Raw genomic sequence first — 46,919 nt, forward strand, 5'->3', positions numbered from 1 at the left:
GCTGCCGCTCGACTTGCATGTGTTAGGCCTGCCGCCAGCGTTCAATCTGAGCCATGATCAAACTCTTCAATTAAAGTTTTTGGCTCGATGAAATACTGTATAAATTGACTGTGCCGATAACTCCGAAGAGTTTTCGTTTGGTCACTCAGTAAACATCGATAAATCTTTTGTCTATCAATCACGAGTGCCCACACAGATTGCATAGGTCAAATTGTTAAAGAACGTTGACTTGAAGAAGCGTTGCTTCTCACCGTCAGGGCTGCGAATTTTACGCTGCCGGGCGATGAAGTCAAGAAGAAATTTTGAGATTTTTCAGCGTTGCTTTCGCAACCCTCAAAACACCTTGTTGACTTGCCTCTTCACCGCATTTATCAATGCCTTGATGAGGAAGTTTTCGCGTTTCGACTTGGTGGACATTTCCTTATTGGGAGCCGCTTGCCGTGTCGATGGGGCGCATTATAGGGAGGTCTCGAATTCTGGCAAGGGCTTTTTGCGAAAAGAGTCACAAAAACCGATTAACCGTTCACTAATCCAGCAGGTTGGTGAATTTAGACACAGAAACCGGGAGAGAAAGGCTTTGAGCTGTGCCATTTCTGTCATTCCAGCTGACTTTAACATCCATTATCTTGGCGTAGGTTACGGCCATACCACTGGCTGGCGTGTATTGAAGCGTTTTGGTAGGCGTCACTGAAAGGCTATATAACGAGCCTTCATTCAGTGTTAACTGACAGCTTTGAATATTTTCTACTGTTTTGCCTTCGCAATCTGAACCTGTGGTATTCAATGTCTGCAGTAAAGCAATCTGAGACTCCGCAATTTGCTTTGCTTCAACAAACATAAGTGCGTTCGCCTTCTCAACTTCGAGGTGGCTATATAGCTTTAACGTTCCAACACCAGACAAAACAACGACCAATATAGCGATAAGCGTCTCTACAAGTGAAAAGCCTTTGTTAGAAGTCATGAATACTTCCTTTTACCAGCTTTGGCTCGGAGGGAAAAAGTTCATCATCATCGATGCTTTCATCATACCCTGGTTTGAACGCGCCAAAGACCTTTGACGTTCCTTTTTCTACGTCCACAATGTAACTGCCTTTTGTTTCAAAAGAGCCATGGAATAGAAAAGGAAGATATTTCCAGTTGTCCACTTCCATTCCTAATGCATCAGGCTCATTAAACAAATCACAAAAAGTTGCCATTGGACCCGATGTACAAGAAACGTTAGTTACCTTATTTCCTTCATCATCAGTCGACTCGCTGACATCCAGCCATGAATTTTGGAAATCATTTCTTTCATGATTAAATTGAAAAATAGAACCATTGAAATTGGCCAATGCACCGCTGTAAGCAATCACTCCATCTTTCACCACGATAAATACAGGATTGGCACTATCGCTAGCCACTCCAGCCATATTGCAATCCCCATCGACCCAAACTGTTACCAATTTGCCCGTCGCGTGCCCAGCTCCCGCAACTATGCTATTTCTCTTATCCGTAATCGTCTTCCCACATAGCTCGACATTACTTTTTACTGTCTCTGTACCGTTACCATTGTCTATAGTCGTAGTACCCGAAGTACTGAACACTGCGTCAAAGTCATCCCTCACTTTTTCCCAGTTACTTTTAGGTTCTTGAAACTTTTCTTTGAAAAGGTTCATATTAGGTTGCTGATACAAAATGTCCGACTCGAAGTCATTCATCTTTCGAGTTTTAGATGCGACAGTTGTACTGAACCCTTCCTTGCACTGCTCTAAATTGGTAGCCAATAGTTCTGATTGGAAAGTAGCGTTCGAGTCGCCCGTATCAATCGTAACGTCCCCCCCTGCAACTATAGCTAAACACTCATAAATATTGGTTTGCCCTTCCTTACCTACATGAGCCCCTTTGGCTGGTACCCACGAGTTACCTCCCTCTATAACCAAGCTACCAGAAGTTTTGAAAGCAGATGCAGTCCCCCCGCCTCCACTGACCATAGCGCTATACGTTGCATAGCCTGAAGAAGACGTTAGCAACCATGGACTTTCTTTACCAGAAAGCACAATTTGGCTGCCAGTCTTTTCTCTACAGTTGTCAGAAATAGTGGTTCCAAAACTTCCGTCACTTAGTGAAATGGCTGTCGGTCCATTCTGCTCAAACACCGCAATCGCACAGTCCAATCCGGCCTTTGCACTCGCTCTCTGCTTTGCATCCAAAATCTGGTTTTGCGTCTTCTTAACGTCGGCCAGCCCAGAATTAGCAACCGAAACCGCGAACAAAGCAACAATAAGCAAAATGCCGCTGACGACAGCGAGGGTTGCCATTCCTTTTTGACTCTTCATGCTTGTTAGCCATCCACATTCGCAAGTGATACGGTGAAATTCACGGTATCTTTGATTGAACTATCATTTTCAATGATGCAGTGATGGTCACATCAACCATTTGGGCCTTGTTGGTCGATGCGACTCCTTGTAGGAAAGTGCGTTTAAAAATAAGGCTCTCAATGACCAACCGGTCAAATGTCATATCTCGCCAGTAGCCACTGTCACATTTCCAATTCGCTAACGCGCCCCAGTTTTCGTAAACCTCGATTACCGAATTGTTTTTGCTGTCCTTACCTAATCGATATCCTTTGGCGTCATCTTTATTGATTGCTGAAGCCCCGGAACGCTTATCGTGGTTATAGGCAAACCGGATACATTCCCCGCCCTCAACCTTCGAAGCGCTGTCATCAATCAATACTGATGATGAAGCACCTGCCTCATCATCCTTAATAAAAGGGTTCACCGACGTACAGTCGTAGCAAAACCCTGCACGTGCTATCTCATTTTTCATCGTGTCTGCGATGATGTTTAATTGGGATCTCAGAAAGTCGTTTTGAAGTTGCTTGGTCCCAAATTCGGTATTGATGGTAAAAAGCGCCAGAGAGGAAGCCATGACAATCAAACTGACGGTCACACCAACCATCATTTCTACCAGAGTATAACCGCGGGCACGTCTCATGATGGACACGATTCCCAACCGGTCACAGCAGTATTGCTACACCCTTTCAATCCGACATACCTACGGATCATAATCCCTGATTCTTTGCCGGTTTCTTCTCCATGCGCTAATTTCACCGTTTTGTCATTTGAAGGCATGCCAGATATAGGAGAGAAATAGAAAAGTTTTGCTGGTTCTGTAAGTGCAGGCTCTTGGACATTAACCATTGCCCCTTTCTCCAAAATGACCTTCTGCAGACCTTCACTGTCAGAGCAACTGAAGTTTGCGACTTCGGATTTTTCACTGAGCCCAATACAGCCGTTATCCGTTTCACTTGAGGGCACATAATGCACATAAATATTGCGATGGCGTCGCAGGGATTCTGATTGTCCAACTTCCAGGACCGAAAGTAATTGGGAGGCCTTATTTTCTACAACAGCCGCTTTGTGGGAAGACACATAGGTTGGCACAGCCACCGCTGTGACGACTGCCAATACAGACACCGTCGTTATCATTTCAATTAAGCTAAATCCGCGCTGTAGATTCCAATATCTCACAACAAATTCCTTTAGCGTCTGCTGTACCTTGTTTCCATACTATCAACGGCGATACCGTAGATCTCTGGAATTAAAACGAATTTTACGCATGGCAAACCAAAAAATGACGCTGAGAACTAAGACATTACATTTAGGTATGACGTTGCTCGAAATCTTGATAGCAATTGCGATTATTGGCGCCATTGCAACGATTGCTGTACCAGCGGTAGGGGAATACCTAGTCAAATCAGAACGTAGCCGAGTCCAAGTGGATTTGTATCAGCTACAGACTCATGTTGAGCAGACTTACACCTCGAAAGGTGGTTACCCTCAAGACCCTGCTACTGAAGCCAGCAAAAATATTCCTTTAATTTGTAATAAGTGCCAGGTTTCTGATGAGTATGATTTTTCAATTACTTTTGGAAGCAACAACGATGCCTATCGCCTTCAGGCAAAACCTAAATCCACATCACGACAAGACAAAGATACTGACTGCCACACCATGGTTATCAATGCCGCTTCAGAGCAGTACAACTTCAAAAAAGATGGAAGCGCCATAGCTGACAACGGTGATTGTTGGACATAAAAAACCGGCGAAATTCGCCGGTTTTTAATTTTTATCTCTCTCTGACTGTTAGCTGGTCAGATCGTCAAAGAATTTCTTCACGCCATCGAAGAAGCCTTCTGATTTAGGCTTGTGCTTTTTCGCGGCACTGCCACCCAGTGATTCTTCGAACTCACGCAACAATTCTTTTTGTTTGCTGCTGAGGTTTACCGGGGTTTCTACCACCAGTTTACAGATCAGGTCGCCAAGGCCACCACCACGCACTGACTGCACACCCTTGCCACGCATGCGGAACATACGGCCAGTTTGTGTTTCTGTCGGAACCTTCAGATTCACGCGTCCGTCGAGCGTTGGTACTTCTACTTCGCCGCCCAGTGCTGCCATGGTAAAGCTTACTGGTACTTCGCAGTACAAGTTGTTGCCATCACGGGTGAAGATGTGGTGATCACGCACGTGTACCTGTACATACAAATCGCCAGCTGGTGCGCCAAATTCTCCGGCCTCACCTTCACCTGTTAGACGAATACGGTCACCCGTGTCTACGCCTGCAGGGATTTTCACACTAAGGGTCTTGGTCTTCTGAACACGGCCTTGGCCATGACAGCTATCGCAAGGGTCTTTGATGATTTTGCCGCGACCGTGACAGGTTGGACAGGTCTGCTGTACAGCAAAGAAGCCCTGACGCATCTGCACTTGGCCTTGGCCGTGACAGGTTCCACACGTTTGTGGCGATGAACCTGGTTTTGCACCACTGCCACCACATGGGTCACAGCTTACGTAAGTCGGGACATCAATCTCTTTGGTCACACCACGGACTGCTTCTTCTAAAGAAAGCTCCATGTTGTAGCGAAGGTCTGCACCACGCTGGGCACGGGCCTGACCGCCACGGCGACCACCGCCAAAGATGTCGCCAAACACGTCACCAAAGATATCGCTGAAGTCTGCGCCGCCACCGAAGCCGCCGCCACCGCCCATTCCACCTTGTTCAAAGGCTGCATGGCCGTATTGGTCGTAAGCTGCGCGTTTTTGATCGTCTGTGAGGATTTCGTACGCCAGCTTCACTTCTTTAAATTTCTCGGCTGCCGTTTCATCACCTGGGTTTTTATCCGGGTGGTACTTCATCGCAAGACGCTTGTACGCCTTTTTGATGTCACGCTCACTGGCGTCGCGGCTTACGCCAAGCACTTCATAAAAATCACGATTTGACATGTTTTGCTTGTCACCTGCTTCTATACCGGGCAAAAAAAGTTAGCCCCGTATCATACAACTACGGGCGAAGGAGAAAATCCTCCTGCGCCCGTGCGAAATAAAAACGGTTAAATCTTTCGATTCAGGTCTTGCTGCTTTTCCGTCGCAAGACCTGTTTCTGGGACGTTATCCAGTCTTATTTTTTGTCGTCTTTTACTTCTTCAAACTCAGCATCAACAACGTCGTCGTCTTGCTTAGTTTGCTCTGCACCGGCGTCTTGAGCTTGCGCAGCTTGTGCTTGCTGCTGAGCCACTTCCATCAGCTTCTGAGATGCTGCGATCAGTGCCTGCACTTTTGCGTCGATAGCTTCTTTATCTTCGCCTTTACGTGCTTCTTCCAGCTCGCTGATTGCTGCTTCGATCTTCTCTTTCTCGTCAGCTGGCAGTGCGTCGCCTGCTTCTTCGATTTGCTTGCGAGTACCGTGAACCATTTGGTCAGCTTGGTTGCGCGCAGACGCCAGTTCTTCGAACTTCTTGTCGGCTTCTTTGTTCGCTTCCGCTTCCTGAACCATTTTCTCGATTTCGTCGTCGCTCAGACCGCCAGATGCCTGGATAGTGATCTTCTGCTCTTTACCTGTGCTCTTGTCTTTCGCAGATACGTGCAGGATACCGTCAGCATCCAGGTCGAAGATAACTTCGATTTGTGGCATGCCACGTGGTGCTGGGTTGATGCCTTCCAGGTTGAATTGACCCAGAGACTTGTTGTACGTCGCCTGCTTACGCTCACCTTGCAGTACGTGAATCGTTACTGCACTTTGGTTGTCTTCAGCAGTAGAGAACACTTGGTTCGCCTTAGTAGGGATAGTGGTGTTCTTCTCGATGAGCTTGGTCATCACGCCGCCCATGGTTTCGATACCCAGAGACAGTGGCGTTACGTCCAGCAGCAGAACGTCTTTCACGTCACCTGCCAGTACACCGCCCTGAACCGCTGCACCTACTGCAACTGCTTCATCCGGGTTCACGTCTTTACGTGCTTCTTTACCAAAGAATTCAGCAACTTTCGCTTGAACCATTGGCATACGAGTCTGACCACCAACCAAGATTACGTCGTTGATGTCGTTAACAGACAGGTCTGCGTCAGCCAGTGCTACTTTCAGTGGCTCCAGTGAACGTTGAACCAGATCTTCAACCAGTGACTCCAGCTTCGCACGGGTCACTTTAACATTCATGTGCTTAGGACCAGTCGCATCTGCAGTGATGTATGGCAGGTTCACGTCAGTTTGCTGCGCAGAAGACAGTTCGATTTTCGCTTTCTCAGCTGCTTCTTTCAGACGCTGCATTGCCAGTGGATCTTTACGCAGGTCGATGCCTTGGTCTTTTTTGAACTCTTCAACCAGGTAGTTGATCATACGGTTGTCGAAGTCTTCACCACCCAAGTGAGTGTCACCGTTGGTTGCCAGTACTTCGAACGTCTTCTCGCCGTCTACTTCGTCAATCTCGATGATAGAGATATCGAAAGTACCACCACCCAGGTCGTAAACTGCGATAGTACGGTCACCACCTTGCTTGTCCAGGCCGTAAGCCAGCGCAGCAGCAGTTGGTTCGTTGATGATACGTTTAACTTCCAGACCCGCGATGCGGCCAGCGTCTTTAGTCGCTTGGCGCTGTGCGTCGTTGAAGTACGCAGGTACTGTGATAACTGCGCCAGTGACTTCCTCACCCAGGAAATCTTCTGCAGTTTTCTTCATTTTCTTCAGAACTTCAGCTGAAACCTGAGGAGCTGCCATTTTCTGGCCTTTAGCTTCTACCCATGCATCGCCGTTGTCAGCCTTAACGATTTTGTAAGGCATGATTTCGATATCACGCTGAACTTCTTCGTCTTCGAAGCGACGACCGATCAGTCGTTTGATTGCAAACAGCGTGTTTTCTGGGTTGGTCACTGCCTGACGTTTTGCTGGCTGACCTACCAGAGTTTCACCGTCTTGGGTGTACGCGATGATTGATGGCGTTGTGCGATCGCCCTCTGCGTTTTCGATTACGCGTGGCTTGTCACCGTCCAGTACTGCTACACATGAGTTGGTAGTACCCAAGTCGATACCAATGATCTTACCCATTTGGTTTTCTCCGAAAATTCGTCTTACGTCTATGTTGCGTTAACCCATATATGGGGGTCGCGGTTTAGGGTTCAACCCTGCACAAGAAAAATTTTTAAATTTTCTTTTTGATGCACCTTAAATAAGGGCGACTTATTGGCTTTCAAGGCCTGAAATGAAAAAAACCCGCAAAAAGCGGGTTTTTCCTTAAATTCGGCTTATGCCTGCTCGTTCACGTTACCAGCAGCGGCTTTTGAAACCATTACCATGGCAGGACGAACAACACGACCATTCAGTTCATAGCCTTTCTGCATCACGAACATCACAGTATTTGGCTCGTGATCTGCGCTTTCCTGAATAGACATTGCCTGATGGAATTCTGGATTGAACGGTTCGCCGTGTGGGTTCAGCTCTTTCAGGCCGAATTTTTCCACTGCGTCTTTCATGGTCTTCAGCGTTAGCTCAACGCCTTCGATCATCGGCTTGAGGGCGTCATTTTCTTTGTCCGCCATCTCTACTGCGCGTTCCATGTTGTCGATAACAGGAAGCAGTTCGTTCGCGAAACGCTCCAGAGCAAACTTACGTGCTTTGTCGATTTCCTGCTCGGTACGACGACGCATATTTTCAATATCTGCACGTGCGCGCAGTACGCTGTCTTGTTGCTCTTTCACTGTCGCTTCACTTGCTTCAAGTGCAGCTTCAAGCTCAGTGATCCGGCTAATCATTGCATCAGTTTCAGCATCAAGGGCATTTTCTTCAGCCTGTGCTTCCACTGCTTCGTTTTGCAATTCTTCTTCCTGGATCTTGTTTTCTTCTTTGCTCATGCTCTCTCCGACACAATACACTGTGTTGAACCCCAAAAATCTCAAGGATTGGGGCATCAATCTCGACGGTTTTGCTTATTATGGGGATGAATGGTCACGTTTCAAGGTGTCTCTTGCCGCAATGCACGACAAGTGTAGGGCAATCACTTATACTCAAGCCACTAAACTGTGCAGGATCAATAAGATGTCAAAGCGTTTTAACACTATAGCTTTGGTAGGAAAACCGCGAAACCCAGAAGCGGTAGCAACCCATGAAAGCCTGTATCACTGGCTGACCCAACAGGGTTACCGCACATTGGTCGACAATCGTCTCGACAATTACCTCGATATTCCTGCTGATGACTTCCACGATTTACTTTCGCTGGGTGCTAAAGCCGATTTAGCTATTGTCATTGGTGGTGATGGAAATATGCTTGGCGCAGCCCGTGTCCTTTCCCGTTTTGATATTTCTGTTATCGGTGTCAACCGGGGCAACCTCGGCTTTTTGACCGATCTCGATCCGGATGAATACGAGGACGCACTGACGTCAGTATTGTCCGGTGAGTACATCGAAGATCACCGATTCTTGCTCGAAGCAGAAGTGCACCGTCACGGTCAGGTAAAAAGCCATAACGCGGCGCTTAACGAAGCAGTGCTTCACCCTGGGCAAGTCGCGCACATGATCGAATTTGAAGTCTATATCGACGATAACTTCGCCTTCTCCCAGCGTTCCGACGGCATTATCATTTCGACGCCAACAGGCTCAACGGCTTACAGCCTTTCTGGTGGTGGTCCTATCCTGTCACCGAGCATTGATGCGATTTCACTCGTTCCCATGTTCCCGCATACGCTGTCGAGCCGTCCTTTGGTCGTCGATGCTAAACGACATATTAAGCTTGTGGTTTCACCGGATAACGGCAGCACCTTGGAAGTGAGTTGTGATAGTCAGGTGTCTTTGCCTGTTAATCCGGGGGATGAAGTACATATCTACAGAAGCCCTTCACTGTTGAAGCTTATCCATCCTAAAAATTACAGCTACTACAAAACGTTGCGAACCAAATTGGGCTGGTCGAGCAAACTCTTCTGATAAAGCAGGAACGAACATTGTTTATGAAAAGAGTGGCTTAGGCTGCTCTTTTTTATTTTCACCACTCTCACTGCTCGTTTTTTAACCCACATCACAATTTCATCTCTAATTCATACCTGATCATCTTTACTGTATACAAACACAGTATATACTGTACAAACAACAGGTGATGATAAATACAGGTATAGGCTCATGCTGGCACACATCACAATTCAAAACTTTGCCATTGTTAAAGCACTCGAACTCGACTTCCAACAAGGAATGACCACCATTACCGGCGAAACCGGTGCAGGTAAATCCATCGCTATTGATGCTCTGGGTTTGTGTCTGGGCGATCGCGCGGATGCTTCAATGGTTCGTCCCGGTGAGGAAAAAGCCGAAATCGTGGTGCTCTTCCAACTCCAGAACAATCCTGCCGCGAGACGTTGGCTGGAAGACAATGAGCTGGTCGATGGTGATGAGTGCATTCTGCGACGTGTGATCACCAAAGAGGGCCGTTCACGCGCCTTCATTAATGGCAGCCCTGTACCTGCCTCCCAGCAAAAAGCACTGGGGCAACACCTTATCAATATTCATGGTCAGCACGCCCATCAGCTTTTGATGAAAAATGATTATCAACTGACATTGCTCGACCAATATGCCGGCCATCAAAACCTGCTCGCTACAATGCGCCAACGTTATCAAGACTGGCGTGCCGCACGAAACGAGCTCAAGCAGTTGGAAAAGAACAAAGAAGCATTCGAAGCCCAACGCCAGCTTTTGGAATACCAGGTAAACGAGCTCAATGAATTGGCGTTAGGTGAAACCGAATATCCAGAGTTGGAAGCGGAGCACAAGCGTCTTTCCAACTGTGGCGACATTGCGATTTGCAGCCAAAGCGTCCTCCAGGCATTAAGTGAAGATGATGAAAACAACGCGATGCAGTTGCTGCAGTTTGCCCAGCAGAAACTTGCCGAGCTCGCCGCGATGGACAGCCGTTTCGATGACCTGACACAGATGCTGGACGAAGCTTGCATACAGGTGCAGGAAACCAGCCACGAGATCTCAAGCTATATGGATAGCCTGGATATGGATCCTGCGCGTCTGAGCTATTTGGATGAACGTATGGCGACCATAATGCGTCTGTCACGCAAACATCAGGTTTCTCCTGAAGAGCTGTTCTCCACCCATCAGTCTCTGGTCAATGAGCTTGAAAACCTCAATGACAGCGATAACCAGATTGAACAGCTTGCCGCTCAAGTCGAACTCAAGCACCAAGCGTGTCTAGCAGCCGCTGAGAAACTCAGTAAGAGCCGTAAGCGTTACGCCAAAGAGTTGGATAAACTGATTTCTGCCAGCATGCATGAACTTAGCATGCAAAACGGCAAATTCCATATTGCACTGGATAGCCAACCGGAAAGTCATTTGTCACCGCTGGGCTTCGACAGTATCGAGCTTTTGGTTTCCACCAACCCGGGCCAGCCAATGCAAGCGTTAGGGCGCGTGGCTTCCGGTGGTGAGCTTTCCCGTATATCTTTGGCGATTCAGGTGATTACTGCACAGAAAGTGGATACACCAAGCCTTATCTTCGATGAAGTGGATGTAGGTATCAGTGGCCCAACAGCTGCCATTGTCGGCAAACTGCTTCGTAAGTTAGGTGAATCAACACAGGTGATGTGTGTGACGCACTTACCTCAGGTTGCGGGCTGTGGCCATCAGCAAATGTTCGTGGCGAAAGCCAGCGAGAAAGGAAAAACCACTACCAGCATGATCCCGCTGGATACTCAGTCCCGCGTTCAAGAACTGGCACGACTGCTCGGTGGCAGCGAAATTACTGAACACACACTCGCCAATGCTAAAGAGCTGCTTATTGCGGCATAGAGGCTCTTAGCATAAAGAGAAAGAAACTTTTCCCCAATAGCACGGTCGAACAAGCAAGTTGAGACAAGAGTTTTTTACTTCTCTCACTTGCTTGTTTATCATCGTCCCCTATTTTGGAAATGAAGTAAGAAGTCATGCGTTGGAAACACATCGTTGCGGCATCCCTTGTTCTGGCTAGCCTCTCAGGCTGTTCTTGGGTTAACAAGCTGGTTTATCGCATAGATATTAATCAGGGAAATTACATCGACCAAACCGCGGTCGAAGAGCTCAAATTTGGCATGACCAAAGAGCAGGTTAAGTTCTTACTTGGTCCACCTATGCTGGTTGAGTCTGGCTATCCGAATACTTGGTATTTTGTTCAATATCTAAAGCCTGGACATGAAGAGCCAGAACAGAAAGAACTGGTTCTTTCTTTCGACGACAACGGCCAGTTGGTCGGCATGAAAGGTGACTATCAGCCAGGTACGGGATTTTTCGAAGCCGTTCGCTAATTCGATACCTAAATGCCAGAATCAAAAAACCCGCTCACCGCGGGTTTTTTATTGACCTGTACAATGTCGATACCAAAGCGCTATTTCAGCATTTTTTCCAACTGCTCTTTGTTGGTATGACGGATGTCTTTACCTTTCACAAAGTAAATAATGTATTCACAGATGTTCTGGCATCTGTCCCCCACCCGCTCAATCGCGCGAGCAGACCACATCACTTTGAGAACATTAGGAATAGAACGCGGATCTTCCATCATGTAAGTCATCAACTGACGTATAATAGCTTCGTATTCCTTATCCAGATGGTCATCGCTGTGGTAAACCTTCATTGCCGCATCCACATCCATGCGCGCAAACGCATCCAACACATCATGCAGCATACGTGCAGCTTTGTGGCCCAGGTTTTCCAGTGACACCAAAAACGGTTGTTGATGATTGGAAAAGTTATCTAGCGCCATCTTCGCGATACTGTCCGCGACATCGCCGATACGCTCAAGGTCGGTAATGGTTTTGATAATCGCAATCACCAAACGCAAATCACCTGCTGTAGGTTGGCGTTTTGCAATGATTCTGGTACAGGCTTCATCGATAGCGACCTCCATCGAGTTGACCTTATGGTCTTCACGGATCACCTGTTTTGCCAGTTCCACATCCTGATAATGCATCGCACGCAAAGCGTCAGTCAGCTGTCGCTCTACCAATCCGCCCATCGCGAGCACATGGGTGCGGATAGCTTCCAGTTCAGCATTAAACTGTCCTGAAATATGGCGGCTGATATTTTGGTTGTCCATCATTTGCGTGCAATTCCTTAACCGTATCGGCCAGTGATGTAATCTTCGGTTTGCTTGTTTTTCGGTGTGGTAAACAGCGTGTCTGTATCGGCGTATTCTACCAGTTTACCTAGGTTGATAAAGGCAGTTTGATCAGACACACGCGCAGCTTGTTGCATGTTGTGGGTAACGATCACCACAGTATATTTACGTTTAAGATCGTTGATGAGTTCTTCAATCGTCAGCGTGGAGATCGGATCCAGTGCCGATGTAGGCTCATCAAGCAAAAGGACTTCTGGCTCAATCGCGATAGCGCGCGCAATCACCAATCGTTGTTGCTGGCCGCCAGACAAACCAAACGCGTTGTCATGAAGGCGATCTTTCACCTCATCCCATAACGCTGCCGCACGGAGCGAACGTTCTACCGCGTCGTCCAGCGTACGTACGTTTTTCACGCCTTGCAGACGCAATCCGTAGATAACATTTTCGTAGATAGACTTTGGAAAAGGATTCGGTCGTTGGAACACCATGCCCACCTGACGGCGAAGTGCTGGCACATCCACCGCTTCATCATAGACGTTGGTGCCATGAAGCAGAATTTCCCCCTCTACCTTACAGCCATCCACCAAGTCATTCATACGATTGATGCAACGAAGCAGAGTAGATTTTCCGCAACCGGAAGGGCCGATAAACGCCGTGACCTTACCTTTAGGAATACGCATATTAATATCGAACAATGCCTGAGAATTGCCGTAATGGAGATTCAAATTCTGGATAACCAGTGCCGTCTGCTCATCAGGAAGTGATGACAGATCGATAGGTCCCGGTAATCCAATGTTGGCATTGATAGATATCATTTCGTCGCGATGTCCTCTAACGCTTAAATTTCTTGTTCCAGCGCGCGGTACTTTTCGCGCAAGTGGTTACGGATAGTGATAGCCGCCAGATTCAGGCTGACAATCACAGTCACCAACAGCAAGGATGTGGCATAAACCAACGGCCTCGCCGCTTCAATATTTGGGCTCTGGAAACCCACATCATAAACGTGGTAACCAAGGTGCATGAACTTTCTGTCCAAATGCAGAAACGGGAAGTTTCCATCCAGTGGCAGACTCGGTGCCACCTTTACAACACCTACCAGCATCAGGGGTGCCACTTCACCCGCCGCACGGGCGATAGCCAGAATCAGTCCCGTCATAATAGCAGGACTCGCCATAGGTAAAACGATACGCCAAAGCGTTTCAGCCTGTGTCGCGCCAAGCGCCATAGACCCGTGACGCACAGAGTTGGGGATTCGAGCCAAGCCTTCTTCAGTTGACACAATCACCACAGGCAACGTCAGGATTGCCAGCGTCAATGACGACCACAATATCCCAGGCGTGCCAAACGTTGGGTTAGGCAGTGTCTCCGAATAAAACAGTGAGTCGATACTGCCGCCGACGAAGTAAACAAAGAAGCCCAGGCCAAAGACGCCATACACGATGGAAGGCACACCCGCCAGGTTCACTACCGCAATGCGAATCACTCGGGTGAAAGCATTCTTTCTGGCATACTCATGAAGGTAAACAGCCGCCAACACGCCGAGTGGGGTCACCATGATGGACATCAATAGCACCATCAGCACTGTGCCGAAAATAGCAGGAAAAACACCGCCCTCTGAATTGGCTTCCCGCGGGTTATCCGTGACGAAGTTTGCAATCTGACTTGCCCAGTGCGCAACCTTTTCAGGCCAACTCATGTCATTGGGATACCATAGCCCCAACACATCATTCAACGCGATACGGACGTTGTCGCCATAGCGGTCTGTAACAATAAGGCTATCCAAAGAGAAATCCGCACGACGCTGCAAAAGCACTTCTTCAAGTGATTGGTAACGCAACTCCAAGGTGCCGATGGCATCCTGAATTTTTGCAGGAACCGCTTTTCCGTCACTCAGATAGGACGCTCTCTCTGTTTTCAGAGCATTGAGCTGATAGTTAACTTTTTCAATTTCTCGCTGCTCGATAGATGCAATCTCAGCACGTCGCATCTCAGCTTGGGTAATCTTCTGTTGGAAAAACTCGTGAGTAAGTGCGGAAGTGGTGACCTTTCCATTATCCAAATAGCCTTTCGGAATACCGAAGAATGCACCATTTTCAGTGCGTTCAATGACTGCGAGGTCAGGATTAGCAACCTGAGATAGGATGTTTTGTTCCAGCACCGAAATGAAATCATGCGCTTCACGCTCACGATTCGCCACCTTAATAAGCAGCCTTTGATGCTCTTCAAGCTGCTTGTCTTTGAGATCAACACCGGCTTCTTTCAATTGACGGGAAGGAATAGACTCCACGCCATAGATTTGTCCAAAGGCAGTTTCCTCACCATGCGGCGTTTCAATTTTGAACTCATAAACAGGCGCTGGCCAGAAATACGCCAAGCCTTTCCAGCCGATCAGAAGCATGACACCAAGCACTGCCACCAGACAAAGACTCACCATGCCGCCTGTCATCCACACCCATGGAGAGCTGCTGTTTAATCGCTTAAACATGAGCAAGATCCAAGCAGGATTGTTGAGTGGCGAATGCATTACAACGCACGGTATTTATCTCGTAGCTGTTGGCGAACAAATTCCGCCACGGTGTTAAACAGGAACGTAAATGAAAACAGAATAAAGGCAGTCAGGAACAACACACGATAATGGGAACTGCCTACTTCAGACTCTGGCATTTCCACCGCAATGTTAGCCGACAAGGTTCGAAGCCCTTCAAATGGGTTCCATTCCATTAATGGCGTGTTACCTGTTGCCATCAATACAATCATGGTCTCACCCACAGCGCGACCAAGTCCCATCATCACCGCAGAGAAAATACCTGGGCTTGCCGTGAGTAACACGACGCGCGTCAACGTTTGCCAGTGCGTGGCTCCAAGTGCCAGAGAGCCATTGGTCAGGTGACTGGGCACTGAAAAAATCGCATCTTCCGCAATGGTAAAAATAGTCGGGATCACCGCGAAGCCCATCGCCAATCCCACCACAATGGCATTGCGCTGATCGAAATTCACGCCCAATACGTCAGTCACAAACACCCGGCTGTCCCCTCCCATGAAGGTATCTTCTACCCAGGGGCCAAGAGCAAATGCGAGATATCCCAGCATCAGAATCAGTGGCACCAGCACGAACAAATGACCGCCTGGTGGCAATTTCTTGCGCACTGAGCGTGGCAGTGCCGTCCAGACGAATGCCGTCAACAGGAAGGAAACCGGCATAGCGACGAAAATCAGAAAGACTGCGGGTAAATGGGTTTCAACGATAGGTGCCAGCCACAATCCGGCTAGAAAACCCAAGATAACCGTTGGCAAGGCCTCCATGATTTCGATCGTGGGTTTCACCACCTTACGAAGACCAGACGGCATGAAATACGCAGTATAAATCGCGCCACCGACCGCGAGTGGAATCGCAAAGAGCAGCGCGTAAGCTGCCACTTTAATCGTACCGAATACCACAGGAATGACGCTCAGCTTGCCTTCAAAAGACTCGCTTCCAGACGTGGATTGCCAAACAAACTCCGGCTCCCCATAGCCTTCATACCATATGCGATTCCACAATGAACGGACGTTGACTTCAGGGTGAGGATTATCAACATTCAACAATGTCAGGGTATCGCCCTTCTCCACCAACAGACGATCTGCCCTAGGTGAGAAACCCAAGGTGTCAATTTGGCCAGCTATTTCGGGCAACTCAAAGTTGTCACGTATTTCACTTGGCGCATGCCAAAGCGTCAGATCACCGCTCGGCGTCAGGTTGGCGAAAACATTGCGATGAGGCTCCACAGCAAGGAAGCCACCTTGAGTGTCAAACTCACGCACCATGGTCAGCGAACGCTCACCAGACTTCACCACATCAAACCACTGCGTCAGTCTGCCATCATCCAGACGCACCATCAGCGAATGTCCACCAGCCAGCAATGTCATAGACTCTGGCATCGCGCCGGTCACGAGTTCAATGTCCACTGACTCGCGCAAATCGATTCTACGATCTGACACCGAATACACATTGAGCTCATTACCGACCATCTCAAACAGCTTCTGACCCCGGGGCGCTATTAGCACGCTGGCATCAGCGCTTGTCGGGACAGCTGCGTGCAGTATCTCATTGCCATCGCGCTCGATAACAATGTTCAACCAGTCTCCTGCCACGCCTGCAACAACGCGGTCATTATGTCGTTTAGCAAAGGAAAGACTGGATATCGGCAAGCCATTGCTGAGCTTTACCGAATCCATACGCTGGATATCCGGCGTGAAGGTTCTTTTTCCGTCTGCATAGTGAGACAAAAAACGCAGGCGCTGAAAACTCACAGAGCCATCTTCAAGCCCATAGGCGCTGACACCTGCATAAGGTTGAGGTGCGTAAAAGCTGCTGGGAAATTCAGCGAGCTTCTCACGGGAAACCAACTGCCCTTTTCCATTCAAAGAGAATATGGATAGAAACCCATCATCGGAATAGCGGAAGCCGAGTTGATTATTGTCATCCATACCAAGCTGGACGGCTGGGCTTTCAAAACCGAGGTCAAAGGTGCCTTCAAGCGTAATCGACGGGCTTTTGAACAGGGGGAGAACCACATACGCGAGGTAGAAGAATATCAACAGCAATGCCAACAAAACAGCAATGCCACCTCCCTTCACGGAAAGGCGCGCAAGTCTGTCTTTGAAACGCCGCCGGGAGTCTCCCTGAGTCAGCGCATGTGTGGCGTTTGCCATTGGTACCTCATATTTTGGTTAAGCGGCTCATAATATTTCTTTTTGATGACATAAATGTGACAGTTGAAAAATCAAGACAAGTTAAGCCCATGAAATAAAAGTGTAATAAAACATGTTTAGCCTCAAGTAACGTTGATGTGAGGCACAGTTCGGAAGTGCCTGCTTCTGAGAGGGGTAGACACGGTTTTAAAACCGCCTTAATAATGACCATTCCCCTCCGCTGTTGACGCAAAGGATCGACCATGAAGCAGTTAGTAATCACCCTCATCGGTACGGATCGCCCAGGTCTGGTAGAAACACTTTCCGACACCTTATTCCAGCATCACGGAAGCTGGCAGGCCAGTAGCCTGAGCAAACTTGCGGGCAAGTTCGCTGGTATTGTTCAAATTGATATTAAAGAAGAAAATGTGAACGCGCTGACTGATGCGCTAAATAGCATTCCCGATCTCAACGTTCTTATCGCTGAAGCTGCACACCAAGCAGAGACTTATACAACAACGCATACCCTGTCCATTACAGGCAACGATCGTCCTGGCATCGTTCAGGAGGTGACAAGGGAAATCGCCAAGTTTGGTATCAACATCAACAATCTGGAAACCGATGCAGAAAGCGCGGCCAATTTTGGTGGCGTGATATTTAAAGCTGAGTTTGATCTCGACATCGCCAACAACATCTCGCTGGATGACCTTGGTGCAGCTCTTGAAGGGCTGTCAGATGACCTGATCGTGGAGTTTGACGAAAGCGACATTTAATTAAGGAAAGGGGAAAAATGAGCGCGGATACGCTTTACGTAGACAAAGAGTTAAGTTGGCTGTCTTTTAACGAAAGGGTACTTCAGGAAGCTGCAGACAAAAACGTTCCTATCATCGAACGTGTGCGATTTCTCGGTATCTTTTCCAGCAATCTGGATGAGTTCTATCAAGTCCGTTTTGCTGACGTAAAGCGCCGTATCCTGATCAACGAGGAGCAAGGTGGCGACAGTAAAGCCAAGGAGCTCCTCAATAAAATTCAGGACAAGGTTCTCAAGCTCAACCAGGATTTCGACCACCTTTATAATGACATTTTACTCGAAATGGCACGTCGCCATATTTTTCTGGTTAACGAGCGACAACTGACGGAATACCAGCAAAATTGGCTGAAAAGACATTTCGTCAGTAACCTGCTTCCCCACATCACGCCGATTATTCTGACCGACGACATGGATGTACTCTCTTTCCTGAAAGATGCGTACTCCTACCTTGCCGTTGAAATGAAAAAAGAAGGCCAGCCCAACCGCTACGCACTGATTGAGATCCCAACTGACGAAATAGAGCGCTTTATCAAGGTGCCGGAGCCAAAAGGTAAGCGCCGCCGCAAGACCATCATCCTGCTCGATAACATCATTCGTTTATGTCTCGATGAGATTTTCAGTGGCTTCTTTGATTACGACAGTGTCGAAGCTTATGCCATGAAAATGACCCGTGATGCGGAATATGACCTCACCAATGAGGTTGACCACAGCCTGCTAGAAAACATGTCAGACAGCCTGGATCAGCGCTTAACTGCCCTTCCGGTCCGATTTGTTTATCAAAGGGACATGCCACAGGATATGGTAGAACATATTCTCAGCATGCTGAGGATCTCCGATTACGACAGTGTGCTTCCCGGGGCCCGTTACCACAATTTCAAAGACTTTATCGGCTTCCCGAATGTCGGGATGAAGTATCTGGAAAACCCTTCGCTACCGCCGATTGAGTCTGCCGACTTCACCACCAACGCCAATGCATTTGATGCAATTCGTCAGCGTGATGTGCTGCTCTACTATCCCTACCACACTTTCCGACATATGACGGAACTGGTGCGTCAGGCTTCCTTTGACCCAAAAGTTCGCAGTATCCGGATCAATATTTACCGCGTGGCGAAAAATAGCCGCATCATCAACTCCATGATTGATGCCGCCAACAACGGCAAACGCGTCACGGTCGTGGTTGAGCTTCAGGCTCGCTTTGATGAAGAGGCTAATATTGAGTGGGCACGTGTGCTGACCGACGCTGGCGTAAAAGTGGTCTTCGGTACACCGGGCCTGAAAATTCACTCCAAGCTTTGCCTCATCACACGTCGTGAAGATGATGGTTTGCGCGAATATGCCCACATAGGTACCGGTAACTTCCACGAAAAAACCGCACGCATCTATACCGACTTCTCGCTGTTTACCGCGGATAAATCGATCACCACGGAAGTGCGTAAGGTATTCAACTTTATCGAGAACCCTTACAAGCCAGTGAAGTTTTCTCACCTGATTGTATCGCCACGTAACTCGCGCGCGCGTATTTATCGTTTGATCGAGCGTGAAATCGAACACGCCAAGAACCGTAGGAAAGCGGGCATCACCTTGAAGGTGAATAATCTGGTGGACAAAGGCTTGGTGGACCTGCTCTACAAGGCGAGCAATGAAGGCGTAAAAATTCGCATGATTGTGCGCGGCATGTGTTCATTGATCCCTGGAGTGAAAGGCCTCAGCCACAACATCAAAGCCATCAGTATTGTCGACCGTTTTCTCGAGCATCCACGTGTATTTGCGTTTGAAAATGGCGGCGATCGCGACGTTTACATTTCATCGGCTGACTGGATGACCCGTAATATCGATAACCGCATCGAAGTGGGTGCGCCTATCAAAGATGAGCGCCTTAAACAGCGCATCATGGACATTCTCGAGCTTCAATTTGCAGACCGCGCCAAAGCACGTGTCATTGATAAAGACATGTCCAACGCTTACGTGAAACGCGGAAATCGCAAAAAAGTACGTTCACAAATCGAAATTTACGATTACCTTAAACAAGTAGAACGTACAGAGAAACGGCAAGCGAGCAAACAAAAGAATGAATGATACTACCCCGGCTGAAAAGCCAAGGGAAATCGCCGCAATAGATTTAGGTTCAAACAGCTTTCACATGGTCGTCGCCCGCGTCGTTGGGCAAGGCCTTCAAATCATCAGCCGCCACAAACAACGTGTGCGGCTGGCTTCAGGACTCGACGATTACCTCAACCTCGATAACGCCGCTATTAACCGCGGAGTGGAATGTTTGGCCATGTTCGCGGAACGCCTTCAAGGCTTCGATGAAGCAAACGTCCGCGTTGCGGCAACCTTTACCCTGCGTGAAGCGAAAAACAGCCATATCTTTGTGCAGCGGGCGCGCAATGTCTTCCCCTATCCGATAGAGATCATCCCCGGCGTGGAAGAAGCCCGTTTGATCTACCTCGGTGTTAGCCACACCCAGCCAGGTGATGGCCGAAAATTGGTGGTAGACATTGGTGGGGGCAGCACTGAGCTTGTTATTGGCAAAGGTTTTAGTCCGACACTCACCAACAGTAAACATATGGGTTGTGTCAGCTATAACCATCGCTTTTTCAAAGATGGACAAATTTCTATCAAACGCTTTGCTCAAGCCCAGCTCGCGGCAGAGCTGAAGTTAGAAAGCATCGCCAAAAAGTACAAGGATTGCGGCTGGGGAGAAGCCGTGGGTTCCTCTGGCACCATCAAAGCTATTCGTGAAGTGTTGATTGCCAGTGGGCACGACGATGGCATCATCACCCGCAAGCGGCTGGATGGCTTAATTGAACAGGTACTGCAGGTGAAGTCGGCCAGCGAGCTGAAGCTGCCCGGATTAACAGAAGACAGACAACCCGTGTTTGCCGCAGGTCTTGCGATTCTCTCCGGTGTGTTTCACGCACTGAGCATTGAGAAGATGGTGTATTCCGATGGCGCGCTTCGTGAAGGCCTTTTGTACGAAATGGAAGACCGCTTCCAACACAGTGATATACGAAGCCGCACCGCAGCAGACCTCGCAGAGCGCTATCATATCGACCGGCAACACGCAGAAAACGTCCAGCAAACTGCAGAGAGTTTTTATCTCCAGGCAGAGCCCAAACTTGGCACCAAAAAAGCCGAACTTGCCATATTGCTAAGCTGGGCAGCGCTGCTGCACGAAGTTGGATTAAGCATCTCGCACTCCGGTTTCCACAAACACTCGGCGTATATTCTGCAAAACACCAATCTACCCGGCTTTAACCAAGAGCAGCAAACAGTGCTGGCAACCCTCACCCGCTTCCACCGCAAAGCGTTGAAGCTTGATGAAATGCCTGAGTTCACTCTGTTCAAGACCAAGCAAATTTATCCGCTTATCCGCTCTTTAAGATTGGCTTGTGTGCTGAATGTGCAGCGCAGTGGTGAATCCATGCCCGAGGTAAAACTCGACGCTAAGGATGACAGTTGGTCACTCACGTTCCCTGAGAACTGGCTAAGCCAGAACAAGTTATTGGCTGCCGACTTGGAAGTAGAAAAGAACCTTTGGGATTCGGTGGGCTGGAAACTGTTGGTTAATGACTAGAGTCTACTGACCAACAACAATAAAAAACGGTGCCGAAGCACCGTTTTTTATTTTTCTAGTCCGAGCAGGATTAGCTGCTGTTCAATCAATTCATCCGGTAGCGGCACAAAGCCTTCCGCTCCCACCAACGCCTGCCCCTGACGGGAAAGGATAAGCTTAACGAATTCCGCTTCCATTCTCGGCAAAGGCTTATCCGGCACCTTGTTCACGTAAACAAACAGGTAACGTGAGAGCGGATAAACACCGGAGATGACATTATCAACGGTGGCATAAACCTGCTCGCCCTCGACATCCAGTGGCAGCATCTTCGCCCCCGCTGTGCGATAGCCCACCCCAGCATATCCAACCGCGTTGAGTGATGAGCTTACCGATTGCACCACAGAAGCAGAGCCCGGTTGCTCATTCACATCCGGACGGAAATCGCCATCGCAAAGCGCCTGATCTTTGAAAAATCCATAAGTGCCCGACACCGAGTTGCGGCCAAACAGCTGAATATTTCGCTTTTCCCAGCTTCCCGGAAGACCGAGCTGCCCCCATTTATCAATCCGCTCGTTGGAGCCACAACGCAGCGTTTTGGAAAACAAGGCATCAACCTGCGTCATGTTCAGTACATCAAGCGGGTTGTCCTGATGAACAAATATCGCCATCGCATCAATCGCGACTTTAATCGCCGTTGGCGGATAGCCATACTTTCGTTCAAACAGTTCAATTTCACGCGGGCGCATTTCCCGGCTCATGGTGCCAAACTGCGCCGTTGCTTCAATCAACGCTGGCACCGCAGTAGAAGAGCCCGACGTCTGGATTTGCACATTGACACTTGGGTAATACTTTTTGAAAAGCACGCCCCATTGAGTGACCAAATTAGCCAGAGTGTCTGAGCCAACAGTCGACAGGTTACCGGAGACATTATCTACGCGGTGGTATAGAGGGAGATGATCGTCAGCGGCAGCAGGTGCTGCCACTAATAGGAGTCCAATCAGGGTCAAAGCCCGTTTTAACATGCCAGACGCTCCGGAAGGGTGAACGAGAACGTACTACCCTGTCCCACCTTACTTTTGATTTCAAGCTCGGACTCGTGATGATTCAGCGCATGTTTCACAATGGCCAAGCCAAGACCACTGCCGCCCGTTTCACGTGATCGCGCTTTATCGACGCGGTAAAAGCGCTCGGTCAGTCTATCGATATGTTGTGGCGCAATACCTTCACCACTATCAATCACTTCCAGCCTTGGCCCTTTGCGGGACTTATACCACCGGACTTTAATTTTGGCGCTGGCTGGTGTGTGTTTCACCGCGTTATACACCAGGTTAGAAATGGCGCTGCGAAGCTGATCTTCATCTCCCAACACTTTGAGCGAATGATCGATTTCAAACTCAAAGTCATGCGCCTGATCGCCACTGAGTGTCTGAGCTTCTTTTTCCAGCACATCAAGCATTGCTGGCACATCGACTTTCTGATCCAGCGCGATCTTCACACTCGCCTCAATTTTTGACAGGGTCAGAAGCTGTTCCACCAAACCTTCCATTCGGGTCAACTGCTCGGTCATCACTCCATGAGCTTTACCCCACATTGGCCCCACCAGCATCTCCGGATCTTCAGACATTTCCAGATAGCCGCGCAGTACCGTCATTGGCGTACGGAGCTCATGAGAAACGTTTGCAAAGAAGTTACGGCGCATACCTTCGAGCTGTTTAAGCTGGGTAATATCACGCACCACCATCAGGTACTCACCTTCGGCATAAGGCATGGTACGGAATTCGAGGGTTTTCGAAGCGTGTAGGGTCGAACGCATTTCAAACGGTTCACCCAGTTCCGCGCGGCTCAGGTACTCAATAAACTCCGGCGTACGGATCAGGTTGGCAATGTACTGACCGGCATCGTCAGGCATACGGAAGCCCAGTAGCTCCTGCGCCAGCTTGTTACACCAGACAATCGAGCCGTCATGCTCAAACACTACGACCGCATCGGGCAGAGATTCTGCGCCATTGCGGAAACGGCGGATAAGATTGGCAAGCTCTTTACGACGACGACGGTTACGCTTTTGCAGACGGTAGATACCGTTAAACAGCGGCGTCCAGCTTCCTGAGCCGGTTGGTGGTGTCAGGCTGCGCTCTTTCCAAAGCCAGTCAGAGAGTTTGAGTTGGTGGTAGAAGTTCCACAGCAACACCAAAACCGTTGCCAATAGCAACAACCAAGGCAGACCGCCAAAGAACCAGCCTATGAGAAACCAAGGTAGATAAAAAAAAGCCAGCTCAAGAGCCAGCTTTTTCCATGTAAGTCTTTCGACCATCAATGTCTCCAAGTTGCCACCCGGTGGCCTTCGGATGACCTATGACAATAATGCGTAATCAGGTGCGCGTCGAGAAACGGTAGCCTGCGCCACGAACCGTTTGTACCAGTTTGTCGTGACCGTCTTCTTCCAGCGCTTTTCTTAAACGACGAATATGCACGTCAACGGTACGATCTTCAACATAAACGTTAGTGCCCCAAACGTTATTCAGAAGCTGCTCACGACTGTAAACACGCTCTTGGTGGGTCATGAAAAAGTGCAACATCTTAAACTCGGTTGGACCCATTTCCAGCGGCTTTTCATTTGAAGTGACGCGGTGTGATACAGGATCAAGCTTCAGACCATGCACATCAATCACATCATCCAGCGACGTTGGTGATACTCGGCGCATCACCGCTTTCAGGCGCGCCATCAGCTCTTTTGGCGAGAAAGGCTTGGTGATGTAATCATCCGCACCGACTTCGAGGCCGCGTACTTTATCTTCTTCCTCCCCACGTGCTGTGAGCATCACAACCGGGATTTGGCGGGTCAATTCATCACGCTTGAGATGTTTGATCAGGTTGATCCCTGAGCCACCTGGTAGCATCCAGTCCATCAGGATCAGTTCAGGGTAAGGCTCGCAGATTTTTTCCAGAGCACTGTCATAATCTTCTGCTTCTACGGCCTGATAACCTTTTTGTTCCAGCACGAAACACAACATCTCGCGAATAGGTGCTTCATCTTCGACAACAAGTATCCGTCTTACCATTTTCCATACCCAGTTAGAGTGGTTTATTTGTATTTCTTGGACGCCATTATGTGATTATATTATGACATTTTTGTGACCTTTCGCGAGGTTTGGCGCGGTAGACAACCAGATACTGCTTTTTAATCCAGATATTTACTGACTGTTTTTCACCCGCCCAACCTACTGGACACAGCATTAGCCTTCGCTTCGGGCTAACTGCTTCTCTTTTATCAAGAAACGCGGAATTTGTTATCCAGCTCACTAACACCCAAGCCTGTTTTTTTAGAAACATGGAGTTGAGTCGGAATGCGTTCTTTCATCGCTTCAATGTGGCTGATCACCCCGATCATCTTGCCAGATGCATTCAGGTTATCCAGTGCATCCAGCGCCACATCCAAAGTCTCACTATCAAGCGTACCAAAGCCCTCATCAAGGAACAGCGAGTCGATGCTGGTCTTGTGACTAACGAGATCCGATAACGCCAATGCCAATGCCAAGCTGACAAGGAAACTCTCACCACCCGACAGGGTTTTAGTATCACGCTCAATATCACCCTGCCAGGTATCCAACACACTGAGTTCCAACCCTTCACCCTGCTTGCGGTTCAGCTGGTAGCGCCCATGAATTCGGTCGAGTTGTTTGTTCGCCAGATACACCAGATTATCCAGCGTCAGACCCTGAGCAAACTTACGGAATTTATCGCCTTTTTGTGAGCCAATCAGGGAATGCAGATACTGGATATCATCGTATTCCGCACGCAGGCGTTCGATCTCAGCAAACAGCGCCTGTTGGTTCTCTCGTCTTTGATGATCAGATGCCAAAGCATGGCTCAGCTCACCACTTCGGCGCACGAGCGTATCCATGGCCTCTGATTGTGCCGTTAGCGTCGATTCCACTTCATCATGCGGAATTTGCTGCCACACTTCTGCCTGGTCATGGGCTAGCACTTCAACCACATGCTGACAGGCTTTCTCCAGCAGCACTTTTGCACCTTCAAGGGCATTTTCCAGCGCGCGTTTATCGGTAAGTAACTGTTGTTTTTCTTCCTCCGGAAGCAACGCGGCCTGGAACATTTCCAGAGAATCAAAAGGCGAAGCCCCAAGGCTTTCTTCCCATTGGGATGCATAACTCTGTGCCTCGGCATTCAGCGATGCCAGCGACTGAGTTTGGCTTGCCACTTCTGCCTGAATCGCGCGCAGATCGCCCAGACATTGCTGCGCAAAGGCTTGTGCTGCTTGATGGGAAGCTTCCCCTTGTTCTGTCTGAACAGCAGCGCGGCGCTTTTCATCTTCCACCCGCTTGTCACCAAAGAGCTCAGTGCGTTTTGCTTTCGCAGCTTCAAGCTTGCCGGTCAGCGAATCAATCTCAGACTGAAGCGCGCCCAGCTGCTCAGCGAGTGCCTGGCTCTCTTTCACGCAATTTGAAAACTCAGCCTCAAGCAATGCTACCTCTTTGGACAAGACTTCTTTTTGCTGCTGGTTTTGCTCCCATTTTTTGGCATCTTGCTTTCTCGACGCTAACCAGACCTGAAGCTCATCATGCTCAGGGGCTTGGTAACCACTGTCTGCGATTTGCTGGCTCAGCACGCTTTCGAGGGTCTCGAGGTAATCAAGCTTCTGGCGCTTATCAGCGGCCAGCTTCTGCGCTTCCTGTTTTTTGCTTTCAATCGTCACCGACAGAATGGAGAAGTGTTTCTCAGTGCTATCCAATGCACGGATAGCCTCATCCCAATGCTGTTTTGCCTGCTGCAGGGTTTTCTCTTGCGCTTTGAGTGCATTCAAGGTTTGAGTCAGCGCATCACGCTGCTGGGTTTGTTGCTCATTGAATGCAACAAAGGCGTCACGCTGATCGATAGTCAGGGCTAAGTTGAGTGGCAATGCTGCCTGTGCCCACTGCTCGCTAAGCGCAATTTGTTGTCGTTGGGTGCTATCTAACTGCCTTTGGATCTCTTCAACGTAATGCTTTAAAGATTCATACTTCTCTTTAGCCGCTCTACCTTTTTCGTAGATCTCCTTTTTTGCAGTCTGCACTTCGGTCAATTGACGCATTGATTCAGACACATTGACTGCTTCACCTGATAAGGCTGGATGTTCGGTTGAGCCACAAAGTGGGCAGGCTTCATTCGGATTTAAAGCAGCCCGGTAGTGGGCAAGATGTTCTTCCTGATCGAGAAGCTTTTGCAACACTTCAATCAACTGCTCTTTGTCTCTGAATTGCTGACTCAATACCGTGACTTCTTGAGCTAGACCTTTTCCGGACTCTTTTTTCTCCGCCATTACTGAGCGCTTTTCCGCGCTCTCTTTGTCCAGTTCCAGCCATTGCTGCTGCCATTGACCTAATTGGAAGTAAGTGGAAAGTTGTGCATTTAGCTGCTCGCGCTGTTTATCCAGAGCGTCAACATCACCGTTTGAGGTTGCTTGCTTGAACGCTTCTTGCTTCGCTTCCCATGCTTGTTTGGCTTGTTCGCTTTGGCTAAGTGCCGCCTGTTTTTCTTTCTCGGCATTTTCCGCTTTCGCGATCTCTGCCTGCAATTGGGTATTAAGTTCGGTTTCGTATTCAGTCAGTTTGCCAATCGCATTTTGTTCTTGCGCGATCTGCTTACCCATCTGTTCCCACTGGCCAAGGTGTTGTTTAAGCTGGCCTGCAAACTGATGGGTGGTCAGATAAGTGGAAACGTCTTCCAGAGCCCGTTTTTTGGTCTCAAGGTTCTCTGTAGTTTTTTCCTGTGATGAAGTCAGATCAGCCTGCTTGGTTTTCAGGCCCACCTGTTGCTGCAAAAACTCCTGCAGCCGCAGAGATTGGTGTTTGATGTCAGTGTCGAGAGGCAAGACTTGCTCACTGATCAACACTTCCAGCGCACTTTGCTGGTTTTTCGCCAGTGTGAGCGCTTCTGAAGCTTTCACCAACGCCTCGTCAGCCTGTGCAGTCTTTTCTGTGTTGGCTTTCAATGCTTCCTGTTTGATAGCCAGCAAAGCGGTCGTTGATTCCACGCTTTTTGAAGATGACTGCCAACGCTCATAAGGCATACGCAGCTTTTCCGCTGGCTCACTGTTGGTGAGTTTATCCAGTTGTGGTTTAGCGGCCTTCCAGTTTTCTTCAGCAGTTTTTAGCTGTGCTTCGGCCTGATTTTTCTCTTGATGGCTTTTTTGGTGTTCTTTCCACCATGTCAGGTGCGCTGTGAGATCGGCCTGCTTTTCACGCTCACTCTTGAGCAAGGCTTCTGTTTCTTCCTGTTCTTTTTCGAGGGCTTCAAGCTCCTCGCTACTCAGCAACTGCACGCCTTTCGCTTCGGCCTCTTTCTGGCTCAAAGCCTGCTTTGCTGAGGCAAAATGCTCATGCACTTTTTCAGAAATCCGGCCGTAAATTTCTGTTCCGGTCAGTTCTTCCAAAAGCTCCGCGCGCTCGTTTTCCTTGGCATTCAGGAAAGCGGCAAACTCCCCCTGAGAAAGCATCATGGATTTGGTAAAGCGGGCAAAATCGAGACCCGTAACACGCTCAACCAATTCATTTTTCTGCTTCACCTGTGTGGCCAGTACCTTGTCGGTTTTCACGTCCACCAGCTCCACATCTGCTTGCTGTAAATTACCGTCCGCTTTCCCGCGGGAGCGGCGCATGCTCCAAAACGCGCGATACGGGTGGCCTTTTACTTCGAATTCTACTTCGGCAGAACACTCTGCCGTGCCACGGGTCATGATTTCATTGCTGGAAGTGGAGATCAGCCCCAATCGCGGGGTCTGGTGATAGAGCGCCAGACAAATCGCATCAAGCAGTGTGGTTTTACCTGCGCCCGTTGCGCCGGTAATGGCGAACAGACCATTGTCTGAAAAAGGTGTTTGGGTGAAATCAATCTTCCACTCGCCTTTCAGTGAGTTCAGGTTCTTAAATCGAAGGCTCAGGATTTTCATTCTTCACCCTCCGCATGCTCAACTTCCGCCACAATTTTGGTGAACTGGGTTTGAATCCGCTCTTTACGCGCAAGTTCGTCCTCTCCCTCAAACACCTCGAGAGCCAGTCGCTTTTGGAAAACATCATTCGGTGTCAGCTCAGAAAGGGTTTCTTTTGCTTCTTGCGTCAGCGCCTGAGCTTTTGGCCCACGGGTGCGCTGAAGCTGTAACACCTCTACATTGAGCCCTTCAGTCATCAATTGAATACGTTGTTGTAAATCAGAGAGGTAGTCCTGGACAGAGACTTCAATGTGCAGCCAGACAGCTTTTGGATCATCATGTTCCAAATACTCTGAAAGCTGTACTTCTATCTCTTCCAGTGACCCTTTTAGGACACCCATAGGCTGAAAGCTCGGAACGCTGATCGGCTCGATACGCGCGCGCTGGTCGCCGTCGAATTCCACCAGCACCACCTGCTTGTTGAATTTGAGTTCATCAAAGCTCAAAGGGATCGGAGAGCCGCTGTATCGGATATGCTCAGACTTGGCGACAATCTGCGGGCGGTGGATGTGCCCCAGGGCAATGTAGTCGGCAGGCGGAAAGCCATCTGCCGCAAAGCCATCGAGCGTACCAATGTAGATATCACGCACGGATTTAGATGGGCTCACGCCAAGCGCTGTTAAGTGGCCCGTCGCGATAATTGGCACTTGCCAGCCGGCATCATCGCGCAGCTTCACTGCTGCCTGATACAACTCGTGGTAGTGGGATTTAATGGCATCACCCAGCGCCTGGCGCTTGTCAGTGCCTGATTCGCCAGCTTGACTGGTCAACACATCGCGCGGACGTACAAAAGGCACCGCACACACAATCGCACCGATTTCGCCATCGTGGTTTTTCAGTGTAATGAGTTGGTCTTGCAGATCGTCGCTGGTGTTTGCCACCACATGGGTATGCAGGCAAGCCAGCAGGGATTTGGATTCTCTGAGTGTGGAAACCGAGTCATGGTTACCACCCAGTACCACTAACGCACAGTTGCGCTGACTGATGGATACCACAAACTGGTTATACATTTCACGGGCGTAACTTGGCGGCGAACCTGTGTCGAAAACATCTCCAGCCACGATGACGGCATCAATCTGATTTTTATCTATTTCCTGTAAGAGCCAGTCCAGAAAAGCCTGATGTTCCTGCTTGCGGCTTTTGGTGAAAAAGTTTTGCCCTAAATGCCAGTCTGACGTGTGGAGTATTTTCATTGAAAGGTGTGCGCCTGTTCTTGTGCTCAGTGCCTGATTGTACCGTATTTGAAGCGACATTCTCTGCCTGATGCAATACCATGTGGCCTTTGTCATTACCGGATGGATAAAGCCTCGCCATGATTTGGTTCAAGAATATTTTCACCTACCGCCTGACCCGAGACATCGACCTCGACCCGGAGCATATTGAAAAACAACTGTCTGAATTCCGCTTCACGCCTTGTGGCAGTCAGGACATGCAAAAGTTCGGCTGGACCACCGCGCTGGGTAAACACGGCGACATGATGACGCACGTCAGCGATGGCAACATTCTTATCTGTGCCCGAAAAGAAGAGAAAATGCTGCCAGCCTCAGTCATCAAAGATTCACTGACCGCCAAAGTGGACGCGATGGAAAAAGAACAAGGCCGTCCGCTGAAGAAGAAAGAAAAAGACAGCATCAAAGATGACATCGTGATGGATCTGCTACCACGTGCATTCAGCCGTATGAGCCAGACTTACGCCCTAATCATGCCAAAAGCAGGCCTGGTGCTGGTTGATGCGGGCAGTTCTAAAAAAGCAGAAGACATTCTTGCGTTGCTGCGCAAATCCCTCGGTAGCCTTCCCGTGGTGCCCGTGGAAACCAACAAGCCGGTTGAGCTGGCAATGACTGAGTGGGTTCGCTCTGGCAACGCACCAAAAGGCTTCGAAATCGGTGAAGAAGCTGAGCTGAAAGCCATTCTGGAACAAGGTGGCGTGATCCGTTGTAAGCAGCAGGATCTGTCGAGCGATGAAATTCTGGCTCACATCGAAGCAGAAAAGTTAGTGACTAAGCTGGCGATGAACTGGCAAGACCGTATTGAGCTGATGCTGTGTGATGACATGTCCATCAAACGCATCAAGTTCTCAGAAGAACTTCGCGACCAGAACGCGGATATTGACCGTGAAGATGTGGCGCAGCGTTTGGATGCAGACCTGTCACTGATGTGTGGTGAGCTGGGTACTTTCCTGCCAAATCTTTATGAAGAACTTGGCGGTGTCGACAAAGGCGAGTAATTGTCTTCACACATAGCAATAAATAGAAAACGGGGCTTAAATTTAGCCCCGTTTTCTGTTTCTTTGGTTCGTGCTTACTTGAACTGTGCTTTCAGCATTTTCTTATCGTAAGCCGCGACAGATTTCTTAAAGTCCGTCATTTCAGCACGCGCGACAGACGTCGCCATTGGGATCTTCGCCGTCATCGGGTTCACTGCGCGGCCACGAATCAACAACTCGTAGTGAATATGCGGGCCAGTAACACGGCCACTTCGACCAGACAGCGCAATGCGTTGACCGCGAGTCACACGCTGACCCTTACGCACCAAAATCTTACTGTTGTGCAAGTAACGGGTTTTGTATTGGTTACCGTGGTCGATCACTACGTATTTACCTGCGTAAGGGTGATTACGCACCATCACTACCACACCGTCACCAGTGGAAAGAACGGGTGTACCTGTTCTCACCGCGAAGTCAGTCCCGTTGTGTGGCGAAACACGGCCAGTAACCGGGTGTTTACGGCGTGGGTTAAAGTGCGAGCTGATACGCTCTTTACGATTGGTCGGATAACGCTGGAAGGCGCGTTGCAGACTCTGGCCGTCTTTATCGTAGTAGTTACCATCGGTGTGCAGGTAAGCCGTGATAGGTCGGCCACGGCGTTCAATGCGGATCGCTTTAATTTCACGCGCTCCACTTGCCTGTCCATCCACAAATTGCTCTGCACGAACCACTTCAAACTTATCTCCTGCGCGAAGATCGCGGGAGAAGTTCATCTTGTCCTTGAGCAGGTTGGTAATCACTTCCACATCGTTGTAGCTCAGGCCAGCACGACGCGCAGAGACCGAGAAACTGCCTTCAATATCGCCAACAGTGACAGTTTCAACCCAAGTCCCCGGAACCGACACTTCGTTGAATTCATAGCTGCCATCGTCAAGTTGTACATATTGCACTTTCGAGGCGATATTGAACTCAAGCTCTAGTTTTTGCAGATGTTTTCCATCAGAGTCAACCCAAAACCGCAGGATGTCATTGGGTTGCAGGGTATCGATGCGAAGGTGGTTAAGGTCAGCTTCCATCAGCTTTAACAGGTCACTATACGGAATGCCGAGCTTCATGAAAATTTCGCTCAGACTGTCGCCCGTCTGAATCGTGTATTCGTATGCAGGAAGGTCGACGGCACTTTCCGCCTTGACTGGTTCTTCTTTCTGAATAAAAGAAGGGACGACAGATTCTGGCAGATTGAGAGGGACAATCCGGATCGGCTCTTGTTGTAGCGTATTAATTGATACCGCTACCGTCACGAGCGACAAGCCCATCAGGCCAAGCATCGATTTAGACAGCATGCTAAATCTCTTGGTTTTCTTTTCGTACATCAGTCCACATCTCAATGTTGCTGGTTCTTTCGCCTTAAAAAAGCCGAGAATACCCTTACAACCTACATACCTTTCTAAACTTGTGTCAAATCATTCACTAAAAATGAATGAAGACCTGAATCTTCCAAAAGACAACCTTTTCTGCAAATGGTTTCCCGATCGGAACTGGCTATGTTAACAAGATCACAGTAAAATCGCCCGCTTCCCCGCACCACTTTTTGATGCGGCCTGACTTATACTCAGAATTAGTAGAAGCAATGACTATGTTTGTACCAGAACTTTTGTCCCCAGCCGGTAGCCTGAAAAACATGCGTTACGCCTTTGCCTATGGCGCTGATGCGGTATATGCCGGCCAACCTCGTTACAGCCTTCGAGTGCGTAACAATGAGTTCAACCACGAGAACCTGCAAATCGGTATCGATGAAGCGCATGCGCTTGGCAAGAAGTTCTACGTCGTATGTAACATCCAGCCGCACAACTCAAAGCTGAAAACCTTTATCCGTGACCTGAAGCCTGTGGTTGATATGGGTCCTGACGCGCTGATCATGTCTGACCCAGGTCTGATCATGATGGTACGTGAAGCATTCCCTGAGATGGCTATTCACCTGTCTGTACAGGCGAACGCGGTGAACTGGGCGACGGTTAAGTTCTGGCAAACCCAAGGCGTTGAGCGTGTGATTCTGTCGCGCGAACTTTCGCTGGAAGAAATCGAAGAAATCCGCAAAGAAGTGCCCGAAATGGAGTTGGAAATCTTCGTTCACGGTGCACTTTGCATGGCTTACTCTGGCCGTTGTCTGCTGTCTGGCTATATCAACAAACGTGACCCTAACCAAGGCACCTGCACCAACGCATGCCGCTGGGAATACAAAACAGAGAAAGCGACTGAAGACGAAACAGGCCAAATCGTTGAGATCCAGCCTGCCGCATCGGTTCAAATCCAAGAAGCTGAAGAGCGTCCAGACAACACCATTGGTCTCGGCAAGCCTACTGATGAAGTGGTTCTCTTGAGCGAAGCGCATCGTCCAGACGAAAAAATGGCGGCGTTTGAAGACGAGCACGGCACTTACATCATGAACTCGAAAGATCTGCGTGCGATTCAACACGTTGATCGTCTGACTAAGATGGGTGTCCACTCACTGAAAATCGAAGGCCGTACCAAGTCTTTCTACTACTGTGCGCGTACCGCACAGGTTTACCGTAAAGCGATTGATGATGCTGTTGCCGGTAAACCGTTCGATGAAACCCTAATGACCACGCTGGAAAGCTTGGCTCACCGTGGTTACACCGAAGGCTTCCTGCGCCGTCACACCCACAGCGAATACCAAAACTACGACTACGGCTACTCAGTGTCTGACAGCCAGCAGTTTGTGGGCGAATTCACCGGTAAGCGCCGCGAAGGCATGGCGGAAGTGGAAGTGAAGAACAAATTCATCACTGGTGATTCACTGGAGCTGATGACGCCGAAAGGCAATGTGGTCTTCAAACTGGACGCGATGGAAAACCGCAAAGGTGAAACGATTGACGATGCGAAAGGTAATGGTCACTTCGTTTACATTCCAGTGCCGGAAGACATGGATCTGGAATTTGCACTGCTGATGCGTAACCTGACCGACGGTGCAAACACCCGTAACCCAAATGCTCCACAAGCGGTGAGTGCGTAATCGATGGCACTGCTGATCACCGAGAAGTGCATTAACTGCGATATGTGTGATCCTGAATGTCCGAATGAAGCGATTACATTCGGCGCAGAGATCTACGAAATTGATCCGGACAAATGCACGGAATGCGTGGGTCACTATGAAAAGCCAACCTGTCAGTCGGTATGCCCTATCACCAACTGCATCATCATTGATCCTGAACATAAGGAAACCAATGATGAGTTACTGGAAAAATTCGTCAAACTCCAGGGTTTGGTTTAAACATTACTAGGTTAATGAAGAAAAGCGCCTGTCGGCGCTTTTCTTGTATCTGGGCATTGGTTGTATAGGGACAGGGAGAGTTACTGGGTTAATACCACCTCACACTGACCCGGTTTTATCTTCACCCGCTTTTTCTTAGTGGTGGTCACTACTGATTTTGTCTCGTCGACAGGTTTCGGGCGCCAACTGATCAACTCCGCACCGCAACCATCGCCCGCTGGTGGTGCATTCTGGGAAATACAGTTTAAGCTTCCTTCCGGACATTGAAGCCTGACATGCATGTGATAGTGATGTCCCCACCAAGGGCGAACTTTGCGTAGCCAGTTTCTGTCTTCCCATGACATTTCACACAAGGTCTCTTTAATCACAGGGTGGACAAAGATACGCGCTACCTCTGGCTCAGATGCCGCCACTTGAAACAGGATGGCATGCTCTTTCATCCAGTTATCACGTTTCAGTGCATAATTCTGCAAATCCACCAAGCTGACAGCCGTTGGGCTTTCCAGGGAATCTTTGGTTAGCGATTCCGGCGCAAAACTCAGCCAGATATCGGCGTCTAATCCCGTCTGGTGGCTGGAATGTCCTTTGGTGAAATTACCACCACGCGGCATGGAAATATCTGCAATCATCAAGTCGTCCAAGCCAAAACCTTTGGTTTTCTTGGCCAGCTTAGTGAGATAGGCAATCATGTTCGGGTGGCCGTAATAACGGTTCCTTGAAGAACGAATCACCTGATACCCTTCCCCTTTCAATGGTAAGGCCTCACCACCACTCAGGCAGCCATTGGCGTAACTCCCAATCGATTGTTCCACACCAAGATACGGTTCCTGCACCTCTTCCCAAGGATTGGCTTCTGCTGGCGACATCGCCATCCAGAATCCAAGCAGAAACATGAAGATAAACAGAATCATCAGAAGGTCTTTTTTCATGGTGTCACCACCTAAAAGGGATTATTTCAATCTTAGCAGTCAGGACTTAGGACAATCAGAGAAGGTTACGGGAAGTGGAAAATTCTGCCGAGAAGATCAAAAACAGGCGGGCAACATTGAAGATAAAACAAAGGGGAGCCAAGCTCCCCTTCATTGAGACTTAGAAGCCCCAGTTCAGACCCAGACGGATGTTACGACCCGCTTCGAGTGGACCGTTGTAATCTTCGCTAAGGCTAGATTGATCACGGTAAGCCTTATCAAAGACGTTTTTCACTGACGCTGTCAGCGTCAGGTCTTCACCAGAAACTGGCATCCACTGTGCGTAAATATCATGCACGCCATAGCCAGGTTTTTCTTCAGTACCTTCTGGCACATCTGTCAGGCGGTCAACAAAGCGGCCTGTCCAGCCAAACTCCAGATCGTCGTTAGCATAGTAGCTCAGTGAGGTCACCAACGTGTCACCGATAGAAGTACCGATATTCATGCTGCCATCGTTGAGTGGCTCACCGTTAAGTTCAGGTTGTGCTCGGCTAAAGCCAATCGTCGCAGTCAGGCTGTCCAGCTGGTATGCAGCAGTGATGTTGAAGCCTTTGTTGTCCAGTGTGCCACTGTTTTCGTAAACGGTGCTGTCGCGATCTACCACGTCTTCAATTTCGCTATCAAAGACCTGCGCTGACACATAACCGTTATCGAAGCTCCAGTTCACGGTAAATTCGGTATTTTTCGCCGTTTCGCCTTTACGGTCCTCCGAGCTATAAACGTAGTCCAGCAGCCAAAGTTCGCCCACTTGAGGACCACGGAACGCTTCTGCGTATCCCAACACGACATTCAGATCTTTGGTGATGTAGTAAGTCACTGCTGCATTCGGGCTGAAACCGTTGTCTGAAATATCAGTGCCTTCAGAGCGGGTATCACCATCACGAAGATCTTCATCCAGAGAATAACGGTCATAGCGCGCACCAGCACTCAGAACCAGTGATTCTGTTGCGTTGTAATCACCCTGAACATAGACACCAAACTGATCGCCCTTGTCTTCAAACGTTTGGCCACTGCCGCTGAATGTAGAGGTATCCTGACGGAAATCAGTACCATAAATCAGAGTCAGTTTTTCAAGCGCTGAAGTGTTGCGGATATCACCGCCAACAGTTTCAGTGTTACCGACATACGTTCCCCAACGAGGGTCATTCAAACGCTCAAGTTCAAGATCGGTGTAGTAAAAAGTGGTATCGAGGTTTAACCACTTACTGTTCGGCGCTAAGACATAATTCAGTGTCGCTGTATCGCGATAGGTTTCTTGCTCTAGCGGATAGTTTTTAACGAAGTCACCCATGTGAGGACGGGCATAGCGTGTTGCTTTGTCTTCTTTGCGCTCATAGCTGATGATAATTGTTTGGTCTTCAGTCAACTCACCAACGACTTTAGCGAATCCTGAGCCATTGCGGAAACCAGTGTGCTCTGCCGTGTCGCCGTTACCGTCTTTATAGTCATCTTGGTCGTTATAACCCAGAGAAGCCAAGACACTCACACTGTCCGTTATTGCACCATAACCACTGGCGGTCGTTTTAAAACCATCAGTGTTGTCGTTGAAAACGGTCTTTACACGCCCACCGAAGTTTTCACCTGCGGCCAAAAGTGCACGTGGGTCTTTTGTCTTCATTCGAATGGCACCACCCAACGCACCGGCACCGTCAGTCGCGCGGCCAGCGCCTGCAGAAACCTCAACCTGCTCGAGCAGTTCAGGCTCGACAAACAGGCTACCTTGGTGGTGGAATAGCGAACCTGACTGAACCGCACCGTCAATGGTGACATTCAACATGGTGTCTTCGAGACCACGAACATAGACTTTCTGTGCATAGTCAGTGCTACCACCCACAGAGACTTCAGCACTTGAACGGAAGATATCGTTTAGGTCGTTCGCCTGAATAGCATCCAACTGATCAGAATCGACGAACACTTCTGGTGCTGCCTGGGTGTTTCCAGTGACAACGATAGTTTCGTGGTCATCTGTATTAGCGATGGCAGATTGAGAAAACAGAGCGGCGATCACAGCGGCACTGAGTGGAGAGATTTTAAAAGAGCTTCCTTGAAACATTACAACGTCCTGCAACTACAATGATAATGATTCGCATTATTATTCATTGATACGTTGTGCTGTAAACGCCTTTTACAACTGTTACAAAGTCAGCCTAATAAAACTAATTAATTGATAAGTAACATACCCAAACAGCCTGAAGATACTTGTATTCAGCACCTTTAGGTTGTTTGGGTATAAAAATAGCGCCAGATGGCGCTATTCAAGAGAAGCAATATCCTTTTCCATGGGCGGTCTGTAATCGCTCAGCCGCCATGCCGACCCCCACCAGCTTCTTTCGCACTCTGCTCAAATGCATATCAAGACTGCGATCGTACTTTTGGAAGTCCCTCGCCAATACCTGCCTGTAAAGAAAGTCTTTGGATAACACCTGATGCTGCTGGAACACCAGTGTCCAGAGCAATTTGAACTGAATGGGTGTGACAGAGACTTCCTCTCCATCATAGAAAACTGTCTGATATTTTCTGTCCAGTACCAACTCGTCCACCACCAATTGGGTTTTGCTCTCTTTCGCAGGAATCTGGGCGCTTCGCCTTAGCACGGCAGCAGCACGCCAAACGATTTCATCCAGAGGCTGCTGCCTCGTTATATAGTCATCTGCGCCAAACAAAAAGCAGTTCATGCAATCATGATGATTGTAAGTATCATCCAGCATCAGAATCGGCGTTGCAGCCTCCTCCCGGTAGCGTTTCAGCAAACGAAAACCTTCCATTTCAGGCAGGTCGGCAGCAAAGATGACGAGGTCGAGATTGGTGGTTCGATAGATGTCTGAAGCCTGTGAATCAGAAACACAACGCCTGATGGCAAAGCCTCTCTCATTGAAACGATGTATCAGCTTTTCGCAATACGTCCGGTTTCTGTCAACAATCAGGATTTGCCCTGCCGATGGCGCACTGTGTAGGGACATTCCGTTACCTAAAGGTTATCAACTCATAAACGATAATGATTTCGATTATCAATATCATCATTTAAAGTTAAAGCATGAACCTGCTTTAGGGAGATCGAGATCACATAATCAGGTTAAATAATCTGGGCAGCCAACAATTCTTGATGAGTTCTCTCTCAGTAAGCTCAGTTTCATCTCATCCAATGCCGCTTTGTCATCCAATAATGTCTGTTTCACATTATGTCCAAACCATTCCAATGAAGCCGTCGCTGCAGGCTTACCGAGCAGCTGTGGCAAAAACTGTTGATAGTCCATTGCCCCTTCCAGCAACGGCACCATGCCGTATCGACTCCCTGTTGGCGAGTAGACATTTTCCGGAGCAAAAACGGTTAGCAGTTCCCGCGACAGCACATTCTTAAGGTGATAATGACCAACGTGCTCTTCTACCTGCTGGTGAAATTGAGCCGGATCCTCGCCGGACTCCCAAACATGCAAGGTGTCGTAATTAAGCTTCAGTGCTGGATGATCAACTTCATCAATCAACTGCATGATTGATGATGAGGTGTCGGCCAACGTACCGGGATGGGTTTCTACCAGCACATCCAAACCCTGATCGGCGGCGTACTCACAGATCCCTCTCAGGCGCTGTGTCATTTCCTTACGCACTATTGCTCCCACTTCGCTACTCGCTTGATGACCAGCAAAAGTGCGCACCTTCTTGGTATCCCACTGTTTTGCCAATCGACAGATATGGCGGCATTTTTGCCAGGCATTGCGCTTATCACCCGCAATGGGCAAATAGTCACTCAACATGGAAATCGATAGTCCCATGTCGTTAAGCCACTTGGCATCATATTGCGGCTGTGCCTCCAGGCTCAGGGCATGAGCTCCCCAAAGCTCAATACCCTGAAACCCGTGGCAACAAGCCCACTCCGCCAGATTGTCCATTGAAACAAGCTGGTGTCGGAATGAAATGGTACAGATTGAAAGCTGCATATCAGGCAACCTCTACTGCCGCTTCAAGCGGTAAATCGTTCAGTTCGCACCAATCACGATAGACTTCGTTGAGGCGTTTTTTGATGCGAAACTCCGTACGATCCTGCTTATTCAGCAAAGCGTAGATCTCCACCTGCAGATCCAAATCGCCGGTTTCTGCCAGCTTCATGATTTGGTATTGGATCCGACTATAGGTTTGGATGAGCTCTTCAATCACATCACACCAGATCTCAAAATCATCATCGGGCAGACCAAGCGCGCGCCAGAAGAAAGCAAAGCCGTGCTCGTAGGCATATTTGCGCACTGCGATCACCCGAATTTCACGCAATGCCAATGACAGGTCCGTGAGTTTTATCCCTGCATAGCCGCGGACATGAGCGTCCAGAATACGTCGAATTGCACTCGTCAGCGGGTTGCCGTCAGCAATAAAGCACGCCTCAAAGTAAGCTTGAACATCGCGATCATCCGCATGCTTTAAACCGGTTTCATCCAGCAGGTAGCCGCCTGCCACACTCGGTTGGGAAATTGCATTGAAGATACGCGCGCTTTCGAGCTCTCCTTCCCAACGGAAATCCGGATCGGACATAAACAGGGTTTTCGGATCATGGGTGTTCTCAAGCATCACGTAGTGTGGAAATGGGTTCTGATTGAACTTATTCTCACGCTCCGGCAATTGATACATATCCAGCATCACCATCAGGTGTGAGGTTTCTGCTTTGGTTGCCAACAGACGCTGCATTTCTTCAATGTTGTCTTGTTTGGTTTTGCCTTCGTCATACCAAGGAGCCAGTGCCACACCATACAGGCGGTGGTACCATTCAAGGAAACTGCCATGGTTTATCTCGTCGGAGTGGTATTGAAGCTGGTAGTTATCACTGATGGTGAAGGTCGCATCCCAAACGCCGAAGTAAAACGGACGGTGATCAATGCCTTTTCGCTTTAAAGACTCACAGACGCAACTGACAAAGCAATGCACTTTGACGTCTTCAAATTCTTCCTCCTGCGCCTTTTGTGCTGGCTCATTCCGTTCAATGCGACACAGGAAGTCAGCCAGACTGGAAACTGTCGCATAGTCTGCCGCGGTAATATTTTCCTCCGGGACGGTCAAACCCAGATCCAGCTCAAGGTGCAGGATTAGCTGAAGGATTAGCACCGAATCCAGATAAAGGTCTTCATTCAGCCTTGCACTCTCACTGAATTTCTCCATGTGGGCATTTTGCATGTTGTCGCTCAATACCTGGCGAATGGATGCAATCAATTGTTCGCGTTCCATGGGCGCTCCTTAACCTATCGCTGGAATGGAAATTTTGCTTTGAGACAGCACGTTACGGTTGATTTTTCCGTTGGCCATCTTTTCAATCACTGTGCACTGTTCAATATCGACGGGCAGTTGATAGGAAGCCAGCCGTGTCGAACACCACTTTCGGATCCGGCTTGGCTCAAGCGCATCGCTTGCAACAAACTGCAGGCAGACCCGCTCACCGGATAGCGGATCCGAGCGTTTGAATACCACAGCTTCGGAGATCTCTGCGATCTCAAGTACCACGTTCTCAACGTCCTGTGGGTACACATTCAGGCCAGAGACATTAATCATGTCGTCGGCTCGGGAAACGAAGATCAACTGACCCTGCTCATCGAAATAGCCCAGATCTTTGGTAAAGATGATGTCATCCCCTTTTTGCACCACGATCTCTCCCGGTCTTGAAGTGTCGATACCGGCATTGACCTTGAGATGTCCGAGCGGGGTACCGATGTGATTCGCCGCTTTGGTATCCGAATTAATGGCAATACAGCCAGCTTCTGAGCAGCCATATTGCTGGAAGACATGCTTGGCTTTTTCACGCAGTGACTCAAACCAGGCTTTGGGTAGCACAGTGCCCGAGGTCATCACGGCATTCAGTTGTTGGCCTTTTGGGTAAAGCTGTACCACTGAGTGAATCAATGCAGGGGACGAATACAGCAAATGATCCGGCGTCGTCATCAGCTTTTTCAGCAGGAATTTCGGGTTAATGTTGTTAATGATGACTGGCGATTGACCACGCTTCAGTGCCACAAATACGCCAGCAATCAAGCCATAGGAATGGGTGATCGGGCAGGCAATCAGTGGCGTCATCTTGTTCGGCTTTTTGAACTTCGCGACGTAGCTTTCTACTTCTTCGTCGATTGAAGACCAGCTTCGGGTGATCACCTTTGGTTCACCGGTGGTACCGGAACTGGTTTGCACCAGCACAGCCAAGTCATCATCACCTTCCCGCTGAATCGACATCGCAGGTTGCCCTTGTTCAAATAGCAGGACGTGGCACTGGGCGCGTGTTGCTAATCGTTTGGCAGCAAGACGGGGCGTCGGTGCGAAAATAGGGTAAAAAGAGCCGCCATTGGCTTTCAGGTATAAACACACCGCCAGCAGATAAGCTGGATCTTCTGTGCATACAGCAAAGCGCTTCCCTGCGCAGCTGCCAAGTTCAGGGTGTGAGCGGAATGCTTCGTTACTGCGCTCAAAGAATTCATGACTGAAAAAGTCATCATTTACGTAAATCATAACGTCCCTATTTTTGAGAATATTTATGAAATGGATTAGGCACCGTGTGGTGACACTCAGCCTGACTACCTTTGAACTTTCGGGTCATCAGAGACTCCGTCAGAACCTGTGCCTCGGTGTAACCAAGTTGCTGCAAGCGGCTATCAAGTTCTGGGTGGTCATCGGCATAGTCTTCGAGCTTTTGGCCTACCATGTTCCAAAAGCTTTGTTCGCTCATGCCATAGCTTTTTTCTATAAGAAAAGAGACCTCTGTCAGGCTGTAAATAAAGAGGGTGTCCATCACCAATTCACGCAATAACTCCACCGAACTCATGCCGTAGTAGTCATCGATAGGAGCATCTGCGAGGAAAGGTTCAATGGAAGCAAAGTCTGGTAACCATTCCGGATTGGCCAAGAATGGCATGTGGTACTCCACGCTTTCATGGAAATCCCGCACTATGACTCGTTCCGGCCAGCCATCACGATGAACCAACACCATGTTCTGACCATGAGGTTCAATACCAATGCCGTGTTTAACCAATAGATGCCACACAGGTAGCACTACGACATCGATTAAACGGCTCAACCAGATATTCAAACCATAGGTTTCTACCCAGCCAGCAATGAAAGGTAAGCCATCGTCTTCAAGCATCATTAATGCGTTGAAGGGAATCGCTGACTCACCCTCACGCAATTTTGGCTGCAAACTTTCGCGGAAGATAACAGCAACTTCTGAAGCCAACGGAGACGTTTCAGATGTCATCCCTGGCACATGGAAACGGGCACCTGCGTACTCTTCCAAAATAGAGAGCGCCGACAGTTCGAAGTCACTTTCAATAATCCGGTTAAGCCAAGAAGAAACCACAGGCGCCAGACAAATAGAGTGCGGTGCCAATGTACGCTTCGATGAGGTATTCACCATGCTCAAAGGCAATTTGATATTGGCTCTATCGGAATAGCTTGCATTCATTAAGGTGCGAACAGATTGCGATGCGGTGTATTGATCAGCTCCCAAGCCCAGAAATATGAGGGTTTGATCAGCAAGTGGCTCAAGCAATTGTTCTTGCTTCAACTGTTGCCATTGCCATGGATGCATGGGCAACAGCGAATATTCATCCCAACTTTTGTCATGCGCACTCAATGCCCCAGACAGTCTTAACCATTGTGTGCGACCAAGCTCTTTGAGCCAGAAAGCGTCATGGGGTTGTGGTAAATTTTGTTTGATGTGGGTGCGCTTAACGGCCAGCCAACAAAGGTAAAAGGGCTTGGAAGATTCTGGGCCGTAAGCCTCGTGATCTGCTGCACTGAATCCGGTACGAGCCTTGAAGGAAGGATGGTAAGGATGTCCTTCATCAAGCGAGCCTTCCAAGATTTCAAAATCCTGGTAGCGACGGGATTCAGGCTTACTAACATGTCGGCGGTTCCATTCGCAAAGGGCAGCTGTTTGTGAGAACTCTTCGGCAAGCGCGTATTTGGTTTTCTCTGTTGCAGGCAAATCTTCAATGATCTGCTGCCAATGCGCAGCAACATTGGCTCGAACACCATCAATACATAGCGACTGAATATCGAGTCGATAGCGACCAAATGCGCCTCGCTGACCCGAGATGAGATATTCTCTTCCCCCGAGCTTCCAAGCGAATTTCCCCTCTTTATCAGAGACTTCAACGCAATTTTCAAACAGTACTGCTTCTAACAGTTGCTTGATGACTCTTTCAATCGCTGACAAGTTCTGGCTATTAGGCAGAGGCATAACTCACCTCCATCGGTTCTTCCAGACAAGTCATCACAAGCGGGTTGGAAATCGTGCAGTAGATAGCTTGTTCGTTGTCTGCCAGCAGTTCATCAACATCATGAACACGGGTTAACAAGTTAGCTTTTACCGGGATAGCTGATTCTGACAGCAGCTTTTCGACAAACAGTTTTCCCGCACCGGAAAGGGTGTTTCTCAGCGCATAAAGCCTCTGCTGAACGAAGCTGATAAGGATTCGCTCTTCAACCAGACCATCTGCTCCCATGCGGCCAATAATGGAGAACAGATGGTTGATGAACAGGTAATAAGCAAAACGATCGCAGATAACATCGTCATCGAAATAGAGAGAGTCTACGGTGACAGAATCCGGCTCCATGGTTGCCAGATATCCACGATACGCTTTGGAAAGGTAGAAGCCCTGGTTATCACGGAAGTAATAAACCGAAGGAAGCCCCTCTTTCATCTCAATCACACTGTTTTGCTGGTGAGCTTCAAGCGCAATTCCATGTTCGTCATAAAGCGCAATCATTGGTTCTATGGCGCATTCCCAGTATTTGGCAAACCACTTGATGGCAATGCGCAGGTAATCTGCTTCATTTCGGTTCGCAAGCTTGCTGATGACGTCATAAAGCATTGAGCTTTCACCTGGCATTGGAGACTGAGTCAATGCCGCGATGGTAACAACATCTTGATCATTGCCTTCAGGGAAAGGATTCTCGCGGATGATGACTTCAAAACCACTTTCTTCCTGACCAGACAAATCGACTGTGATGTATGCGGGATCAGTAATGACCTTGAAGCAAGCATGGCGCTCACTGAAACCCGTTTTGCGATATAAGGTCGCCATGACCACACCAGCATCCAACTCATGGCGTTTGTTAACACGCAGTGAGTTGGTGATTTTTACTGGCAGGGAGAATTTGTACATCCAATCCAGATTCGGGTGATAGAGAGAGCGCACAGAAGATGTAGCAGTAAACTCTGGGCCATAACTTCCCAAATCCTTAATATCACCTGCCTTTATCAACTCTCGGATATCATTTTGATGAAGAAGCCACTGCGCTTGAAGGGGATGCATGGGAACCACAATATGGGTTTCTGGTTTATCCGCCGCTGCAGGCAAAGATTCAGTGATCACTTCTTCTGCGGTTAACGGGATTGCTGACCGTTGCTTGATCAGAGCGCGATCAATACTGAAGTAGTGAAGGGGAAAGCGCCCTTTTGTTTCAGGTGCATAGAATGCATGGTGATATTCCAGCATTCCCTGACGACTTTTCGGTGTGGGGTGTTGCCAGTGACCAAAAAGCAATGATTGTTCAGCGTCAATGAAATTTGGCTTGCTGAGCGATGGATCACCACGACGCTCTTCAATGTATTGCGTCATTAATCTCTGGCTTTCAATCACACGGAGCATGAGCTCTTGCTTGCATTCAAAAGCGGCTGACTTCGCGTGGAAGATCCCTTCGATCAGTTGTTGTAAAGCATGCGTCTCTGAGATCACCTTCCAAGAGAACTTATCAACTTGAATCAGTACTTTGCCAAATTGGTGATTCCCCACCAATGAGCGGTATTCAACGTTTACGGCAAGCTTTCCTGCCAAGTGTGGCAGTGAAATCTCGACAATCCACTTGTCTTTTGCCACATCCCCCAATCGACCCACCGACATCTGCCAGCGTGAAGCGGGAGACCAATCTCCAGCATCGACCTCTTTCAGGTAACAGTTAAAGAATGCTTGAAAGGATGCTTTCTCTGCGATGTTGCTGGCTATCTGACTCACGTTTCCCTCGCCTTATACCAAGCGCGCCTGAATGGCGTTTAATCTGATAAGGCCAAGGATCCTAATTGATATTAATTCTCATTACACTAAAAGTTACTATTGTTACAACACGCCATAAGGTAAGTCCCACATCACCTTTATTGCACGTGAAGATAGTTTTCTCTTCACGCATCATTACTGTCCATTATTCTCTCTATACAAAGATTATGACTTCCAAGAACCGTGTGTTGGACGCACCGATAGTCCCGACCTTCTTCTATTTCGCCATCCCTTCATTCATTGGTCTCGTTGCTATATCAAGCGCCAGTATTGTTGATGGGATGTTCGTCGGCAGATTTCTGGGTGCCGACGCACTGGCCGCCATCAATCTGCTCATTCCTTACATCACGTTTGTTTTCGCCGTGTCTTTGATGATTGCAATTGGCGGAACTGTTCAAGCAGGGGAACATATAGGCAAGGACGAACTTGATAAAGCCAATGCAGCCTTCACGCAGGCTATGTTAGGCGCATTTGGGTTCAGTGCGTCGATGGCGATTATCAGCTCAATATTCAGCACAGAACTCTTTTACTTTCTAGGCGCACCGGTTTCACTACATCCGCTCATGGAGCGCTATTTCAGTGTTCTCGCCGTCTGTATGATTGTCCAGCTGACCACCATGGTGCTCTATTATTTTGTACGCGCTGATGGTTTCCCAATGCTAGCAACCGCCGCGCTTATGATAGGCGCAGCGACCAACATCACTCTTGATTACGTTTTCCTGGGAGTACTGGGACTTGGGATAGAGTGGGCTGCGTGGGCGACAACCTTTGCACAGTTACTACAGCTGTCGGTGCTTATTTTCTATTTCGCGAAACCTTCGAGAACCTTGTCACTCTCTAAAGCAGGATTAGAGATAAGGAAGTTTGTGAGCGCGCTTATCAATGGCGCTTCGGAATTCATTAATGAAATTTCAGTGGGTATCGTTATCTTCACCGTACATTGGTTATTGATGAAAAATGGCGGCCAGGAAGCGGTCGCAGGTTTTTCGATTGCCAACTACATTCTGTTCGTCAGCATGATGATGTTCTATGGCGTGGTCGATGCTATCCATATTTTAGTCAGTCAAAACAAAGGGGCGGGTAACCTACACCGTATCAATCGTTTCATGGCACTCGCCGCAACCACAATCATAATTATTAGCAGTGCCTTGGTTTATCTATGCCTTGTAAAACCAGATACAGTGACCGAGCTTTTCCTGACAGATTTGGATGAGAAAGCATCTTCACACGCTCTCAGTTACATCGCCATCATTTGGCCATGCCTGATGCTAAGCGGAATTAACGTTCTTATTTCCGCTTACTTCACCGCAATGCAACTGCCAAAACAATCAGCAGCCATCGCGTTGAGTCGAGGATTGGTACTGCCTGTTTCACTGATCTTCGGTTTGGTTCTTTTCTTTAAAGACCAGCACTTCCTTACTGCGCTTCCTCTCGCCGAATTCTTTACCCTCCTCATAGCCTGCGCTCTGTTTATCAGGCAGCAAAAGCACATGAGTATAAAAAGGCCTCTAGCGACCAATAGTGCTTAAACGACAAAGCCCTGCTGAACCAGCAGGGCTTTAAATAGTATCGAGTCATCTTCCTACTTGTCCTTCGACAAAAAACCTGCCAAGTCGAATCACGAATTCAAGATAGTCCTTAAAAAACTTAAACCATAAATAAGTAGAACTGAGGAAGATATGTAAAAAGGATCTCTGTTAGCACACGATAAGTGGCAGCTACCTCTGGCGCGACGGCCCAAAGTGAGCAGAACTATTCTGGAATCGCAGATAGCAAAAAACCTCAGCCTTTCGACTGAGGTTTCTCTAAGAAGTGGCGGAGCGGACGGGACTCGAACCCGCGACCCCCGGCGTGACAGGCCGGTATTCTAACCAACTGAACTACCGCTCCACACTTAAATTGGAAGCCTGGCGATGTCCTACTCTCACATGGGGAGACCCCACACTACCATCGGCGCTGTTACGTTTCACTACTGAGTTCGGCATGGAGTCAGGTGGGTCCATAACGCTATGGTCGCCAAGCAAATTC

At 48.7% G+C, this 46,919-nt stretch carries 36 protein-coding genes, 1 tRNA gene and 2 rRNA genes; 11 read left to right on the forward strand and 28 right to left on the reverse strand.

Annotated features, from left to right (window positions below):
• From G5S52_RS21990 to G5S52_RS22010, 5 genes are all read right to left on the reverse strand, one after another.
• A 16S ribosomal RNA gene (locus G5S52_RS21990) occupies positions 1-73 on the reverse strand; the annotation flags it as partial.
• 453 nt (positions 74-526) lie between these two features.
• Positions 527-961 (reverse strand): type IV pilus modification PilV family protein, encoded by a 435-nt coding sequence (locus G5S52_RS21995; RefSeq protein WP_165018515.1) that lies wholly within the window; start codon positions 959-961, stop codon positions 527-529.
• Positions 951-2,315 (reverse strand): hypothetical protein, encoded by a 1,365-nt coding sequence (locus G5S52_RS22000; protein ID WP_165018517.1) that lies wholly within the window; start codon positions 2,313-2,315, stop codon positions 951-953. The genes G5S52_RS21995 and G5S52_RS22000 overlap by 11 nt, the downstream gene beginning before the upstream one ends.
• 40 nt (positions 2,316-2,355) lie before the next feature.
• Positions 2,356-2,976, reverse strand: a complete 621-nt coding sequence (locus G5S52_RS22005) for a PilW family protein (RefSeq protein WP_235956475.1) — start codon at positions 2,974-2,976, stop codon at positions 2,356-2,358.
• Positions 2,973-3,512: a pilus assembly FimT family protein gene (locus G5S52_RS22010; RefSeq protein ID WP_368737490.1), complete on the reverse strand. Its 540-nt coding sequence runs from the start codon at positions 3,510-3,512 to the stop codon at positions 2,973-2,975. Before G5S52_RS22010 ends, G5S52_RS22005 begins: the two co-directional genes overlap by 4 nt.
• 88 nt (positions 3,513-3,600) lie before the next feature.
• Here G5S52_RS22010 and G5S52_RS22015 point away from each other — a divergent pair, with 88 nt between their 5' ends.
• Positions 3,601-4,077 (forward strand): type IV pilin protein, encoded by a 477-nt coding sequence (locus G5S52_RS22015; RefSeq protein WP_235956477.1) that lies wholly within the window; start codon positions 3,601-3,603, stop codon positions 4,075-4,077.
• A gap of 48 nt (positions 4,078-4,125) precedes the next feature.
• On the opposite strand, the gene dnaJ is transcribed toward G5S52_RS22015, so the two are convergent.
• From dnaJ to grpE, 3 genes are all read right to left on the reverse strand, one after another.
• Complete coding sequence (gene dnaJ, locus G5S52_RS22020) at positions 4,126-5,265, reverse strand: molecular chaperone DnaJ (RefSeq protein ID WP_002535684.1); 1,140 nt, start codon at positions 5,263-5,265, stop codon at positions 4,126-4,128.
• 175 nt (positions 5,266-5,440) lie between these two features.
• Entirely contained in the window at positions 5,441-7,357 is a 1,917-nt protein-coding gene (dnaK, locus tag G5S52_RS22025; RefSeq protein WP_165018519.1) for a molecular chaperone DnaK, read from the reverse strand.
• Positions 7,358-7,554: 197 nt separating this feature from the next.
• The gene (gene grpE, locus G5S52_RS22030; protein ID WP_002535681.1) at positions 7,555-8,160 is read right to left on the reverse strand and encodes a nucleotide exchange factor GrpE; all 606 of its coding nucleotides are present in this window, start codon (positions 8,158-8,160) and stop codon (positions 7,555-7,557) included.
• Between the two features lie 184 nt (positions 8,161-8,344).
• On the opposite strand from grpE, the gene nadK reads away from it, so the two are divergent.
• The 3 genes from nadK to bamE all read left to right on the forward strand — a co-directional run bounded on the left by nadK (position 8,345) and on the right by bamE (position 11,577).
• Positions 8,345-9,226: an NAD(+) kinase gene (gene nadK, locus G5S52_RS22035; RefSeq protein WP_002535679.1), complete on the forward strand. Its 882-nt coding sequence runs from the start codon at positions 8,345-8,347 to the stop codon at positions 9,224-9,226.
• A 192-nt stretch (positions 9,227-9,418) separates the two neighbouring features.
• Positions 9,419-11,086: a DNA repair protein RecN gene (recN, locus tag G5S52_RS22040; RefSeq protein WP_165018521.1), complete on the forward strand. Its 1,668-nt coding sequence runs from the start codon at positions 9,419-9,421 to the stop codon at positions 11,084-11,086.
• Between the two features lie 134 nt (positions 11,087-11,220).
• Positions 11,221-11,577: an outer membrane protein assembly factor BamE gene (gene bamE, locus G5S52_RS22045; RefSeq protein WP_165018523.1), complete on the forward strand. Its 357-nt coding sequence runs from the start codon at positions 11,221-11,223 to the stop codon at positions 11,575-11,577.
• Between the two features lie 80 nt (positions 11,578-11,657).
• Here the strand turns inward: bamE and phoU are convergent, their stop codons facing one another.
• The 4 genes from phoU to G5S52_RS22065 are packed head-to-tail and all read right to left on the reverse strand — an operon-like array spanning position 11,658 to position 17,078.
• The gene (phoU, locus tag G5S52_RS22050) at positions 11,658-12,365 is read right to left on the reverse strand and encodes a phosphate signaling complex protein PhoU (protein ID WP_039849517.1); all 708 of its coding nucleotides are present in this window, start codon (positions 12,363-12,365) and stop codon (positions 11,658-11,660) included.
• 17 nt (positions 12,366-12,382) lie between these two features.
• The gene (gene pstB, locus G5S52_RS22055; RefSeq protein WP_165018525.1) at positions 12,383-13,201 is read right to left on the reverse strand and encodes a phosphate ABC transporter ATP-binding protein PstB; all 819 of its coding nucleotides are present in this window, start codon (positions 13,199-13,201) and stop codon (positions 12,383-12,385) included.
• A gap of 23 nt (positions 13,202-13,224) precedes the next feature.
• Positions 13,225-14,871, reverse strand: coding sequence for a phosphate ABC transporter permease PstA (pstA, locus tag G5S52_RS22060; RefSeq protein WP_165018527.1), 1,647 nt, complete (start codon positions 14,869-14,871; stop codon positions 13,225-13,227).
• Positions 14,872-14,909: 38 nt separating this feature from the next.
• Positions 14,910-17,078 carry an ABC transporter permease subunit gene (locus G5S52_RS22065; protein WP_165018529.1) on the reverse strand — a complete coding sequence of 723 codons (2,169 nt, stop codon included), beginning with the start codon at positions 17,076-17,078 and terminating at the stop codon, positions 14,910-14,912.
• Between the two features lie 242 nt (positions 17,079-17,320).
• On the opposite strand from G5S52_RS22065, the gene G5S52_RS22070 reads away from it, so the two are divergent.
• The 3 genes from G5S52_RS22070 to ppx are packed head-to-tail and all read left to right on the forward strand — an operon-like array spanning position 17,321 to position 21,445.
• Positions 17,321-17,830 (forward strand): glycine cleavage system transcriptional repressor, encoded by a 510-nt coding sequence (locus G5S52_RS22070; protein WP_165018531.1) that lies wholly within the window; start codon positions 17,321-17,323, stop codon positions 17,828-17,830.
• Between the two features lie 17 nt (positions 17,831-17,847).
• Positions 17,848-19,944, forward strand: coding sequence for a polyphosphate kinase 1 (ppk1, locus tag G5S52_RS22075; protein ID WP_165018533.1), 2,097 nt, complete (start codon positions 17,848-17,850; stop codon positions 19,942-19,944).
• On the forward strand, positions 19,937-21,445 hold the full coding sequence (gene ppx / locus G5S52_RS22080; protein WP_165018535.1) for an exopolyphosphatase: 1,509 nt from the start codon (positions 19,937-19,939) through the stop codon (positions 21,443-21,445). Before ppk1 ends, ppx begins: the two co-directional genes overlap by 8 nt.
• A 47-nt stretch (positions 21,446-21,492) precedes the next feature.
• On the opposite strand, the gene G5S52_RS22085 is transcribed toward ppx, so the two are convergent.
• From G5S52_RS22085 to sbcD, 5 genes are all read right to left on the reverse strand, one after another.
• Positions 21,493-22,446 (reverse strand): PstS family phosphate ABC transporter substrate-binding protein, encoded by a 954-nt coding sequence (locus G5S52_RS22085; RefSeq protein ID WP_165018537.1) that lies wholly within the window; start codon positions 22,444-22,446, stop codon positions 21,493-21,495.
• Entirely contained in the window at positions 22,440-23,735 is a 1,296-nt protein-coding gene (phoR, locus tag G5S52_RS22090; RefSeq protein WP_165018539.1) for a phosphate regulon sensor histidine kinase PhoR, read from the reverse strand. The genes G5S52_RS22085 and phoR overlap by 7 nt, the downstream gene beginning before the upstream one ends.
• 58 nt (positions 23,736-23,793) lie before the next feature.
• Entirely contained in the window at positions 23,794-24,483 is a 690-nt protein-coding gene (gene phoB, locus G5S52_RS22095; protein WP_002535663.1) for a phosphate regulon transcriptional regulator PhoB, read from the reverse strand.
• 209 nt (positions 24,484-24,692) lie between these two features.
• Positions 24,693-28,367 (reverse strand): AAA family ATPase, encoded by a 3,675-nt coding sequence (locus G5S52_RS22100; RefSeq protein ID WP_165018541.1) that lies wholly within the window; start codon positions 28,365-28,367, stop codon positions 24,693-24,695.
• A complete protein-coding gene (gene sbcD / locus G5S52_RS22105) occupies positions 28,364-29,599 on the reverse strand; it encodes an exonuclease subunit SbcD (protein WP_165018543.1) in 1,236 nt (411 codons plus the stop codon). The genes G5S52_RS22100 and sbcD overlap by 4 nt, the downstream gene beginning before the upstream one ends.
• 122 nt (positions 29,600-29,721) lie before the next feature.
• Between sbcD and rdgC the strand changes: the two genes are divergently transcribed.
• Entirely contained in the window at positions 29,722-30,633 is a 912-nt protein-coding gene (rdgC, locus tag G5S52_RS22110; RefSeq protein WP_368737492.1) for a recombination-associated protein RdgC, read from the forward strand.
• 74 nt (positions 30,634-30,707) lie between these two features.
• Here the strand turns inward: rdgC and G5S52_RS22115 are convergent, their stop codons facing one another.
• Positions 30,708-31,985 (reverse strand): peptidoglycan DD-metalloendopeptidase family protein, encoded by a 1,278-nt coding sequence (locus tag G5S52_RS22115; protein ID WP_165018548.1) that lies wholly within the window; start codon positions 31,983-31,985, stop codon positions 30,708-30,710.
• Between the two features lie 263 nt (positions 31,986-32,248).
• Between G5S52_RS22115 and trhP the strand changes: the two genes are divergently transcribed.
• Positions 32,249-33,646: a prephenate-dependent tRNA uridine(34) hydroxylase TrhP gene (trhP, locus tag G5S52_RS22120; RefSeq protein WP_002535657.1), complete on the forward strand. Its 1,398-nt coding sequence runs from the start codon at positions 32,249-32,251 to the stop codon at positions 33,644-33,646.
• Between the two features lie 3 nt (positions 33,647-33,649).
• Positions 33,650-33,904 (forward strand): YfhL family 4Fe-4S dicluster ferredoxin, encoded by a 255-nt coding sequence (locus G5S52_RS22125; protein ID WP_002535655.1) that lies wholly within the window; start codon positions 33,650-33,652, stop codon positions 33,902-33,904.
• An 80-nt stretch (positions 33,905-33,984) separates the two neighbouring features.
• On the opposite strand, the gene mepA is transcribed toward G5S52_RS22125, so the two are convergent.
• From mepA to G5S52_RS22165, 8 genes are all read right to left on the reverse strand, one after another.
• On the reverse strand, positions 33,985-34,833 hold the full coding sequence (mepA, locus tag G5S52_RS22130; RefSeq protein ID WP_165018550.1) for a penicillin-insensitive murein endopeptidase: 849 nt from the start codon (positions 34,831-34,833) through the stop codon (positions 33,985-33,987).
• Between the two features lie 160 nt (positions 34,834-34,993).
• Complete coding sequence (locus G5S52_RS22135) at positions 34,994-36,925, reverse strand: TonB-dependent receptor domain-containing protein (protein WP_165018552.1); 1,932 nt, start codon at positions 36,923-36,925, stop codon at positions 34,994-34,996.
• A gap of 202 nt (positions 36,926-37,127) precedes the next feature.
• Positions 37,128-37,832, reverse strand: coding sequence for a response regulator transcription factor (locus G5S52_RS22140; RefSeq protein WP_165018554.1), 705 nt, complete (start codon positions 37,830-37,832; stop codon positions 37,128-37,130).
• A gap of 108 nt (positions 37,833-37,940) precedes the next feature.
• Positions 37,941-38,807: a sugar phosphate isomerase/epimerase family protein gene (locus G5S52_RS22145; protein ID WP_165018556.1), complete on the reverse strand. Its 867-nt coding sequence runs from the start codon at positions 38,805-38,807 to the stop codon at positions 37,941-37,943.
• Position 38,808: 1 nt separating this feature from the next.
• Complete coding sequence (locus tag G5S52_RS22150; RefSeq protein WP_165018558.1) at positions 38,809-40,080, reverse strand: DUF6005 family protein; 1,272 nt, start codon at positions 40,078-40,080, stop codon at positions 38,809-38,811.
• A gap of 9 nt (positions 40,081-40,089) precedes the next feature.
• A complete protein-coding gene (locus tag G5S52_RS22155) occupies positions 40,090-41,346 on the reverse strand; it encodes an AMP-binding protein (protein WP_165018560.1) in 1,257 nt (418 codons plus the stop codon).
• A 7-nt stretch (positions 41,347-41,353) separates the two neighbouring features.
• A complete protein-coding gene (locus G5S52_RS22160; protein WP_165018562.1) occupies positions 41,354-43,075 on the reverse strand; it encodes an IucA/IucC family protein in 1,722 nt (573 codons plus the stop codon).
• Positions 43,062-44,852: an IucA/IucC family protein gene (locus tag G5S52_RS22165; RefSeq protein ID WP_165018564.1), complete on the reverse strand. Its 1,791-nt coding sequence runs from the start codon at positions 44,850-44,852 to the stop codon at positions 43,062-43,064. The genes G5S52_RS22160 and G5S52_RS22165 overlap by 14 nt, the downstream gene beginning before the upstream one ends.
• Positions 44,853-45,076: 224 nt before the next feature.
• On the opposite strand from G5S52_RS22165, the gene G5S52_RS22170 reads away from it, so the two are divergent.
• The gene (locus G5S52_RS22170; RefSeq protein ID WP_368737491.1) at positions 45,077-46,420 is read left to right on the forward strand and encodes an MATE family efflux transporter; all 1,344 of its coding nucleotides are present in this window, start codon (positions 45,077-45,079) and stop codon (positions 46,418-46,420) included.
• A 284-nt stretch (positions 46,421-46,704) separates the two neighbouring features.
• Here G5S52_RS22170 and G5S52_RS22175 read toward each other — a convergent pair.
• A tRNA-Asp gene (locus tag G5S52_RS22175) sits at positions 46,705-46,781 on the reverse strand.
• Positions 46,782-46,796: 15 nt separating this feature from the next.
• Positions 46,797-46,912: ribosomal RNA gene (gene rrf / locus G5S52_RS22180) — 5S ribosomal RNA — on the reverse strand.
• Between the last annotated feature and the right edge of the window lie 7 nt (positions 46,913-46,919).

This window comes from Grimontia sedimenti, from assembly GCF_011045095.1.
Classification (GTDB): domain Bacteria; phylum Pseudomonadota; class Gammaproteobacteria; order Enterobacterales; family Vibrionaceae; genus Enterovibrio; species Enterovibrio sedimenti.

Excerpts from the sequence above, each read along its gene's own strand:
- pstA (WP_165018527.1), bottom strand. The coding sequence starts at position 14,871 with ATGTTTAAGCGATTAAACAGCAGCTCTCCATGGGTGTGGATGACAGGC.
- G5S52_RS22100 (WP_165018541.1), bottom strand. The coding sequence starts at position 28,367 with ATGAAAATCCTGAGCCTTCGATTTAAGAACCTGAACTCACTGAAAGGC.
- sbcD (WP_165018543.1), bottom strand. The coding sequence starts at position 29,599 with ATGAAAATACTCCACACGTCAGACTGGCATTTAGGGCAAAACTTTTTC.
- G5S52_RS22150 (WP_165018558.1), bottom strand. The coding sequence starts at position 40,080 with ATGGAACGCGAACAATTGATTGCATCCATTCGCCAGGTATTGAGCGAC.
- G5S52_RS22065 (WP_165018529.1), bottom strand. The coding sequence starts at position 17,078 with ATGGCAAACGCCACACATGCGCTGACTCAGGGAGACTCCCGGCGGCGT.
- trhP (WP_002535657.1), top strand. The coding sequence starts at position 32,249 with ATGTTTGTACCAGAACTTTTGTCCCCAGCCGGTAGCCTGAAAAACATG.
- grpE (WP_002535681.1), bottom strand. The coding sequence starts at position 8,160 with ATGAGCAAAGAAGAAAACAAGATCCAGGAAGAAGAATTGCAAAACGAA.
- G5S52_RS22145 (WP_165018556.1), bottom strand. The coding sequence starts at position 38,807 with ATGCAGCTTTCAATCTGTACCATTTCATTCCGACACCAGCTTGTTTCA.
- phoR (WP_165018539.1), bottom strand. The coding sequence starts at position 23,735 with ATGGTCGAAAGACTTACATGGAAAAAGCTGGCTCTTGAGCTGGCTTTT.
- G5S52_RS22160 (WP_165018562.1), bottom strand. The coding sequence starts at position 43,075 with ATGCCTCTGCCTAATAGCCAGAACTTGTCAGCGATTGAAAGAGTCATC.
- G5S52_RS22000 (WP_165018517.1), bottom strand. The coding sequence starts at position 2,315 with ATGAAGAGTCAAAAAGGAATGGCAACCCTCGCTGTCGTCAGCGGCATT.
- ppx (WP_165018535.1), top strand. The coding sequence starts at position 19,937 with ATGAATGATACTACCCCGGCTGAAAAGCCAAGGGAAATCGCCGCAATA.
- ppk1 (WP_165018533.1), top strand. The coding sequence starts at position 17,848 with ATGAGCGCGGATACGCTTTACGTAGACAAAGAGTTAAGTTGGCTGTCT.
- phoU (WP_039849517.1), bottom strand. The coding sequence starts at position 12,365 with ATGGACAACCAAAATATCAGCCGCCATATTTCAGGACAGTTTAATGCT.
- G5S52_RS22070 (WP_165018531.1), top strand. The coding sequence starts at position 17,321 with ATGAAGCAGTTAGTAATCACCCTCATCGGTACGGATCGCCCAGGTCTG.
- G5S52_RS22135 (WP_165018552.1), bottom strand. The coding sequence starts at position 36,925 with ATGTTTCAAGGAAGCTCTTTTAAAATCTCTCCACTCAGTGCCGCTGTG.
- recN (WP_165018521.1), top strand. The coding sequence starts at position 9,419 with ATGCTGGCACACATCACAATTCAAAACTTTGCCATTGTTAAAGCACTC.
- G5S52_RS22005 (WP_235956475.1), bottom strand. The coding sequence starts at position 2,976 with ATGAGACGTGCCCGCGGTTATACTCTGGTAGAAATGATGGTTGGTGTG.
- G5S52_RS22140 (WP_165018554.1), bottom strand. The coding sequence starts at position 37,832 with ATGTCCCTACACAGTGCGCCATCGGCAGGGCAAATCCTGATTGTTGAC.
- G5S52_RS22155 (WP_165018560.1), bottom strand. The coding sequence starts at position 41,346 with ATGATTTACGTAAATGATGACTTTTTCAGTCATGAATTCTTTGAGCGC.
- pstB (WP_165018525.1), bottom strand. The coding sequence starts at position 13,201 with ATGATATCTATCAATGCCAACATTGGATTACCGGGACCTATCGATCTG.
- G5S52_RS22125 (WP_002535655.1), top strand. The coding sequence starts at position 33,650 with ATGGCACTGCTGATCACCGAGAAGTGCATTAACTGCGATATGTGTGAT.
- mepA (WP_165018550.1), bottom strand. The coding sequence starts at position 34,833 with ATGAAAAAAGACCTTCTGATGATTCTGTTTATCTTCATGTTTCTGCTT.
- dnaJ (WP_002535684.1), bottom strand. The coding sequence starts at position 5,265 with ATGTCAAATCGTGATTTTTATGAAGTGCTTGGCGTAAGCCGCGACGCC.
- phoB (WP_002535663.1), bottom strand. The coding sequence starts at position 24,483 with ATGGTAAGACGGATACTTGTTGTCGAAGATGAAGCACCTATTCGCGAG.
- G5S52_RS22085 (WP_165018537.1), bottom strand. The coding sequence starts at position 22,446 with ATGTTAAAACGGGCTTTGACCCTGATTGGACTCCTATTAGTGGCAGCA.
- nadK (WP_002535679.1), top strand. The coding sequence starts at position 8,345 with ATGTCAAAGCGTTTTAACACTATAGCTTTGGTAGGAAAACCGCGAAAC.
- bamE (WP_165018523.1), top strand. The coding sequence starts at position 11,221 with ATGCGTTGGAAACACATCGTTGCGGCATCCCTTGTTCTGGCTAGCCTC.
- G5S52_RS22115 (WP_165018548.1), bottom strand. The coding sequence starts at position 31,985 with ATGTACGAAAAGAAAACCAAGAGATTTAGCATGCTGTCTAAATCGATG.
- G5S52_RS21995 (WP_165018515.1), bottom strand. The coding sequence starts at position 961 with ATGACTTCTAACAAAGGCTTTTCACTTGTAGAGACGCTTATCGCTATA.
- G5S52_RS22015 (WP_235956477.1), top strand. The coding sequence starts at position 3,601 with ATGGCAAACCAAAAAATGACGCTGAGAACTAAGACATTACATTTAGGT.
- dnaK (WP_165018519.1), bottom strand. The coding sequence starts at position 7,357 with ATGGGTAAGATCATTGGTATCGACTTGGGTACTACCAACTCATGTGTA.